The following is a 57,671-nucleotide window of genomic DNA, read 5'->3' on the forward strand; positions in this document are numbered from 1 at the left end:
CTGTGGACCGACAAAGGCAAAGACAAAGACGGCCAAGTCGGCAAAGTCGTCGCCCCTCAGTAACAAACTTAAGTTTCACTGAAGCTTTTCACTCAAAAGCCCTCGCTAAAAACGAGGGCTTTTTTATTCTACAAAACTATTTTAAAAACTATCTGACTTGAATTTTAAAATTTTTCCCTTCCCACCTATCACTTCTTAACCAATAAAAAGTAAATTCTATCTCACCACCCACTTCTAGTTTTTCCGTAGGTAAATCCACAAAATGAATATTAAAACCCGAATCTCGTGTCGAAGTTTCGTCCACCGTATTCCATGCATCAACAGTCCAACAAACTTTCGCTTGCGCCTTTAACTCAATTTTCAAAATTTTGCCTGCCGGCAAAAAAGCACAGGCATGATCAAATCGCCATTGAAAAAAAGGGCTAATCACCTTATCAATCTGGTAACGCTTAACAGGCTGAGGCGGCATATCGAAAACTTTCCTCTCCCGAATCGAGCGCAATAGTTTGATATACTCAGCATGCGCCCAAACCAAAGGCATAGCAGATCCGGAAGGATGGCCATTGAATAATTCTCTTTCAGGAATATCCGGCCCATCCCAAATCTGTTCTGGGAAAAAACCTCCGGGACTGGTTTGAGCTGACATGACCTTCAATAAGTGCTCAACTTCTTTAAAATTCTTTGCAGCAATTTCATAATGAGCGCGCTCCCCTGTTAATAAAGGCCAGCCTCGACCCTTACCGCTACCATCATAAGGACTACCATCATCATGCTCACCATAACCATCGTAACGATAACGATGCCATACCGGACCTGTAGCAGTTTCGGTTTTTAAGAAATGATCAACCACTTTGATCGTATTCACAATCCGCGGATCATTCGCAGCCCGCAAACCAAAATGCACCAGACCCAAAAAATCTGGACTGACCACATCAACTGTCCGAAATTCTTTTTCTCCGTCAGTTAAGTTTTTAATCGGAATGACATCATCATGAATAGAATTTAATTCCACTACTTTAGGTGAACTGATCCATACATAATACCCATCCACTTCCATTTCTTGAGCTATTGAAGTATTGGCAGCATAAGTCCATTGCTCAATATTCGTATTCCAAATATCAGCAATTTGTCGAAGATACTCAGCAGCATGATCCTCACCAACTTCTTCAGCAAAATCAGCAGCCGCCAACAACGCTGCCACTTCTGTAGCCAGAGTAAAAGGTGAAAAGCCCGTGTTCCTTTCCCATCGATCCTGCATCGTAGCCGGACCGCTAAAAATAATAAATTGAGCCGCCTGTCGAATCATCGGCCATATCTCGAGATCACCTAATCCGCGATAACGACGCAAAAGATCGGCCAATAAAATTACAAAAGCCGTTTCATCCATTTGAATCCCATGCCAAAAAGACTTCCCATTTAACCACATATTTTGTGGCCAATGACCATCCGCTTCTTGAGTGCACATCAAATAAAATAAAGTGTCGCGAGCATCTTCAACATTACCCGCTGCCAAAAAAGCCGTTGCCGCTTCCACTTGATCACGAGCCCAAACCAAATGATAACCTCCAATATTTTTATCCTGACGAGCATCACCCCACGGTATGGATAAACTCGCAATAATGCCGCCCTCAAATTTCTTCCCTTTATGCGTCTCCAAAACCGCCGTACTGACTCGATACAAATTAAAGGCATCCTTTTTGTGAGAACCCAAATTGCGACACCGACACTGATTTTGAAATTGCTTCCATTGAGAAATATAGGCTTGCATCATTTCATCGAAATCAAAAAGAAGAGAAGCCCGCGCTTCTTGACCCGCTTCATAATGATCTGACCCTAATCCCAAAACAATCACGCATTCTCCTTCGGATCTTTTCCAGTCAACTTCAGCCACCAACGCAATATTTCCATCTTTAACTTCAGGATAATACTGAGTTAGCTTTTTATGTTTTTGTAAATCCTGCCAACCATCACTAGCACCCACGTAACCACAACTTCTCCCCAGCCAGGGCACCGAACAAGCCAAAGCAAGTGCTGTATCATTATATTGAGCAAATAACATAGGTACACCTTTATAATCCCCCAACCATCCATTATTTCCACTGCCTTGATTATCTAGATGAGGCGCTAAAAGAGCATACAAATGGTAATCAGCGACGTTTCCCTGCAAGGGTTCAAATTTGATTTTTTGCACTAGAACATCTCGCTGCGGATCAGTAATGATAATTTTAGTGATGCGGTAGCGATTTTGACAACAGGTATTAACCAAGCGATAACCCGCGACACCCTCACCCAGAGGTTCAATGCAATGTGCAGTGTGACGTTTTTCTTCAGAAAAAAACTCTTTTCCATCCGTTACAATAAAACCAAAATCACGCGTATTAGCCTGATCTAGTGAGGGAAAATAAATTTCATTTAAAATACCATGAGAAATCGTAAACCAAACCCGACTGGGATTCGCGATAGCAGTGCCTACCCCCGCTTTAGCGCTCGAAGTCCAGGTGGGAGCCAAACCCGGATAGCCCGGGGGTGTGGAAGTAAGATCCATGTTCATATTATTTTCGCGTTAAATAATCAGTAAGAGAAAGAACGACTAAAAGAGTTAGCCAAAAAAACCCAATCCCCACAAATATCCAAATCAACTTTCCGTAATAACGGACATGCATGAAATAAAGAAGAATCAATAAAGCTTTTAATGATGCGATCAAAAGAGCAATGATCGGATTCAAAATCCCAAAATGAATATAAGACACACCCACCGTTAACCCCAACAAACCTAAGAGCGCAAAAAAAGTGCGACCATAAATTTTTTGAGAAACAATGTTTTCTTTCATAAAATCATCTCACTAAATACAAAAGGGGAAACAAAAAAACCCAAACAATATCCACAAAATGCCAATAAAGTCCCGCAATCTCGACAGGCATATGTTTTTCCAGTGGCAAATAATTTCTCCAAAAAAGAAAAAACATAATCCACAACACCCCAATGCCAATTAAGACATGCAAGGCATGTAAACCTGTCATAGAAAAATATAACCAGAAAAAAAGTTCTGCAATCTTTGGAGAAGCGCCATGATACTTAAAACTCACCCCTGGAACATGATATTCACGAAATTTTTCATAATATTCATACCCTTTAATGCCTAAAAAAATGCATCCCAAAAAACTGGTCAAAAGTAAAAAAAACATCAACGTTTTGCGTCGCTTTACCTTCACAGCATGCAATGCCAACGCCATCGTAAAACTGCTGCATAATAATATGCCCGTATTCAGCGCGCCAAAAAAAACTCCTAAAGAATGGCTCGCATCAATAAAAATCTTGCTATAAAGCAATCGATAAATGGCATAAGTGGCAAACAACCCACCAAAAAACATAATTTCTGTCGCCAAAAAAACCCACATCCCCAACACAGAAGTTTCTCGTTGCTGCTCTAAATCTTCAAACTGATGTGCCAACAAAATTTTATCTGACATGCATTACCTTTCTAAGCGTTTTTTCACTCGTCAATAGAGGATAAGCATGCGTTTGTTCTGTTACGATCGGCGTTTGCTCAAAATTATATTGCGAAGGTGGCGAAGCCGTTTGCCATTCCAACCCTCGAGCATCCCAAGGATTCATGGACGCCTTTTTCCCAAACCATAGTGACCATAAAAAATAAAAAATGGGCAAAACATATCCCACTCCCAAAATAGAAGCGCCTGCTGTGGAAAGAACATTATAAATTTGAAATTCCGCCGCATAAGCGTGATAACGACGCGGCATACCCAAGTAACCTGCGATAAATTGCGGAAAAAAAGTAAGATTAAATCCAATAAAAGTAATTAAAGCACTTAACTGACCCATTTTTTCGGGATAAAGTCGACCCGTTATCTTAGGCCACCAATAATGTAATCCCCCCATAAAAGCCAACACCATCCCGCCTACCATAATATAATGGAAATGCGCGATCACAAAATAAGTATCGGTCACATGCACATCCACCCCAAGCGTCGCTAAAAAAATCCCCGTCATGCCGCCTAACGTAAAAAGACCGATAAAACCTAACGCATAAATCATCGGCGTTTTCAACGAAATAGAGCCTCGATAAAGTGTAGCAGTCCAATTAAACACCTTTACCGCAGAAGGAATGGCTACCAAAAAACTTAAAAGCGAAAAAATCATTCCAGCATAAACGGATTGGCCGCTCACAAACATATGATGTCCCCAAACCAGAAAGCCCAACACCGCAATCGCTAAACTCGAAAATGCCACAAAAGTATAACCAAAAATCTGTTTGCGCGAAAAACAAGCGATTAACTCACTCACCACCCCCATGCCCGGTAAAATCATAATGTAAACTGCGGGATGGGAATAAAACCAAAAGAGATGCTGAAACAAAATGGGATCGCCACCTAAAGCCGGGTTAAAAATTCCCACTTGCCATAAACGCTCCAAAGCAATGAGAAAAAGCGTAATAGCCAAAACGGGAGTAGCCAAAACAAGAATCAGACTCGTGGCATACATCGACCAAATAAACAAAGGTAAACGCATCCAAGTTAATCCTGGCGCGCGCATTTTATGAATCGTTACAATAAAATTAAGCCCCGTTAAAATAGAAGAAAATCCCGCAACAAAGACTCCAACCACCATCATCACCACATAAGAATTAGAGTAAGCGCTACTGTAAGGCGTATAAAAAGTCCATCCTGTATCAACCCCACCAATTATAATGGAATATAAAGTCACCCCACCCCCAAAAATAAACAAATACCAACTCAATAAATTGATTCGCGGAAAAGCCACATCACGCGCTCCGAGCATCAATGGAATCACAAAATTTCCTAACGTAGCTGGAATAGAGGGAATAAGAAAAAACCAAACCATCAGCACTCCATGAATGGTAAATAACTTGTTGTAAGTATCCGCCAAAACCAAATCCCCCTCGGGAGTTAATAATTCCAACCTCATCAAAGCCGCAGCCATTGCCGCAATGAAAAAAAAGAAAATGATGGAAAATAAATATAACAGGCCAATCCGTTTATGATCTCGAGTAAAAAGCCAAGATTTCACAGAATAATTAACATTCAAATAATTTTTGGTAGCTTCAATCGAGAAATTAAACTCCTGCGCAGCATTCATGGTTTTCCCTTCCCACTTTTTGCTTTTTTCGGAGACAAATTTTTAATATAGGCAACCAATTGAAATATTTCTTCTTCCGATAAACGCCCTTCAAAACTCGGCATAATATTAGGGTATCCCGCTGCAATTTGCAGTTGTGGTAAAAGAATAGAATCTCGAATATATTTTTCGTCTGCCATTACCATGCGTCCCTCTTCTAAGGGAACAGGGCGACCAAATATCCCTTCTAACAAAGGCGCATGAAACTGTGACTGCATACTGTGACACCCGCTACAACCCAATTCTTGAAATAACTTTTGGCCAGATTGAACTAATGGTTCCGTGGGTTCACCTTCCCTTAACCAATCTTCATAATCTTTAGGCTCCATCACATGAACACGCCCAATCATATGAGAATGCATCGTCCCACAATATTCTGCACAAAAAAGATGATAACTACCAACCTTCGTCGCTTGAAACCATTCCGTGGTATAACGCCCAGGTAACACATCTTGTTTAATACGAAAAACTGGCAGAAAAAAACTGTGAATCACATCTTGCGAAGTCATGACTAATTTCACGACACTTCCCACAGGCACATGTAATTCATTAATCTCTCGATTACCTTCTGGGTGTTGAATTTTCCACATCCACTGCTTCCCGACAACATTTACTTCGATAGCCTCTTTAGGCGGCTCTTGCAAATTAACATATAAATGACTGCCCCAAGCAAAAACTGCCATGACTAATATTAAAGGAATAATAATCCAAACTAACTCGACCTTAAGCGTAGAAAATTTAAGAGGACTTCGATCAACTTTTTTACTTTCACGATATTTAAATAAGAAAAAAATCATTGGCCCAAAAACAATCAGATGCACCACAATCGTCAATGCCACCAAAAAAAGAAATAACCTATCAACCTGAGTGGCCATTGCGGAGCCTGATGCTGGAAAAAACGGAAAACTCATAACCTCTCACGGTGAGATTTCCTAATCAAAACAGCCAAACTCAAAATAGTTAAAATACCCAACAAACGTATCGAACCTAAAATAACATTTCCGTAGCGACCTGTTTCCGGATTGTAATCAAAACATAACAAAAGCAATTTTTTAACCGCAGTTCCGGTCTTCTGTTTTGCCGATCGCTCAATAGCCATTGCCAATCCTGGCGAAGGATAATTAATCCCCAAAAAATATTGCGAAACTTTTCCTTGAGAAGTCACAACAACAATTCCGCTCGGATGAGCATATTGCTTACTCCTCACATCGTATCGATAAGAAAATCCAATCTCTCGAGAAATGATATTAATCGAAGCCAAATCGCCCCTTAAAAAATGCCACCCTTTTTCAGAATTGATTTGTCCATAACGTTTCAAATATTTTTCCTTCATCGTCAATAAACGATCCTGAGTTTCCTTAGGGTCAATACTCAAATAAACCACATCAAAGGAGGCACCTGCTTTTAATGATAACCCTTGAAGACATTGCACCAAACCATCCAAAACCAACGAACACAACATGGGGCACGAGCTGTAACCCAATACAAAAATAACAGGCCTTCCCTGAAAATAATTTTTGAGCAAAACCTTTTCTCCATTTTCATCTTGAAAAGTCAAATTCAGAGATAGCGACTCGCCTAAATTTTGTTTAAAATCCAATGCTTGAAACTCATCCGGCGTAAGGGCTTGAACCACCCCTGCAGTTAAAATTAAAAACAAAGCAGCTATTTTCATATTTATTGCTCCATTTTTTGTTTTTTATTATGAATCATCTCATGAAACGTGCTCACCTTTTCTCCCGAAGGCCAAATGGGCAGTCCCTGATCCACTATCCATTTCATCGATTGTTCGATAGGAATTTGAACAATCCCTTTTTCACGATCCACCCAACCGTAGCCATTCAACTCAATTCTCTCTTTTTCCAAAAATTTCTGCATATCTTGCTTGGGAAAAACTTGCAGACGCGGAATAACGAGGCGTTGCACTTTATTTGCTTTAGAAAAAAATTCCTCTTTTTTTTCTCTTTTTTGCAGCGCCTTCAAAAGAAAAGTGGTCGCTCCATAAACCAATGCGATACCCATTACCAGCAACAGCACAAAAATAATAACAAATCGAATATTGAAATCTTTGATTTCATATCCGCGTTTTTTCGACTCATTGGAAAGATGCGAATTCATAATGTTGAAAAATTCCAGGAAAACCTAGGATCATTTTGAGGAAGCCAGACGTTTTTTCGTAAACGCAAAAAAATAAAATTAAGCCAAACCACACCCAATCCCAGCCAAACAACTATATCAAACCAATGCCACGCAATCTGCTGAGGATAAAACGAGGGGAGAACATACCAATAAACTGCCACCGCATGCACAGGAATAAAACCTAAAGCGATAACTAACAAAGAAACGGGATAACATTTTGCCTTGCGAAATAATAAAATAAAAAAAGGAATCGCGAAATGAAAGACCGCTAAAAAACCTGCTATCCACTGCCAACCATGTTGACTACGATGACGATACCAAGCAATTTCATGAGGCAAATTGCCCGAATAAATAATAAGAAGTTGTGAAAAAGTGAGATAAGTCCACAAAAGCACCAAAGCCAACAATAAATTGCCCAAATCATGATAATGTTTAGCAGACAAAACTTGTAAAAACGGGAAAGAACGACGAAATAAAAGGATAAAAACAATACTCCAAGTCAAAGCACTTAACATTTGCCCCACAATCACAAGAGCTGGGAAAATACTGGAATACCAATGCATCTCCAAAGACATCACCCAATCCACAAAAGCAAAGGTAACGGTGATTGCATAAAGGACAATTCCAGGGCCACTCAACACACGCAAACGTCGTGTAGGCGTGGGGTCCTTCCTTTCATCTTGGTCCAATGACCACTTATTTAACAACCAACCCATTACCACCCAAACGCTGAAAAACAGCAACGCCCTCAAATCAAATCCAATCGGATTCAAGTATAAACTTTGTTGACGCAAAATAGGATCTTGCCTCACCACCGACTGATTTCTCCAAACATACAAATGATCCGCTCCCAAAAGTATGGGTAAAAACAAAATCGCAAAAATGGGAAGCAAAGTAAGACCTGCTTCCAAAAATCGACGAATCACAAACCCCCATTTCCCTCCCACCAAATGGTGTAACATCAAAACTCCAAAACATCCCAACGACACACCGCTCCAAAACAAAAAACCGAAAAGATAAGCAATCAAAAACCGTCTAAGATTAAAAACCGCTCCCACAATAAAAAGCGCAATAAAAATAACTAAAAGAAACCATAAAATTTTTTGAAAACGCTCAAAAGAAAAAGAGGTTGCTTTCATTTTTGAGCCTCCAATTCAGTTCGTTTTGCTAGCGGCACTTGCTGCAGTGTGGCCGAATGACTTAATTGCAAAGCGCGAATGTAAGCTGCAACAGCCCAACGCTCCTGCGGAGTAACGCGCGAGGCATAAGAATACATCACTCCATAACCTTTCGTCATCACATCAAAAAAATAACCAATGGGAGCTTCTTTTAAACGCGCGTCATGCAAAGAAGATGGCGCCGGAAAACCGCGTTGCACAATCATGCCATTACCCTTGCCATTGAGTCCATGACACACAGAACAATAAATATTAAAGTTTTTTTGCCCAAGATGTAAAAGCTCCTCATTCAAAGGCATCGGCAATGTTTTCACATAAACGTCATTCGTTTTCCCCGTGTTAAAAGCATCATCATCTCGCCAGGGATCACGAGCTACAGTGTGAGGCACTAAAGATCGAGAAACCATTTTATCGTCAAAAAAATCGCTTTTTTCTAAAGGACGATACTTCGCATCATTATACATTTCCTGGCGACATCCCAAGTTCAACAATAAAATTCCCGCTCCGATCGCCGAAGCAATCAATGGTTTTTTTTCAAATGAAAAAAAGTTTTTCATAGCAAATTATTGGGGCACTTCGGTCACACAAATAGGATTCAGCCTCATTAAAAAATCTCGGGTTTGCTCCGTATCGAATTGAGAATCGGCGCTTTGAATGCAAAGGAAAAATCGATCAGTAGAAACTCTCGCAAACTCTGGAACATAAAAAAGAGGGTGAAACGGTTGAGGCAAACGATTAAGCGACAACATCGCAATCACTGCGCAAAAAGCAGCACTCAACACCATCAACTCAAAACTAATGGGAATAAACATCGGCCAACTATTGAGAGGTCGATTTCCAATATTAAAGGTATAGTCGACAGCCATAGAATAATATTGTAAAAAATAACCTCCAACTGCTCCCAACAATCCTCCTAACAACACCCAAATCGCTACTCCCGTTTTTTTATAACCCAGCGCCTCGGCCAATCCTTCAATGGGAAAAGGTGAATAAGCATCCATACGACGGTAACCTTGCGCAAAAGCTCGCTGCGTCGCCTCCAATAAATCGTGAGGATCACCAAATTCGGCAAGCATTCCAAATAAATCATGCGATTGATTCATGATTTTTCCTCCTTAGCGGCTAGCAATTCCCGCATTTCAAACATGGAAATGATGGGGAAAAAACGAATAAACAAAAAAATTAAAGCGATAAATAAACCGATCGAGCCAAACAAAAGCGCCCAATCATTAACACTTGGAAAATACATTCCCCAAGAAGAAGGCAAAAAATCGCGGTGAAGACTCACAATCACAATTACAAACCGCTCCAACCACATTCCAAAATTCACCGACAATGCCACCAAAAATAAGGAAAGCAAATGCGTGCGAACTCGTCGCACCCAAAGAAATTGTGGAATTGCAATGTTAAATAAAATCAACATCCAATAAAAAATTCCGTAAGGTCCCAAAGAACGGTTCACAATCAAATATTGCTCAAAAATTTCTCCGCTATACCAAGCAAAGAAAGTCTCCATAAGATAGCCGTAAGCCACAATTAGACCTGTAGCCAACATCACATTACCCATATTGTTTAGGTGACGCAGCGTGATGAAATTTTCGAGATGATAAATTTTACGAACCGGAATGATAATCGTAAGCACCATCGAAAAGCCGGAATAAATCGCGCCCGCCACAAAATAAGGCGGAAAAATCGTGGTGTGCCAACCTGGTAAAATAGAAACCGAAAAATCAAAACTTACCACGCTATGCACCGAAACCACCAAAGGCGTCGAAAGACCCGCTAAAAGCAAATAAGCCGTTTGATATCGCTTCCAATGAATAGCAGAACCTCGCCATCCCCAAGCTAAAACGCCATAGAGTTTTTGTTTCCAGGATTTCAATGCCCGATCGCGAAGCGTGGCAAAATCCGGAATTAATCCGGTATACCAAAATAAAAGAGAAACAGTAAAATAAGTGCCCACCGCAAAAACGTCCCAAACTAAAGGACTACGAAATTGAGGCCACAACCCCATCGTGTCGGGATAAGGCAACAACCAATAAAACAGCCAAGGACGCCCCAAATGCAACAAAGGAAACATGCCCGCACAAGCCACTGCAAACAATGTCATCGCTTCTGCCAACCGATTGATCGAATTTCTCCATTTTTGAAACATCAAAAGTAAAATAGCTGAAATCAACGTGCCCGCATGACCAATTCCAATCCACCACACAAAATTAACAATCGCAAAACCCCAGGCGACCGGAATGTTAACTCCCCACACTCCCACTCCCCAATAAAAAAGATAAGCCACACCCAGAAACAAAATCATTACCAAAGCAAAAGCCACTCCGAATCCTAAAAGCCAACCCTTACCATGCTGTTCTGGAAAAGTGAGTGATTCAATTTTTTGCGTGATTGATTCATAACTCTCCTGTCCACCAACTAAAAGAGTCGGGTAGCCTAGCGCAGAAACTTCACTATCAGTCTGAGAATTAATTCCCTGATTCATAACGTGGCTCCGTTTGAAGTAAAAGTGGATTAGGATTTTTTAATTGCGCGAGATAGGTCGTTCTAGGTCGGGTATTAAGCTCTTCTAACATCCCATAGTTCAACGAATGCTTTTTGAGTTTAGAAACAAGCGCCTCGGAATCATTGCCATTACCAAAAACAATAGCCTCCGCAGGACAAACCTGTGCACAAGCGGGAACAATTTCTCCATCTCGAATAGGGCGATATTCTTTTTTGGCTGCGATTCGCGCTTGATTAATCCGCTGCACACAATAAGTGCATTTTTCCATCACCCCTCGCCATCGCACCGTAACATCAGGATTTTGCATGAGCCTCAAACTTGGCTCGCGAATATCAGCGTAATGAAAAAAATTAAAACGACGCACTTTATAAGGACAATTATTCGAACAATAACGTGTACCGACACAACGATTATAAATTTGTTCATTGAGACCTTCTGCATTATGCAGCGTAGCTTCCACAGGGCACACCACTTCGCAAGGCGCATGCTCACAATGCATGCAAGGCACCGGTTGATGTTCTGCTTTGGGATTTTTTAACTCACCGCGATAATAAGAATCCACTCGAATCCAATGCATCTCTCGACCGGCGATAACTTGCCCTTTGCCAACCACGGGAATATTATTCTCCGCCTGGCATGCAATCACACACGCATTGCAACCAATGCAAGTGGTTAAATTAATTACCATGCCCCAAGCATACTCTTCCGATCGAGAAGTTTTAAAGTGATAGAGCGTCGTATCGGGCGAAGGAGTCTCAGAGAGTTCTTGAGCAAAATTCGGATTGCCCATGAAATAAGCCAGCGTGCCCGCGCGCAAAAGATTTCGCCCTTCCATCCGATGATGCGATTGAGTCACAGCCAGAGGATATTGCTTTTGAGTTTTATTTAGGATTAAACCTGTTTCCGTCCAAAGCGCATGCGAAGTTCGTAAAGTATAAGCATTCCACCCCACTTGATTTCCCACGCGTCCCGCTCGCGATCTTCCTGATCCAAGATAAAAAGTCGCCGCATAATCAGCCTGTCCCGGCATAATAAAAATAGCGGCCCTCAAGTTGCGATCGTTCAACTTCAACTCAACTACATCTTCATTTTGCAAATTAAGTTTCTTCGCCAAATGCGAGCTAATAAGCAACGGATTATCCCAAGTCACTTTAGTAAAGGGTTTAGGAATTTCTTGCAGCCAGGCATTATTGGCAAATCGACCATCCCAAAGCATGGGATCGGGACGAAAATTAATTTCTATATTTTTCTCAGAAAGTGGAAGGGAAGAAGATATCGGAGCTGTCGGCTCAAATTGGATCGGAAAATTTTTAGAGACTAAACGCGTTCCTTCAATTATTCCATCATGCAAAGCGCGTCGCCACCCTTTTTCAAAATTTGGCCAGATATTTTTTTTCTTCCAAAAACTTCGAACTAATTCGTAAGAATCCGTGATTTCCGATTGACTCACATAAGCCACCAAACTGTGCGCAGATTTTCCTTGATAAAGCGGCAAAATCAAAGGTTGGATAAGTGAAACCGTGCCATCATAAGCGCGCGCATCACCCCAGCTTTCTAAAAAATGCGTGGCTGGAATATGCCACTGACATCGCGCGGAAGTTTCATTGTAATAGGCGCTTAAATGAATCGTGTTTTCGACTGTTAGCAAGGCACTTGCAAAATCATAATCCGCAGGCGCGTTAAAGGCAGGATTTCCTTCTAAAATAATTAATGTGTCGACTTTCCTTGAATGAATCTCGGCAACGACTTCACCCAGCGATTCGATGTCTTCACTTTTATGAATCGGCGACGCATAAAAAATCGTGCGATTTAAATTTCCTAAATATTCATTAATCCAATGCACATAGGCGTGCGTTTGTGGCGATTGAAAACAACTTGCGACAACAATTGATTCTCCTCGATGATCTAAAAGTTCTTTTGCCAAAGTTTTTAACCACACTTCAATCGTGGGATCCGCCAAAAATTCGTTTCCAAAAAGCGGCCTTCCTCGCAATGCCAAAATCAAGGCATAAGTAAAATGCTCCATCCGGGTTGAAGGCAAAGGCAAACGATGATCCGCCATAGCACCGGTTAATGTGAAAGAACTCTCCACGGCATAGAGCCGACTCATTTCCACTTTTTTTTGAGATGCAACATTTCGCTGACGAGAAAATAAACGTGTATTCCGCAATCTAGCAGGATGATAAAAAAGAAAATCAGCGTCCAAAGAAACAATCACTTTAGCTCGATCCCATTCATAATGAGTTTCTGCAGGTTGCCCTAATGCAAGCTTCGCTCCTTCATAAACTGCATCACGATTTACCGGATCGTATTGACACCATCGAGCTCGAGGATATTGGGTCAATAAATTTTCTAATTGATCGACCAAAGTAGGCGAAGAAATTGTCTCGGTTAAAATTCTTAGCCCCGCGCCTTGAGTGGTTTTTTGTTTTTCTAAAATAGGAACTAATTCAGAAAGAAACCTGTCCCAATTACTGATTCGCCCCGTTCGCATCACATTTTGAGAGCGATCTGGGTCATAAAATTCTAAAATAGCCGCTTGCTCGAAAACACTCGTGCTACCCAAGCTAAAAGGATGTTGCGGATTGCCCTCAATTTTTGTGGGACGCCCTTCATGGCTTTCTGCCAAAATGCCTGTGGCAAAACCATTCAACACCATTGCGGTTGCAAAATAAAGAGGTTGTCCCGGAATTAAATTTTCCGGTTGTTTCACGTAAGGCAAAATTTGTTCTATGGGTTGTCGCGTGCACCCGTTCAATCCCGCCAATGCGATTGAAGCACTCATGATCGTCAAAAAATGACGACGTTCCATAAGACTCATCGGTTCCGAAAAATGAACCCGCTCTTTTTTTAACGATGACATAGGATGCAATCCGTTAATTGATTCACGTTGATATGGTAAGACTTCACCAAATTTTTAGCTTCAGCGGTCGATAAGGATTGGGAATTCCAATCAAAATTAAAAATTTCTTCTCGTGGACGAATTTGTTTTTGAGGCGATCGATGACAATCCAAACACCATTTCATATAAAGATTATTTTGTTGAGAAATCAGCGGCATCCGATCCACACGGCCGTGACAATTGACGCAACTAACGCCTTTCTGCACATGAATGCTGTGATTAAAATAAACAAAGTCGGGAAGATCATGGACACGGTTCCATGCAATAGGTTTTCCTGTTTGAAAACTCGCGCGCACCGGTTCTAAAATCGGAGCATCACTCCAAACTTGTGAGTGACACGTCATACAAGTCTCTGTGGATGGCATTCCAGCGAAAGCCACTTTTTCTACGGTTGTATGACAATAACGACAGTCAATTCCTAGCCCGCTAACATGATGCTCATGACTAAAAGGGACCGGTTGTTCGAGCACGACATTAACGCGCGTCCAATAAGGCGAACGATAATTAACATACCAAATCCATATTAAAAAAGAAAGAAACGCAACTCCTCCAATCAGGCTCACTTTCGCGATCACGTTCGTGTAAGGCAAAAAAATTTGCGCCATAATTCCTTTTGTTAATTTTGAAAAACCGTTTGGAACAACGAAAAACGAAAGACTACCTTTTACTTACTTAAATTTGAACAATGTCAAGCGAACCTCATAAAATGAGTTCATTTGCACAAAATGCGGTTTGAATTAAAATACAATCAGACTTTGCGGCGTTCTCACAAAAAATTATACAAAGGAATTCTTATGACCATGACAGCAGCAGATGTCTTAATCGAAACGCTTATTGAATGGGATGTGGATGTTATCTTTGGACTGCCAGGTGATGGAATTAATGGCATTATGGAATCGCTACGAAAGCAACAAGATCGCATTCGCTTTATTCAAGTGCGACATGAAGAAGCAGCCGCCTTTATGGCGTGCGGTTACGCAAAATACACGGGAAAACTTGGCGTTTGTTTAGCAACATCAGGCCCAGGGGGCATTCATCTGCTCAATGGTTTATATGATGCCAAACTTGATGGACAACCTGTACTCGCTATTACTGGACATCATTACCATGATTTGATCGATACCCATGCGCAACAAGATGTGGATCTCGATCGAGTCTATATGGATGTTTCGGTTTATAACACACGCATCATGGGACCAGAACATGTTGAAAATGTTGCTCATCTTGCTTGTCGCACCGCATTAGGCCGCCGCGGTGTGGCTCATCTTAATTTTCCTGTGGATATTCAATCATCGCCATTAAAAAAATCAGAACGTTCAAAACGAAATATCCCTAAACATAACACAAACGTATTCGCTAGCCGCATGGGATTGCCTACTGAAGAGGATTTACAATCGGCAGCGGAAATCTTGAATGATTCCAAAAAAATTGCCATTTTAGCAGGTCGCGGCGCTTTAAAAGCAACGCAAGAACTTATCACCTTAGCGGAAAAATTAGGCGCACCCATTATCAAAGCGCTCCTCGGCAAAGCCTGTGTTCCCGATGACAGCCCTTACACAACCGGCGGCATTGGATTATTGGGAACCAAACCGTCGCAAGAAGCAATAGAAGAATGCGATTGTCTTTTAATGGTGGGCACTTCCTTTCCTTATTTGGAATTCTTACCCAAACCCGGAAGCGCTAGAGGAATCCAAATCGATATTAATCCGACCCGAATCGGTTTGCGCTATCCTGTCGAAGTAGGATTAGTGGGCGATGCGCGAATGACACTAAAGCAGCTCTTGCCAAAACTCGGCAATAGTCGAAGTAAAAAATTTTTAGAAAAAGCTCAGGACGGCATGCAAAAATGGTGGGAAATGATGGAAGAACAAGGCACACGCATGGATCGACCAATGAAACCACAAGTAGTCGCCTGGGAATTAAGTAAGCGGCTTAATAACAATGCCATTATTTCTTCGGACAGTGGGACAATTGCAACTTGGTTCGCACGTCAAATCAAAGTCAAACAAGGTCAAATGCACTCACTCTCTGGCACTTTGGCGACGATGGCCAACGGTTTGCCTTACACCATCGCAGCGCAAATTGCTTATCCCGATCGACAGTGTATTGCGTTCGTGGGCGATGGCGGTTTTTCCATGCTCATGGCAGAATTAACTACGGCAGTAAAATATCAGCTCCCCATTAGAGTAGTCATTATCAAAAACAACACTTTAGGCCAAATCAAATGGGAACAAATGGTGTTTTTAGGCAATCCGGAATATGGGTGCGAACTTCATCCCATTGATTTTGCAATGTATGCCCGAGCCTGTGGTGCAACTGGTTTTACTATCGAAGATCCGAAACAATGTGGAACGATTCTTGATCAAGCTTTAGCCACGCCTGGACCTGCAGTGATCGAAGCCGTAGTCGATCCTTTTGAACCTCCTATGCCCGCGAAGGCCGAACCGAAACAAGCTATTAAATTTGCGGAAGCATTAGCCCGCGGGGAACCTCACCGCATGAAAATAGCGACAACCATTTTGGAAGATAAAGTGCGTGAACTGGTTTAACAGCCATGACACTTTTACCCAATCTTGTTGTTGCAACTTCCATCGAAAAAGTTGAAGTGGCCGCTTACCAAATTCCCACGGATTTTCCGGAATCAGATGGAACTTTAAAATGGAACGCCACAACCCTAATTTTAGTTACTATCACAGCAGGCGGGGAAAGGGGTTTGGGCTATACCTATGGCAATGTTGCTACGGCTAAAGTCATTCAAGACCATCTCATTTCATTGGTGATAGATCAAGATGTGAATGAAATTCCTGCGATTTGGTGTTCCTTAATTAGGCAAGTCAGAAATGATGGAACGAAAGGCATCAGCGCTATGGCAATATCCGCCATCGACATTGCGCTGTGGGATTTAAAAGCTAAATTGTTGAATCTGCCACTTGTTCATCTTTTAGGACAAATTCGAAAAAATATTTCTATTTATGGCAGCGGTGGATTCACTTCCTATTCGCTGAAACAACTCGAACAACAGCTTTCTTGCTGGATTGCGCAAGGCATCTCTTGCGTTAAAATGAAAGTGGGACGCTATCCGGAAAAGGATAAAGAACGCGTGGCCACGGCGCGTCATGTGATCGGACCCAAACCGCGATTATTCGTCGATGCCAATAACGCTTATCAGCAAAAAGAGGCATTACATTTTTTGCGCATTTTTTCGAACTATGATATTTCTTGGATGGAACAACCCTTATCGCATGACAACTTTTCTGGAATGCGTTGGTTGCGCGATCAAGTACCTGAAATTGAAATTGCAGAAGGAGAATACGGCTATGAATTATCATATTTTCGGCAACTTCTCGAATCTCAAGCGGTTGATGTCGTGATGGCCGATGTGACTCGTTGCTTAGGCATTACAGGTTTTTTAAAAATTAACGCGCTTTGCGAAGCTTATCATTCTCCCCTTTCCTGCCATTGCGCTCCCTCTTTGCACGTGCACTTAGGATGTGCTTTACCCCAGATTCAACACATTGAATATTTTCACGATCACTCTCGCATTGAACATATGTTATTTGATGGAGTGCTCGATCCCGTAGGTGGCACGTTAACCCCCGATCTTTCTCAACCCGGATTGGGTTTAACATTTAAACATACTGACGCGATTCAATATGCAATTTCATCATGAAAACATACCCCACTATCGATGCCGACGCATTAGCGAAACAACTCAAAAAAAATATTGAGGGAGAAGTTAGATTCGATGCCGGAAGTCGGGCGCTTTATGCCACAGACAGCTCCAACTATCGGCAAACCCCAGTAGGCGTCGTCATTCCCAAAAATAAGGAAGACATCGTTAAAACCGTAGCGATTTGTTATGAGCATCACGTCCCAATTACTTCTCGGGGTGCGGGAACTAGTTTAGCAGGACAATGTTGCAACGTGAGTGTCATCATTGATTTTTCGAAATATTTCAATCGCATTCTTGAAATCAATCCTGAAAAAAAATATGCCCGAGTAGAACCCGGCATTGTTTTGGACATCTTAAATCAAGCTCTTCAAAAGCATGGTTTGATCTTTGGACCCGATCCTGCCACCCATCACTATTGCACTCTGGGCGGAATGATAGGCAATAACTCTTGCGGAATTCACTCGGTCATGGCCGCATTTGCGGGAACTGGAGCGCGCACTTCTGACAATATTTTAGAATTAGAAATTTTAACTTACGACGGTTTAAAATGTCGCGTAGGAAAAACAAGCGATGCTGAATTAGAAAGTTGGATTAAAGGTTCGGGACGCGAAAATAAAATTTATCAAGATCTTATTAAATTAAGAAATAAATACGAAAAACTAATTCGAGAAAAATTTCCAAAAATTCCTCGTCGCGTTTCAGGTTATAATCTTGACGAACTTTTGCCCGAAAAAGGATTTCATCTGGCACGAGCGCTTGTTGGCACAGAAGGCACATGTGTCACGGTTCTCGAGGCTAAAGTTCAATTGATCGACAATCCCCCCATCCGTTCGCTAGCGGTTCTTGGTTTTTCAGATGTTTTTACCGCAGCGGATCAAGTAAAAGAAGTGCTGGAGTTTCACCCCGTGGGGTTGGAAGGGGTTGATGAAAAACTCATTGAAGGCATGAAAAAAAAGGGGCTTCACCCGCAAGATATTTCTTTATTGCCCGAGGGAAAAGGATGGTTACTGGTAGAATTTGGAGGTGCAAGCAAAGAAGAGGCCGACCAAAAAGCGCAACAATTGATCAATCACTATCAAAAGAAAAAAAAGTCGGTTACTACAAAATGGTATGACGCCCCTTTTTATGAGGAACACGTTTGGGAAATTCGGGAATCGGGATTAGGCGCTTCGGCTCGTGTTCCCGATGAAGCAGACACGTGGGAAGGTTGGGAGGATTCAGCAGTTCCTCCCGAGAAGATGGGCGATTATTTGCGAGATTTTCAAAAACTCTTAGACCGATACAATTATCAAGGTGTTTTATACGGCCATTTCGGACAAGGCGTTTTGCATACGCGCATTAATTTCGGATTAAAATCTCATCAAGGAATTAAAAATTATCTTTCTTTTACTAACGAAGCCGCTGATTTGGTGGTGTATTACGGAGGCTCATTATCTGGGGAACATGGCGACGGACAATCGCGCGGCGAACTTTTAGGAAAAATGTATGGCAGGGAATTGGTCGAAGCTTTTCGCGAATTTAAAACCATTTGGGACCCTGAAGGAAAAATGAATCCTCATAAAGTTGTGGAACCTTTTTCTCGTGATGAAGATCTGCGTTACGGCCAAACTTATGATCCACCACAATGGTCAACTCATTTTCAATATCCTGAGGACAAAGGAAGTTTTTCTTATGCCATGGAACGATGCGTGGGCGTTGGCAAATGTCGAAAAACGGATCAAGGCATCATGTGTCCCAGTTATATGGTGACGCGAGAAGAAAAGCATTCCACGCGAGGTCGGGCGCGATTGCTTTTTGAAATGCTTCAGGGAAAAGTGATTGGGAAAAAGAAATGGCGCGATCCCGCAGTGAAAGAAGCTTTGGATTTATGTTTGGCATGCAAAGGATGCAAGTCTGAATGCCCTGTGCAAGTGGATATGGCCACTTATAAAGCCGAGTTTTTTTCGCATTATTATCAAGGGCGACTACGTCCCTTATCGGCTTATGCCATGGGTCTGATTTATTGGTGGGCACGATTAGCGTCAAAATTACCGACCCTTGTTAATTTCTTTACCCACACTCAACCTTTTGAATTTTTTTTCAAAAAATTAGGAGGATTGGCTCCTCAAAGAACACTTCCCAAATTTGCTAAAGAACCGTTTCGACAATGGTTTTATCGACGAAAATCGGTTAATCTTAATAAACCTAAATTGATTCTTTGGCCCGACACTTTTAACAATTATTTTTTTCCCGAAACCGCTAAAGCCGCAGTAGAAGTTTTGGAATATATGGGTTACCAAGTCACTTTGCCCAAACGCACCTTGTGTTGTGGCCGACCGTTATACGATTTTGGAATGCTAAATTTAGCCAAGATGCTTCTTCGGCAAATTTTAGAAAATTTAGCTCAAGAGATTGAGGAGGGAATACCCATTATCGGTTTAGAGCCAAGTTGTGTAGCGGTATTTAGGGATGAACTTCGCAATTTATTTCCTCAGGATGAAAATGCAAAACGCCTTTCAAAAAATGTTTTTCTTCTAAGCGAATTTTTAGAGCAAAAAGCCGCCTCCTTTTCTTTCCCATTATTGAGGCGCAAGGCAATTGTACAAGGCCACTGTCATCATCACGCCTTAACCAAGTTAACTGATGAAGAAAAAATATTAAAACGTCTGGGGCTTGACTTTACTCTTCTAGATTCGGGGTGTTGTGGCATGGCGGGCTCTTTTGGATTCGAAAAAAAACATTTCGAAATATCCCAAGCATGCGGAGAACGGGTGCTGCTGCCCACTGTGCGTCAAGCAGATCCCGATTTTCTCATTATTGCCAACGGATTTAGTTGTCGCGAGCAAATTCAGCAACTGGCTCATCGCCAAGCCTATCATTTGGCCGAAGTTATTCAAATGGCAATCCAGCAAACGCAACCGGGGCGATCTTTATGAAAAAACATTCACGAAGTTTAGGAGCACGCTTGGTTCAAGCTAAACGCTCTTTTTTTGCTAAAAATATTGCACTTCCGGTTGATGATTTTATTCAAAACGAAACCATAAGCGGCGCTATTTTATTATTAGCGGCACTCGTCGCGCTTTTCTGGGCCAATTTGCCCGTAAGCTCGTCTTACTTTGAAATGCAAAAAATTCCTATTGTCTTTCAAGTTGGCTCTTTTGTTATTTCGGAAAATTTTAAATATTGGATTAATGACGGATTCATGGCGCTTTTCTTTTTTGTAGTGGCTTTGGAAATCAAAAGAGAATTCGTTTTAGGTGAGCTCTCAAAACTGTCTCAAGCCATTTTGCCTATTGTAGGCGCGCTCGGAGGCATGATTTTACCCGCAGTTATTTATCTCGCTTTAAATTGGCAAACTGATGGCATGCGAGGCTGGGGAATTCCCATGCCAACCGATATTGCTTTTGCCATGGCTATAATAAGCTTATTAAGCAAACGCATCCCTCAAGCATTGAGAATTCTGCTTCTGGCCTATGCAATTGTCGATAGCGTTGGAGCGATTTTGGTGATTGCCTTTTTTTACACGAAAACCATTTCCTGGTTAGCGATAGGGGTCGCCTTATTTTTTTTATTAATCATTTTAGGTTTATTAAAAATGGGAGTGCGAAGTGGACTAACTTATGTTCTTTTAGGATTATTTTTTTGGGGCGCTATTTTAAAATCAGGAGTGCATGCCATTATTTCTGGCGTGATTTTAGGTTTTTTTACTCCAGCAAAACCTTTTTTTAGAATTTCAAAATCAAAGCAAGGCATCAAGAAACAGTTGCCGCAACTCGACCAAGCTTTGCGCCATCATGATGAGGGAAAAAAAGATCTCATTTTAGGGCGAATAGAAGAATTAACAAAAGAAACGGAATCTCCTTTAGAACGATTAGAACGTTTATTTCATCCTCCTGTAAGTTATGTTATTCTTCCTCTTTTTGCCCTTCTCAATGCAGGAATAAAATTGTCAACTGATCTTATAATTCAAGCTTTTTCCAGCACGATTACCTGGGGAATACTCTTGGCTTTTATCGTTGGTAAAACTGTCGGAATTAGCAGCGCTATGGGAATCACAGTTCACTTTAAGATAGCCAAGCTTCCTAAACACGTTAACTGGAATCACGCCTTGGGCATTAGCCTTTTGGGAGGCATCGGATTTACTGTCTCTCTTTTTATCACTCATCTAGCTTTTTCTGAGGAAACTCTTTTACAACAAGCTAAAATAGGAATTTTAGTAGCTTCTTTAATCTCTGCGATAATAGGATTTTCTTTGATTCGTTGGAGAAAAAATAAATAAAATAAAGAAAGGAATAATATGAAAATAATAACTATCATAACTGCATTAAGTCTCACCTTGGTTTTGGGTTTAAATGGATGTAAGAAACGAGAGGTTTATGAGGAAAACACGCGTTTACAATCCCCTGCTCATTTAGAAAATGAGAATAATCCTTCTCCAAATCGTATTACCCAAGCTACTGCCACACTGTCTCCCACCGAAGGCAATCAAGTTAGCGGCAGCGTTAGTTTTACGCAAATGGACAATGGTGTCCAAGTCGTTGCCGATATTCAAAATTTAACTCCAGGCGAACACGGTTTTCATATTCATGAAAAAGGCGATTGTTCCGCCCATGACGCCAGCTCGGCAGGGGGTCATTTCAATCCTACAGACAAAAAACACGGAAGCCCCGACGATCCCGAGCATCATGTGGGTGATTTAGGAAATGTTGTTGCTGATAGCAGAGGCCATGCACGATTGAATCGGGTGTTTTCTTTTCTCACATTAAATGGAGTCGATTCTATCGCGGGCAAATCAATCATCGTTCACGCCGATCGCGATGATTTTGTTTCTCAACCTTCGGGCAATTCGGGTGCACGTCAGGCTTGTGGTGTGATTCAAGCTGAAGAATAACAATAAAGACTCATGAATCCGTCACATCAAAAGGAAGTCGTTGTTATAACAGGCGCTTCCGCGGGTGTTGGACGCGCCACGGTCCGAGAATTCGCCAAGCGAGGAGCTTGTTTGGGGCTCCTCGCTCGCGGCAAGGATGGATTGGAGGCTGCGCGTGAAGAGGCAGAAAAACTGGGAGGCAAAGCAATTGTTTGTCTAACCGACGTCGCTTCATTTGAACAAGTCAATCAAGCAGCCGAAAAAATAGAAAGGGAATTAGGTCCCATTACTCTTTGGATTAATAACGCTATGACTTCCGTTTTTTCTCCTGTTAAAGAAATGGAAGCGGAAGAATATCGACGCGTCACGGAAGTAACTTATTTAGGAGTTGTGCATGGAACTTTGGCAGCACTTCACCGCATGTTATCGCGTAATCACGGGGTCATTATTCAAGTGGGCTCAGCCTTAGCTTATCGTGGCATTCCTTTGCAATCGGCTTATTGCGCCTCCAAACATGCAATACAGGGATTTGTGGATTCGCTACGATCAGAATTGATCCACGACAAAAGTCGAGTGCGAGTGACAATGGTGCATATGCCAGCGCTCAATACACCACAATTTGGTTGGGTAAAAAGTCGTTTACCTCGAAAAGCGCAACCGGTTCCACCCATTTTCCAACCTGAAGTGGCGGCACGTGCGATTGTTTGGGCGGCGCATCATAAGCGAAGAGAAATTTTGGTTGGGTTGCCCACGATTAAAGCAGTTTTTGGCAATAAAATTTTCCCTGGCTGGCTCGACCACTATCTAGCCAAAAATGGTTACGATTCCCAACAATTCGATGGCTCAGAGGATCCTAGTCGCCCGCATAATTTATATCGACCGGTTCCAGGCGATCATGGAGCACATGGCGTTTTCGATGATCGTGCTCAATCTTTTAGTCCGACAAGTTGGATTAATCTTCATCGTAAAAAAATCTTTTTGAGCGTTTTAGGATTAGGAACAGTTTTAGGCTTGTCTTACTTAAAAAAACTAAAGCAAACGAAATAATTTTATGAAACAGGATTCTAATAAATCCAAAATGGATATGGCGGAGCGTGGTGTCACTCGACATGAAATGAAGAATAATCATGACAACCATTCCATGAGTGAAGAGCATCGTATAATGATGTTGACGCGACATCATCACCAAACGCAATGGGTTTACTGGGTGATTATTCTTCTCGGTTTTTGGATGGTGTTAAGTCCATTAACTTTTGATTATGGTAGGGGTTTAATCGCTCCCACTGGGAATCGAATTCCATGGCTTGATATCACGACGAGGGTAACTCTTTTAAAATGGAGCGATCTCATCTCTGGTTTGCTTATTATTATTCTCGGACTTCGCTCCTTAAAACCGAATCGCCCTGTCGAGTTATGGACAATTTGTTTCATTGGAATTTGGTTAAGCGCAGCTCCACTTCTTTTTTGGGCGCCTTCTAGCATGATTTATCTAAATGAAACTTTTGTCGGCATGATGCTGATTGCGCTTACCATTTTAATCCCAGGAATGCCCAATATGATTCACTACATGGAAATGGGCTCTGAAGTGCCACCGGGTTGGTCTTATAACCCTTCCTCTTGGGCGCAACGTTCTCTCTTAATCGCTTTAGGTTTTGCAGGCCTTGTCGTTTCTCGTTATCTCGCCGCGTTTCAATTAGGCTATATCGATAAGGTATGGGATCCTTTTTTCGGAGATAGTAGTCGTCTGGTATTGCATTCTAACATGTCAAAATCTCTTTTTATTTCTGATGCTGGATTTGGTGCGTTTGCTTATACGTTCGAATTTTTGATGGGCTGGATGGGTTCACCGTCACGCTGGCGCACCATGCCGTGGATGGTGACTCTGTTTGGCATCTTGGTTATTCCTTTGGGCCTAGTTCACATCTTTCTGGTGATTTCGCAACCGGTTGTAGTTGGGCATTGGTGCACCTTTTGCATTGTAGCCGCGCTAATTATGCTACCCATGATTCCATTAGAAGTGGATGAGGTAATCGCCATGGTGCAGTTCATGAGAAAATCCAAAAAAGAAGGTCAATCGTTATGGAAAGTTTTTTGGAAAGGCGGCACCCTGCAAGGCAGTAAAGAAAAAGATGAACGCTCACCACAATTAGAAAAGTTTTATGAAAACCCTAGAGAAGTTTACCAAGCTTCTCTGTGGGGAATGTCGTTTCCTCTCTCTTTATGGATAACAACCTCTTTAGGTTTATGGTTGATGTTTACTCCTTTTTTAATAGGTAATTCTCAAATAGCTGCAGATGTTGACCATCTTGCGGGCGCTTTGATCGTTACTTTTTCTGTAATCGCTATGGGAGAAACAATGAGAACAGGAAGATTTTTGAATGCGTTGCTTGGAATTGTGGTAATAGGATCCCCTTTTCTTTTTGATCACTACACGACTCTGGGTGCTATCAATGATATTATCATAGGTATCCTTATTATCATTTTCACAATTCCTCGAGGACCCATTAAGGAGAATTTTGATACATGGAATAAAATGATAAAATAATACAACAGTAACATTATGAACGATCCCAGCATTCCTCCCGATTGGGACTACAATCCCTCGGCTTGGCTGCAGCGCGTTCCTCTTATTATTCTCGCGCTAATCGGAACTGGTATAGCGCTTTATTTAACTTTTTATCAATTGCATCATTGGATTCCAACTGTTTGGGAACCTTTTTTTGGTAGAGGCAGCGAAATTATTCTCACTTCGCGAACTTCTTATCTTCTTCCCATTCCTGATGCCTTGCTGGGTATGGCTGCTTATTTGCTAGATGCCATCAGTGGTGTAATAGGCGGGATTCGTCGATGGCGCACGCTACCTTGGATGGTTTTGATTTTTGGTGTGGCAGTAGGCCCACTCGGTCTCGTCAGTGTCATGCTCGTGATCTTTCAACCCGTGCTTTATGACAGTTGGTGCACGCTTTGTCTTTTATCGGCTGTTATTTCTATTGTGATGATCGGTCCTGCCATGGACGAAGTGCTAGCCAGCTTACAATATTTGAAACAAAGCAAAAAAAGAGGTTATTCCTTTTGGCGCACCTTTTGGGGAGTCCAGAAATAATTATGTGGGCACAAATCATTAATATTCTGCTGGGTTTATGGTTAATGATAGCCCCAGCCTTATTAAATTATGAGGACCCGGCTCAAACCAATGATCATATTATTGGCCCTTTAATCACAACTGTTTCTCTCGTGGCCTGCTGGCAAATCATGCGAAGTTTGCGATGGATTAATTTAGTATTTGGCGTGTGGTTACTCTTATCGCCTTGGTTGCTCCATTATCCTCAAGTTTCAGCTATGATTCATAGCATGATGATTGGTGGGCTCGTGATTATTTTTTCGTTTCCTAAGGGAAAAATGAAACATCAAATCGGTGGGGGCTGGGCATCGCTAATAAAATAAAATATCATGAAAAAAAATATCGGCAAAAAATATTGGGCCATTGCGGAAGGTTACATTCCCGGAACAAGTCATGGTCCAGCACCACAAATGACGAGTCATGAAGCCATCTGCATTTTAAATGCTTCTGAAAAAAAAGCTTTAATCAAAATTATCATTTACTACTCAGATCGTGAGCCTGTCGGCCCCTACCAATTTGAAATTCCCGCGCGACGCACAAAACACATTCGATTCAATCATTTTTCTGATCCAGAACCTATCCCCTTTGACACCGATTTTTCCAGCGTCATCGAATCCAACGTCCCCATCGTTGTTCAACATACACGATTGGATTCTCGCCAAGCCGAAAACGCTTTGCTTAGTACGATCGCTTATCCTTGTGGTGATTAATATTATAAAACTGGGTAGGAGTGGATTCGAACCACTGAAGGCAAAGCCAGCAGATTTACAGTCTGCCCCGTTTGGCCACTCCGGAACCTACCCTTCAAAAATTCAAAGCGCACACTATGCAAATGATTTGAAGAAGGAACAAGAAAAAATCTTTTCTTCGTCTTAAGTCTCAGAAAGAATAGCTTAGATTAATTTTATTTATCCCTTTTTCAACCATGAAAGCTGTTATTTTAGCCGCAGGCCGAGGCACTCGCATGAAACATCTTACTGAAGAGCTGCCCAAACCCATGATTCCAGTGAGGGGTAAACCGATTCTAGAAAGGATTCTACAAGGCCTATCTTCTCAAGCGGGCGTGCGCGAATTTTTCATTCTTGTGGGATATCGCGCTGACGTCATTCAAAATTATTTTGGCAATGGCCAATCGCAAGGATGGAACATCACCTATGGCAAACAAATCGTGCAAGATGGCACGGGCAGAGCAGTTAATTACGCAAAGGAATGGATCGGGAAAGATCGCTTTTTTCTTTCTTATGGTGATATTCTTATCACTCCGCAAGAATATGCCAATTGCGCTCAAGCCTTTACGGAGGATGGCTTGATCACAGTAAAAAAAATGTCTGACACCAGTCAAGGTGGAGCCGTTGTATTTGATGAAAATTTTTATCTGAAAAAAATTGTAGAAAAATCAGCCTTGCCAACCCCCTCTTCCTGGTACAATACCGGCTTTTACGGATTCACATCGGAAATTTTTCATTACATCGACCAACTCAAAAAATCGCCTCGCGGCGAATATGAACTCACCGATGCTTTAAATAATATGGCTCAAAATGGCTTAAAGATTAAAGGTTTTGAGCTAACTTCCTTTTGGGCAGATGTTCGCGATCCTGAAATTTTAGAACAACTCAATCAATCTGCAGATTGGTACGAGTAAAATAAGCCAGCTTTTCGTTACCAAAAGCCAGAGACTTGCGCTACAGTCAACCCAATGCTACATAAACTTTGAATGCTAAAATACGCCCTTCTATTACTTTTATTGGGAATGAATTTTTCTCCGGCTCAAGTGCCTATTACAAATTCCGTAATTAAGCGAGTAGCCATCATTCCCATACAAGAAGATATTGAACCGGCTTTAGTTTATATTGTTCGACGCGCGATCAAAGAAGCGAAAGAAAAAAAAGCTGATGCAATCATTCTCCACATGGACACCAACGGAGGTCGTGTCGATTCCACCACGGAAATTATTAATATCCTTAGCCGATTCGAACCTCAGAACCAAACTTACACTCTCATCGACACAAAAGCTTTTTCAGCAGGAGCTTTTATCTCTGCTGCCACTCGCCACATTTACATGACGCCAGGTTCCGTCATTGGAGCAGCCACCCCGATTTTGTCCACAGGCCAGGAAATGCCTAAATCCATTGAAGAAAAAATGACTTCAGCAGTGCGAGCTTTGGTCCGCGCCACGGCAGAACGTCACGGGCATAACACAAAAGTTTTTGAAGCCATGATAGATCGCGATCAAGGCCTTACTGTCGATGGCAAAGAAATTGTGCCTAAGGGTAAAATTTTAACCTTAACCGCCCAAGAAGCCGAAAAAAAATATGGCAAACCACCGCGCCCTCTCTTATCTGCAGGCACTGTGGACTCTTTGGAACAATTATTAAAAACTATCGGAGCAGAACATGCCGAGCGCATTGAAATCCAAGCAACCGGTTTCGAAATATTAGCACGCTGGGTTGTAAAAATTTCTCCCATTTTATTACTCATCGGCATCGTAGGAGTTTATGTGGAATTGAAAACCCCCGGTTTGGGATTGCCTGGTTTATTCGCAGCTATTTGTCTTCTTCTCTTTTTCTTTGGCCATTATATCGCTGGATTATCCGGTCACGAAGCGTTTATCCTTTTTATTTTAGGCGTCATTTTACTATTAACAGAAATTCTCATTTTTCCAGGAACTATTTTACCCGGGGTTTTGGGCGTAGCGTTTATCATGATTTCCTTGATTTTGGCGATGGTGGATAAATATCCAGCCGATCCCATGATCCCTACCATCACACAACTTCAAACTCCGTTACTCAATTTTTCTATCGCACTTATTGGCGGAATCATTGTCATCGGTCTCTTGGCACGATTCTTACCGGCGTCTCCACTCTTCAAACGCTTGACTCTAGAAACCGCTTCCGGCACACAAACTCCTTTCACATTTATCTCGCCCTCGAGACAAATCGGCGAAACGGGTATCGCGCTAACCCCACTGAAACCTTCAGGAAAAGGTCAATTTGGTGAAACCATTGAAGAGATAACAAGCGCTGGCGAATTCATTGAAGCTCGCCAAACTATTCGCATCGTAGAAATTACCGATAACAAAATTATTGTAGAAAAAGTTTAGCATACTTAGAACTATCACTCACCGATTATGGAATGGATTATTAGTCTCATTGTAGCCGGCTTTCTGCTGATTGCTTTAGAAATGTTCTTACCAGGATTAATCATCGGATGTTGCGGCGCCATTTGTCTTATCACAGCAGTCGTCATGACCTATATGAGCTACGGCGTTCAAACCGGCACGTGGACATTAGCCGGAGTGATTATTGGAGGATTAATCTTTACCATTTTTTGGATGAAAAATTTTTCCCGCTTTGCTATGGGCCGCAAATTAATTTTAGACCGCTCCATTCAAGGCACCAGCCCTGCAGAATTTGCTTCCGATTTAAAGGGCGCTGAAGGTGTGGCGCTCACCTCACTGCGCCCTTCAGGCACTGCGCTCATTCAAGGAAAGCGTTACGACGTGGTCACAGAAGGTCGCTGGATTGAATCAGGAGCAAAATTAAAAGTTGTGGAAATGGAAAGGAACCGCATAATTGTAAGAAATATCGAAAAGGAAACCGCTCATGATTAATCACTTTTTTCCCCTCCTCCAAATTTCTAGCATTGCGCTTTTTATTGGCTTTGCCGTCTTAGCTGTCATCGCCATTGTTTTTGTTGTTATTTTACTCAACTTCTTTGGCGTTTGGATTCGCGCTATCCTTGCCAAAGCACCTGTCACCATCGCAAATTTAATTGGCATGCGCCTTCGACGCGTGCCTTTAGCTATGATCGTTGACGCTCGCATTACAGCAGTAAAAGCCGGTATCGATATCGAAAGTGACGAACTCGAAGCCCATTATCTCGCTGGTGGCAACGTTTTATTCGTAGTCGCTGCGCTCATCGCTGCAAAAAAAGCCGGCATCACCTTAGAATTTGACCGCGCCTGCGCCATTGATCTCGCTGTCAAAGGCACCAACAAAAGCGTGATTGAAGCCGTCCAAACCAGCGTGAATCCTAAAGTCATCGATTGCCCTGCTGCAAGCAGTGGCAAACAAACCATCGATGGTGTGGCCAAAGACGGAATCGCAGTCAAAGCCAAAGCGCGTGTTACCGTACGCACAAATCTCGACCGTTTTGTTGGCGGAGCAACCGAAGAAACAATCATCGCGCGAGTTGGTGAAGGCATTGTTACCTCAATTGGTTCTTCAGAAAGCTATAAAATTGTTTTAGAAAATCCCGATCGTATTTCTAAAACTGTTTTGGAAAAAGGATTGGATTCTGGCACCGCTTTCGAAATCCTATCTATTGATATTGCTGATGTCGACATCGGTGAAAACGTGGGTGCTAAACTTCAAACTGAACAAGCCGAAGCTGATAAGCAAGTGGCTCAAGCCAAGGCCGAGGTGCGACGCGCTGCCGCTGTTGCCTTGGAACAAGAAATGGTGGCTCGCATTCAGGAAATGAAAGCCAAAGTGGTAGAAGCAGAAGCGTTAGTGCCCCAAGCCATGGCGGAAGCTTTTCGCAATGGCAACCTCGGAATTCTAGATTATCAACGCATCAAAAATATTCAGGCCGACACTCAAATGCGCAGTTCCATTGCTCAACCTGACAATAAAGGAAATAGCAATCCCAAACACCAATAGACATGGACCGTTTTCCTTTTGATCAGCTCCTCACATTTCTTGTTTTTTTAATTATCGCCCTTAGCCAAATTTGGACAAAACTGCGGGAACAAAAAAAACAAAAAGAAAAAAGCTTGCATCGCAAAATAACATCGTCTCCTTCACGTCCAAGAACTTTAGAAAAAAAATTACCTCAACCTGTTAACGATCTTTTAGAAGCTTTGGGTATTCCGCCTCATGAATTAACCCCTCCCCCAATCCAAAAATCGCCCTCTCTTCCACCACCAAGAGTTGAAACTAAAAAAATTCCAACTCCGTCACCTCGAGTTGCTAAAGTTAAATCTTTCTTACCATCTACTCCTCAACCCGTTTTGATTACAAAAATTAAAGAAGGAAAAATAACACCACGCCCTATTTTGGAAAATTTGCCTTCCAATGCTCTTCATCAAAAACTTAAACAAGTTTTAAGTGATAGAAAACAGATCCAACAAGCCATCCTACTAAACGAAATTTTAAGTCCACCCAAAGCTCTGTCATCAGATTTTCCTTAAGAATTTTCTGCGGAACCTTCTAACTCATCCAAAATTTGAAGAAGTCGAGTGCCTCGCTCTACAGAGTGGTCTACTTTAAAATGCAATGCGGGCGTAAATTTCATCGTCACTCGACGCGAAACTAAATGCTGAATTTCGCCACGCTTTTGATTAATCGCATCAAACGCCGCTTCTTGCTCCTTAACTGTGCCACCCAAAAAACTTAGGAAAACATCGGCACTTTTTAAATCGGACTTCACCTCTACACCCGTTATCGTGAGTAAAATTTTCTGCATCGGCACAACTTTAGGAATAATCATCGCCAATTCACGCCGCATCACCTCATTAACTCGCTCCATTCGATGTGAACCCATACTTAATTATACTCCAACTATTTTGCTGTGAGAGTTCGCTTCTCGCAAACTATTAAAGTTGTTGCGGCGTTTTTTCTAATTGATAACACTCAATCACGTCACCAACTTCGTAATCGCTAAAATCGCCTAAACGAATACCGCACTCCAAACCGCTTCGCACTTCATTGACTTCATCCTGAAAACGTTTCAACGTAACAATCCCGCCATCATAAATGGGTTGTCGATTGCGCAACACACGCGCGCGCCCACTTTTGGTCACACGTCCGCTTTGCACCATACAACCGGCTACTGGGAATTTTGATAAACGAATTACCTGCTTGCATATCGCAGTCCCCAATGTCGTTTCTCTCAAAACAGGATCCAGCAGACCCGCCATTGCTTCTTTAACCTGATCGATTAACTCATAGATAATACTGTAAAGTTTAATCTGAACTTCCTCTCGCTTGGCCGCGCCTGCCGCAACGTTTTCCGTTTTGGTGTTAAATCCAATAACTACAGCATTCGAAGCTGATGCCAACATCACATCGGATTCAGTAATCGGTCCAACTCCTTTGTAAATGATTTCGATGCCTACTTTTTCACTCTTAATTTGCATTAGAGCGTCATGAATCGCCTCTACAGAACCTTGTACATCACCCTTTAAAACAATCGATAAAGCTTTGCGATCGTTCTCTTGCAATGTTTCAAAAATATTTTCCAATGTCACCCGTTTTTTCACTTCCAAACGACCCAACCGTTTTTGCGATTGTCGTTCTTCTGACAAAGTTCGTGCCTCCCGTTCACTTTCCATTTCGATAAATGCTTCACCCGCCAAAGGCACTCCTGAAAAACCTAAAACTTTAACAGGCGTTGAAGGTCCAGCCGATTTCACCGCTTTACCTTTGTCATCAAATAATGATTTCACTTTACCCCAATAATCACCGCAAATAAAGGGATCTCCCACTTCCAAACTACCACTTTGCACCAAAACCGTAGCAATAGCGCCGCGTCCTTGTTCCAACTGCGCTTCAATGACTGTTCCCTTAGCCAGTCCTTTAGGGTTGGCTTTCAATTCCAAAACTTCGGCTAGAACAGACATGTTTTCAAGCAATCGATCAATGCCGGTTTTCTTAGTGGCAGACACTTCACAAACAATTGTTTCTCCACCCCATTCTTCGGGTTGCAGTCCTTGTTCTTGTAATTGTCCCTTAACTCGATTGGAATCAGCGCCAGGCAAATCCATTTTATTTAAAGCCACCATAATTTTTACACCTGCCGCTTTGGCATGTGCGATAGCTTCCAAAGTTTGCGGCATCAAACCATCGTCCGCAGCAACCACTAAAACTACAATATCCGTTACATTCGCGCCCCGCGCGCGCATAGCCGAAAACGCCGCATGCCCCGGAGTATCGAGAAAAGTGATTTTATGACCATTGCTTTCCGCTGTATAAGCGCCAATATGTTGCGTGATACCTCCAGCCTCGCCTCTGGCCACTTGAGTTTGACGAATCGCGTCCATCAAAGAAGTTTTTCCATGATCAACATGTCCCATGAATGCAATTACTGGAGCACGAGGCGCTAAGATTTCTTTTGCTTCTTCTATGGGAGTTGGCGCTGGTTTCTCTTTAGGCTTCTGAACCGCTGCTTCATGATCGCGTTTTTCGATTTCAAACGTGTAGCCACGTTTTTCACAAAGCCTCCGAGCAACATCCACTTCCAACGTTTGATTCAATGCAGCAAAAATATTCATCTCCATCAAATCATGCACAAGCTGATAAGGTTTGCAGTTAAGTCGACCCGCTAAATCTTTAACAATAATCGGCGGCTTCATCACCACGCGCTTATCTTCAACTTCATCCGCCTTGTTTTCAGAAATTTCAACAGGTTTAACAATCAAACTTTCCTTTTTTTCAGACTCCAAAGAAACAGTGTCCTTCTTTTCTAAAACAACCGAACTTTTAGTTGGTTCTTCAACCGTAATAGGTTTTGTCGAAACCGGTTTATCATCTAAAGTTTTTTCTCTAAGAACTCCTTCAACTTCACCTTTAGTTTTTTTACGTGAAACTGTTTTCGAAGCAGTTGCTTTTTTAGTAACGGTTTTTGTTTCTTTTTTAGACGCACCCGTAGTGGCAGAATTGCTTTTGGCTTTTCCACTTTTCGTTTTAGAGGGTTTAGGTGCCATCGGCATAATTTATGAAGCTTTCTCTTTCAGTTTCTCCAGGGCTTGTTTAATTTTTTCCACTGCGTCTTCATCGGGAATCGCCCCTGCAATATCCTCAATGTCAACTTCCTGTAAACTCTCCAAATTCGGGAACCCGGCTACTACTGCAGCTTTGGCAATTTCCATGTCCACTTGCAATTCCTTAGCTAATTCGCTCGCTGCTTTTTGAACTTTTTCCGCAAACTGTTCTTTTTGCGTTTCATCTCGTTTGACATCAATTTCCCAACCGGTCAAACGTTGAGTCAATCGCGCATTTTGGCCTCGTTTGCCAATCGCTAAAGCTAAATTTTCATCATCCACAGTTGCAATAACTTTTTTATTCGCTTCGTCAAATTCCAAACTTTTGAGTTTCGCAGGCTTCATCGCTTCAACAACCAACTCTCGAATATTATCAGACCATCGAAAAATATCGACACGTTCATTATTCAATTCACGAACAATATTTTTTACCCGTGAGCCGCGAATCCCCACGCAAGCGCCCACTGGATCCACTTTTTCCTGTTTGGACCACACAGCAATTTTAGTTCGATAACCCGCTTCGCGAGCCATGGCTTTGATTTCTACTGTGCCATTAGCCAATTCATTGCACTCCAATTCAAACAATCGTCTTACAAAATTTTCGTGACTCCGCGTTAAAATAATCTGCGGACCCCGCGGTGTTAATTCTACACTCGAAACCAATGCTCGGACTCGGTCGCCAATTTGATACTCTTCCGTTGCCACCCGTTCGCTTTGCGGCATAATCGCTTCAAATTTACCCAAATCTACATATACGTCCGATTTCACAAAACGTCTCACCACACCGGTAACAATATCGCCCGCACGATTTTTAAATTCATCGTAAATCATGCGTTTTTCTTCACCGCGCAATGCTTGCATGATACCTTGCTTCACAGCTTGTGCGGCAATACGCCCCATATCTTTTGGCGTAACTTCAATCTCATAAGTCTGCCCCAACAAACAACCCGGCATACGCTTACGAGCATCCACTAAACTAATTTGCTCGAATGGCTCTTTCACGTGCGAAACCACAGTTAAACGCGCAAACGCTTTAATATCACCTGTTTTTCGATCAATTTTAACCTTTAAATCGCGAGCAGGCCCCTGACTTTTTAGCGTCGCCGCTAAAATTGCCGATTCCACAACAGAAAAAAGCGTTTCTTTCGAAATGCCTTTATCCCGTTCTAACTGCTCCAATACTGCTAAAAATTCTGCATTCATATTTTTTTCTCCAAAAACACAAAAAGCGGGCAGCCTTAATTGGACCCCCACTTTTCACGTCCGAAGCAACTCTTAGTATAGAAGAGCATCAAAGCATCTGTCAAGAGCCGTAAAAACCCCTTAGCAAAACGTTTTAAGACGACTTTCGTACTGCCTTAATGAGAAGATTGAATTTTTTCTTTGTGAATCACGACTTGAGAAATGCTGGAGGTTGCAAGCGATAAATTTGTCGCCAAAAAAGTAGCCACTAAAGGGCGATGATCTGAAGCATGACTCCACTTTAAAGATTCTGAATCATCTCCTTTTTCGCGATAAACATAAGACTTTTTCTCGTCTTCAACAAATTCGTGCATGAGTCCATCGCTTACTATCATGTAATCAATCAAGTTATAAGCTTTTTCCGGATAATGAAAATGTGTCCATTCGTCGCCTAAATAATCTTTCAAAGGCAAACGATGCGTTAAAACCGGACTGCCTCTGTTACCCAACAAAGTTCGAATGGCAGGGCTAGTAATAATATCATTCAAATCTCCCATCACGATCAAATTGACTTCCTTATTTTCATCATAACGCTCCATCATATGGCTGCGTAAAAGAAGAGCTTCATTACGTCGAATAATATCTTCACCAAACTCGCGCGTCTTGGGATCATTTAAATTAGGTGCAGGGCGTTTTGATTTTAAATGCGCTACAAAAACTTCAATTTGATAATGTGGATTAATTTCAATAATGGCATCGATAAATCCCCGTTCCGATCGTCGTGTAATAATTTTATCTTTCCATTTTCCATCAACCTGCTGCTTAACATGCATCGTAAAAGCATCTTTATTAAGATCGATAGTTTTTGTAATAGGATAACGACTCAACAAAAGATTTTGCGCGCGCTTATCCTCTCCAATTACTGTAGCCATGTAAGGATAATCCACTCCTGCTTTTTTTAAAGCATTTCGAATGGACTTAATATTAGCATCATCAGGAGTCCTCAAAACCTCCATCAAACCCAAAATGTCTGGATTAATTTTTTTGATAATGGTCACAACCGCTTCGCATTCTTCAGCGGGTTTCATCATATTATTAACTTTAGATTCCCCGATCCAACGATCCGTTTTCCCCCAATTTTCAACATTATAACAAGCAATCGTTACCGAAGTGCCGTTCGGGGCTTTTTTGTGTGCTGAAGCAGTAGAATCTTTCTTTTCAGATTCATCATTCGCGCCATATAAAAAAAAGCCCATCGAAAAAAACAGGGACAAAATTAAACTGAGAAAACGTTTCATCATGTGATAACTTAAAATGATAATAAATTAGAAACAATTAATTTTATTCTATTCAAAAAAAATTTTATTGCAGAAATTTTTTTAAATTCTGAATCAATACCAGCTCCAATAATCACTTAACGAAGCCCCAGCACATCTTGCATATCATAAAGACCCGGTTGCTGATCCATTATCCAATGCGCCGCACGCAACGCGCCTTGCGCAAACGTCTCACGCGAAGAAGCCCGATGACTCAGCTCAACTCTTTCACCCACTGCCGCAAAAATCACGGTGTGATCTCCCACCACATCCCCTCCACGAATGGCATGCATACCAATCTCGCTTTTAGCTCTTTCTCCTATTAATCCATAACGCCCATGTCTTACATCTCGTTCATACTGCAACTTTCGAACACCACACAAGATTTCCGCCAGGTGCTTTGCTGTTCCACTGGGAGCATCCTTTTTGAGATGATGATGCATTTCCAACACCTCTAGATCAAAATTAGGCCCCAAAATTTCAGCCGCTTTTCGAGTTAACCAAAACAGCGTATTCACCCCTACCGAAAAATTCGGTGCAAACACAATCGGAATAGCTTTAGCGCGATTTCCCACCGCTTCGATCTCTTTCGGCGTGTGACCAGTAGTGCCGATTACCAAAGGCACACTACATTGCCTTGCCTGTTCTGCTACTTGCGTCGTAATGGTATGCACACTAAAATCAATTATCACATCGCAAGCCTCCAACCCCTTTTCCAAATCATCCCCCTGATCCAACGCCCCCTCGACCTGAAATCCTGCCGGTTCAGCTAATTGCAACAAAGCTTTTCCCATTCGCCCTTTAGCGCCCACAATTCCCAATTTAGGCAAACTCATAACCAATCTCCTTCATGCAATGTTGTTTCTAGTCGAGCGCGGGTTTCCGATTGCATGGGAACCATCGGCAAACGATACTCTTCCACAATCCAACCTTTCATCGCCAAAGCTGCTTTAATTGGCATAGGATTGGTTTCAATAAATAAATCACGGAAAATAGGCATTAATTTTTTCTCCAATGCCTCGGCCTGCGCCGATTCGCCCTCCTGTTGTGCGCGAACCATATCGCTCACCTCTCGCGGTAAAAGATTCGATGCAACACTAATCACACCCACCGCACCTTCACGCATGAAAGGCAACGTTAACGCATCATCACCCGATAAAATAGTGAAGGATTCCGGGCAGCTCTTTTTCAGTGGAGCAATTCTTTCTACCTTACCGCCTGCTTCTTTAATGCACACCACATTTTTAAAATCGCTTGCCAATCTTGCCACAGTTTCCACAGCAATTTCCACCACACACCGCCCAGGAATACTATACAGAACTATGGGCAATTTCGTAGCGCTCGCAATAGCGGCAAAATGTTGATAAAGCCCTTCTTGAGTTGGCTTATTGTAATAAGGCGCTACTTGCAAGGAAGCGTCTGCACCTGCTTTTTCGGCCGCTTGCGTTAACTCCATCGCTTCTTGTGTAGCGTTTGAACCTGTACCCGCGATCACCTGACAACGACCCGCAACCTTCTCTACACAAAATCGAATCACTTCTATATGTTCTTCATGTGATAAAGTCGGCGACTCACCCGTCGTTCCCACGGGCACCACCCCATCCACTTTGCCTTCAATCTGTTTTTCCAGCAAGGCCTCCAAAGCCGTCCAATCCACTTGCCCTTGGCGAAAAGGCGTAACCAGCGCAGTATGAGTTCCTGTAAACATAAAGATGTCTTCATAAATAATCCTTAGCTAGGCGGCAAGATTTTTTATGATGAAAAATCCAAACTCCACTCTTCTGTCATCCTCGGGCTTGACCAAAGGATCCAATTTTCTCTGGATGACTCGACTGAATATAACCCCAAACCTCGCCAAGACCCGGTGACAGCCCGGAAAAGCTAATAGTAATCAATGGAAAACCAAGTGAGGGATTCGTCTTTGCCAATAACCGCTTGTGTGAAGGCAAGCGCAACAAATAAATACTAGGGTCAAGAACCTCCACACAAAGGAACCGCGCCGAGCTCACCGACCCAATCCATAAAGATACAATATCACTCCATTGAATTATACCAAATGTTGATGAACGAAGGTCGTGAATACCTATCTCGTCCACAATGACCGATGGACCACTGCGAAACAACTGTGCAAGTATTGCAATAAAACATAACCCAAAAAACACTGAACCAGTCCAGCCCACAATTTGTGCCTTCAGATTCGGCAGGGTAGTGCAAAACCAAGAAACACCTAGCATAAGAATTCCCAGACAGGCTAAACCAAGTATCTTTGAGATGGAGGTGTGACAACGCATACCTAACATTTATTAAACAACACAAAGCGAATATTCCCTTGAGTTTCGTTCATCCTCTCAAAACACCTCAAACCTCCACCTCACCTTGAAACACAAAAGTAGCCGGTCCTTTTAAAGTAACCTCTTCAAAAGTATTACCTTTTTGCTTAAAATTCACTTCTAAAATATCGCCACCTTGCACTTTTACTTGCATCGGCAAAGTCACTTTTCGAACCAAATGCGAAACAATTGCACTCGCCACCATTCCCGTGCCACAAGCCAATGTTTCCCCTTCGACCCCGCGCTCATAAGTGCGCACACGTATCATGTTCTCACCTAATTTTTGCACAAAATTTACGTTGGTCCCTTTCGGCTGATAATCCATATGAAAACGAATTTCTCGCCCCAACTCCTCAACTTTAGCCGCCTCAATCTCTCCAACAAAAAGAATCGCGTGCGGCACGCCCGTGTTGCAATGATGAACCCCGTAACTACCCGACTCCAGAGTAATAGTTTTATTTAATTCAATCTCTTGCGGTTGAGTCATATTAATCGTAACAAGATCTCCCTCAAACGAAGCTCGAATCAAGCCGGCCGGCGTCTCAAACGAAATCGCAGAATCCTGATTGGCTAACTGCGAAGCATAACGCGCAAAACAGCGCGCACCATTACCACACATCTCCGCCTCGCCGCCATCTGCATTATAATAACGCATGCGAAAATCCGCTTCTCCATTTAAGGGCGCTTCCACCAATAATAGCCCATCTGCACCCACACCAAAATGGCGATGACACAAAGTTGCGATCTGACTTTTCGAAAAATGCAACACTCCTCGACGATTATCCATCAAGATAAAATCGTTTCCCGCACCTGACATTTTAGTAAAAGCGACTTTCATTTTTAAACCTACCATTTGATCTCATATCCTGTTAGATGAAATTAACAGAAATACAACGGCTTTTATTTGGGTTGAGATTTCGCGACTTTTTAACCTAACTCCACATTCCAATAAGCCAGATCTAAAAAGTGTTTCCAAGATTCTTCCACCTGTTTCGAAAAACTCATATGCAAAACAGGGCGCCAACGCGGCCGTTGCGGCTTACGAATCAAACGCATTGAAGCCTCTTGAGGCGTGCGATTCCCCTTCTTCGTATTGCAAGCAATGCACGAACAAACAATATTTTCCCAAGTCATCTTGCCACCGCGGTCTCGAGGAATGACATGATCCAAATTCAATTCATCGCGATCAAAAATTTCGCCACAATATTGGCATCGATTTTTATCGCGCTCATAAATATTTTGCCGAGTAAATTTCACTTCCTTTCTTGGAAAGCGATCATAAAATAATAAAACAATCACTTTAGGAATACGAATTTTCAAAGAAATCGCTCGCACGACATCAGTACCTGTATAATCCTGAGAAAAATCGTGCCACTCCCGATAACCAAATGTTCGAAAATCATTACCCACACCATCCACCACTTGAGCATGACCTCCATATAACAAGATAAAAGCCCGACGCACCGTGCAAATATTCACGGCTTGCCACAATCGGTTCAGCACCAAAACCTGTTGACTTAATAAGCCAGTCATAAATCACAATCTCTTTAGATCGCTTTAAGGTGTAGCAAAATTTATGCAAAATACAAGTCGATGTCTTAAGTAAAAATTGTTTCTCAAGCAAAAAATGGTAAATTATGAACACTATGAAAAAACTTACTCTCTCTCAGACTGACAAAAAACTTTGTGGCGTTTGTGGAGGTCTTGCTGCCTATTTTGAATTAGATTCAACTATAGTCAGAGTCATTTGGATCATCGTTTCTCTATTTACAGGCATCGTGCTTGGTGTTATAGCCTACCTTCTTTGTGCACTCTTGATTCCTAAAAATGTATGAAAAACGGTTTAGCTTTTTTGATTTTTTTCGGTCTTTTTTTCACGCTTCATGGCGAAGAACAACAATCGCATGGTCTTGACTTCGAGCGCAAAGTCATCGATCAAATGCTGGGTCGAACTTATACTGAAGAATGGGATATCCCTGCCGCCGCCAATCGAATTCATCCCAACGTTCCAGGCTCCATCAAATTCATCAAATGGAACAATGCCATTTATTTGGGCGATGCTTTGCGCCAAATCACCATCACCAAACCCTTTGAACTTGTCGTTGGCTTTTATGATATTGCTCCAAGCCAAAAAGCGCTTCAGGTTTTAGCCGTTCACTCCATCATTATTCAACCCGAAAAATGGCGAGAACTTTGGGGCAGTGTTAAACCGCAAGACATTCAAAAACTTCAAGCCATTGCAAAAATAGAAAGTATTGAAGAAGCTCGCGAAGCTGCGAAAAAAGAAGCCGCGCGACTTCGCAGTTTAAGTGGTGGCATGGATATTAACCCCAAGATTAATTCCGAACAACGCCGCATTCAATGCTCCATTCCCTTTGCCATGTTTTACCGCGTTTTTCTCAAAGACTCACAACCGGAACCACAAAAAGAACCTATGCTTTGGGGACGACCCTTTCCGCATTTCATTCCCATTGGCGAACGATCTCGAGAAGCGCTAGAGAACACCAATTCCGCTTCGACCCATGCTAATCAAGAATGAAGAATTGTGACCTTGCCGTCATTGGTGCCGGCAGCGCGGGTTATGCGGCTGCTCGTACCGCTTCAAAATTAGGCGCAAAAGTCGTGCTCATCGATGGCGCCAAACAGTTAGGCGGCCTTTGCATTCTGCGCGGCTGCATGCCTTCCAAAGCGCTTTTGGAATCCAGCCACCGCTTGCATGAAATACAACGTGCACCAGAATTCGGTCTTCAAGTCCAATCAGCCAAACCCAATTTAACACAAATCCTAAAGCGAAAAAAAAAGTTAATTCAAGAATTTGCCAATTATCGCGCTCAAGAAATTACCCATAATACTTTCACTTTTATTCCTGGCCATGCCAGTTTTTTGGATTCTCAACATCTCCGCATTCAAAACGAAAAAAAAACGCAAACATTAAAATTTAAAAAAGCATTAATCGCTACAGGATCAGTCATTAACACAACGTCTTTTTCTGGCCTCCAAAAAACAGGTTATTTTACCAGTGATGAAGCCCTTGAAATGACGCGTTACCCCAAAACACTAGCAGTTTTAGGAGGCGGAGCGATTGCATTGGAACTTGCACAACATTTTGCCCGACTCGGCACTCAAGTCATAATCATTCAACGCAGCAAACAACTTCTTTCCGACACTGATGATGATCTGGCTCAAGTCTTAGAAAATGTTTTGCTTCGAGAAAACATTACCATTTTCACAAACACCCAACTCTTGCGATTCGAAAAAATCAAAAATAAAAAACAGATCACCTTTCGCCATCACAACCAATTACGAAAAGTTCAAGTCGACGATATTTTCTACGCCTTAGGTCGTCGCCCCAATCTAGACACTCTCAATCTTGAAAAAATTGGCATCCACCTGAACCACGGAAAAATCAAGGTAAACTTGCAGATGCAAACTAAACTACCACATATCTATGCCGCAGGCGATGCCACAGGCATTCATGAAATTGTGCACATTGCTATCGAACAAGGTGAAATTGCCGCTAACAATGCCCTCACAAAAAATAAGCGATCTTGGAATCCTAATTTAAAAATTTTTGGTCTTTTTACCGAGCCCCAACTCGCCACCGTCGGCCATAGCGAAAAAGAACTACAACAAAAAAAAATTAACTATCAAACGGCTCGCTATCCTTTCAATGACCACGGTAAAGCTTTAATCCAAGGCACAACCGACGGCTTCGTCAAACTCATGTGTCACGCCAAAACCGGAAAACTGTTAGGCGCCGCCATCGTTGGTCCGCATGCCACCGATTTGATTCATGAACTGGCAGTTGTTCTTTATTATCATGGCACCGTTCAGGAACTCGCAACCATCCCTCACTACCATCCCACTCTCGCGGAAATAATTACCTATCCCGCAGAAGAATTAGTCGTTAGTATAAAAAAAACGAAAAAGAAAAAAAGATAAAGATTGTGAAACTCTTAACTTATACTCAATCCGCTTACAAAAATTGGAAAAAGCAAATCGACCGCGTGGCCATTCCCAGCAACGCCATTTCACGAACCGTTTTGACTATTTTGCAAGAAGTAGAAAAAAAAGGAGATGCCGCAGTTTTTCATTATACCAAAAAATTTGATAAAATCTCATTAAAAGAAACTCTTTTACGCACGAAACCTCAAACACCTTCCCCCACCATTTTAAATGCTCTCAAACGCGCTAAAAAAAATATCGAACATTTCTCGCATCGTGGCATGCCTAAAACCTGGCAAACCACCAATGCCGAAGGCGCTAAAGTGGGAGAAATTTATCATCCCCTACAACGTGTCGGCATCTACATTCCCGGCGGCACCGCACCACTGGTTTCCACTTCGCTCATGACTATCACCCTCGCTGCCGCTGCCGGTTGTCCTGAGATTGTTGTTGCTACTCCTCCGCCCGTAAATTCCGTTCTTCATTTTGCTATTCGTTTTGCAGGCGCTACAGAAATTCATCAAATAGGCGGCGCACAAGCCATCGGAGCCTTAGCTTTCGGCACAAAAAAAATAAAAAAAGTTCAAAAAATTTTCGGCCCTGGTAATGCCTTTGTCAATGAAGCCAAACGCCAGGTTGTTGGCCACGTCGCCATCGATCAACTTCCTGGCCCCAGTGAAATCATGATCATTGCTGATGAAAGTGCACATCCCGAATTTATTGCTGCCGACCTTCTCGCACAAGCGGAACATGGCGCAGACAGTTCAGCCATTCTTCTGACCCCCTCGATAAAAATAAGAGATGCCACACATCAAGCCATTCAACGACAACTTCAAACTCTTTCTCGAAAAAATATTTTAGCCCAATCCCTTGCCCGCTGCGCTTGCTTGGTGCAAACGCGCAATCTTTCTGAAGCCATGGAAATCGCTAACCTTTACGCTCCAGAACATCTTTCCTTGCAACTCAAATCACCCAAAACATGGATTCTACATCTAAAAAATGCAGGCGCAATATTCCTCGGCTCCTACTCTCCCGTTGTAGCCGGCGATTTTGTAGCGGGTCCCAGCCACACCCTTCCCACGGGCGGAGCGGGCAAATCCTTTAGCGGCCTCACGATTGATCAATTTTTCCGTCGCACCAGCCTTATCGAATATTCGAAAAATTCTCTCGAAAAAATTGCTCTCACTATCGAAACCTTAACTCAGCTTGAAAAATTAGACGCGCATCAACTTTCCGCGCAAATTCGATTTCGCTCGCCAAAATCTAAGCGCTAAAGAATCATAATAGCTCAAACAAAAATTAAACATGAAAACTCGCAGCGCTCAACTAAAACGAAAAACCGAAGAAACCGATATTCAACTCCAACTAAAACTCGATGGAGCCGGAAAATCTCGCATTCAAACTGGCATTCCCTTTTTCGATCACATGCTCACATTATTTGCAAAACATGCTTTGCTTGATTTGCAACTCACTTGCAAAGGCGATCTAGAAGTCGATTTTCATCACACCGTGGAAGATGTCGGCATCGCCCTTGGCCAAACTCTCACTAAAGCGTTAGGCAATAAAAAAGGAATCTCTCGCTATGGTCATGCTTACGCGCCGATGGACGAAACTTTAGTGCGCGTTGCGCTCGACATCAGCGGTCGACCTTATCTCGCTTACCACGTTCGCACCCGCCTTTTTAAAGCAGGCGATTTTCCCATTCAACTCGTCGAAGAATTTTGTCGCGCTCTAGCTGTGCATGCCGGCATCACTCTTCATATTGAACTGCTTTATGGCAAAGACCCACACCATATTGTTGAAGCCATTTTCAAAGCCTTAGCCAAAGCTACCGACATGGCTTGTCGCAAAGACCCTCGCGTAAAAACCATTCCCAGTACCAAAGGAATTTTATAAACGCACACAAAAGAAATGATTCTTCTATTTTCTTTTTAGAAAATTTGGGGCAAATTATTTTTCTACACGGCGCTATCGTCTAGTTGGTTAGGACACGGCCCTCTCAAGGCCGGTGCACGGGTTCGAGTCCCGTTAGCGCTAATCACATCAAGCAATTAAATAATTATTGATGACCATATTTTAAAGTTGAAGTTACAAAATAGCGACGCTTAGTTTTAATGATGAACATCACACAATGCTGGTTAGGTCATCCTTACCCTTTAGGCGCAACTTGGAATGGACAAGGCGTTAATTTTGCTTTGTTCTCAGAAACGGCAACGGGCGTGGAGCTTTGCCTTTTTGATCATCCGGAGGCAAAAGAAGAAAGTGCCCGAATTCCTTTAACTGAACACACCGATCAAGTGTGGCACGCTTTTTTGCCAGAAGTGCGACCTGGGCAACTTTACGGTTATCGCGTTCATGGGCCTTACGAACCAAAAAATGGATTACGCTTTAACCCAAATAAATTACTTCTCGATCCTTACGCCAAAGCCATCACAGGCGAACTAAAATGGGAGGATCGCAGTTTTGCTTATCAAATCAACTCTTCCAATGACAAAACTATTCACAACGAAAACAATGCTGATCTCATCCCAAAATGCGTTGTCATTGACCCCACTTTTGATTGGGGCAACGATATTGCGCCACGCACGCCTTTGCATCACTCCGTGATTTATGAGCTGCACGTAAAAGGTTTTACCCAACTCATGGAGGCTTTGCCTGAAAATCTTCGCGGCACTTATGCTGGTTTAGGTAGTGAGCCCGCAATTGATTATCTCAAAAAACTAGGCATTACCGCTGTTGAGCTTCTACCCATTCACCAATTTGTTCACGAAAAACATCTCACCGATCGAGGATTAAAAAATTATTGGGGATATAGTAGCATCGGCTTTTTTGCGCCTCACGATGAATATGCCAGTCAACGAGATCGTGGCGCGCAAGTGAATGAATTTAAAAACATGGTAAAAAATCTGCACGCGGCAGGCATCGAAGTGATTCTCGATGTGGTTTATAATCACACTGCAGAAGGCAATCACTTAGGACCAACACTTTCTTTTCGAGGAATCGATAATCCTGCTTACTACCGACTGCAATCAGATAATCGGCGCTATTACACCGATTACACCGGCACCGGAAACACTTTCAATGCCATGCATCCTTACGTTTTGCAGCTTATCATGGATAGCCTTCGTTATTGGGTGACAGAAATGCATGTCGATGGATTTCGATTTGATTTAGCCGCGAGTTTAGGCCGAGGTGAGCATGCTGTCAGCCATCTTTCCTCTTTCTTCACCATCATCCATCAAGATCCTGTTCTATCTCAAGTCAAATTGATCGCTGAACCTTGGGATTTAGGCGAAGGTGGTTATCATGTCGGTAACTTTCCCATTCTCTGGGCAGAATGGAATGGCCACTATCGTGACATCGTGCGACGCTATTGGAAAGGGAGCGAAGGCCATCTCGGCAACTTCGCTTATCGCTTCACAGGCAGCTCTGATCTTTACCAACACAGCGGCAAAAAACCTTATGCCAGCATTAATTTCATCACCTGTCACGATGGTTTTACTTTACACGATTTAGTTTCTTATAACGAAAAACATAACTTAGCTAACGGTGAAGAAAATCGCGACGGAAGCTACAACAACGATTCCTGGAATTGTGGCGCAGAAGGAACAACTGACGATCTTTTAATATTAACTTTACGTCGTCGTCAGATGCGCAACTTTCTCGCCACACTTTTCTTATCACAAGGCGTTCCCATGCTTTACGCGGGCGATGAATTTGGCCGCACTCAAAATGGAAATAACAACGCCTATTGCCAAGATAATGATATGAATTGGCTCCATTGGCATCATGACACCGATCAGCAAAACTTGCTCGCTCTCACCCAACGTTTGATTCATCTCCGACGCAAACATCCTGTTTTACGACGACCCAAATTTTTTCAAGACGAACCTATCCACGGAAAAGACACCAAAGATATTCTTTGGCTAACATCTCAAGCTATTGAAATGAGCGAAAAAGATTGGACTCATCATCGAGCTAAAAGTCTTGGTGTTTTTTTAAGCGGCTTACCTCATCACGTCTATAACTCTCGAGGAGAACCCATTGTCGACGATGCTTTTCTCATGTTTTTCAATGCAAGCGATGGCTCGCTAGAATTTAAACTACCTTGCGCCCCCAACTTTCCATGGCACATGATTATTAACACCGCTGAAGAAAAAGGTTTTATCGATCCTCCTCCCACCTTTTTTGGCGAACAAACTATTACACTCATCAGACGATCTTTCGTCTTATTTCAATTTTACGGCAACTTAGAAATAAAAACCCTCGAATATCTTGACCAAAAAATCCATGAATGCGTCCAACAGGGAGATTACGATATTTAAGTCTTAATTAATTTTGTTTTTTGATATCGCCAACAAGCTACGGCAACAAAAAGAGCCTCTAAAATAATAAAAGCCACTGCATAACCCGTACCGCCCACGCCAAAGCCATAACTGTGAAGTCCTTTTCCCAAAACAAAATTCACACCATACCAAGTCATTACCACACCACTAAAGCACACAACACTCCCCACAGCTAATCCAAACACTCCCCACCAACCAGCAATCCGGCCATGAATCACAAAAATATAAATCAACAAAGCAATGAGCGCCCAAGTCTCTTTCGGATCCCATCCCCAAAATCTCCCCCAACTATAATTCGCCCAAACCCCACCCAAAATCGTGCCTGCCGCCAATAACAAAACACCCAACTGCATCACACGATAAAGCCAATGATGCAACACAGAATCTTTCGCGGTTTCTTGAGGATGACGAATGTAACGAAATAAAACAATATGACCAAATCCCATTGCTAATGCAAAAGCTGCATAACTTAAAGTAATCGTCAACACATGCACCGTTAACCAAAAATTATCGCGCAACACAGGCACCAAAGGATCCAAACGATCCGGCATCGCCACCGGCATGCGACTTACCGCTAGTAAACACAAAAAACTTACTGGCAAAGCTGCTAAAAGATAAAGCGCATTGCGATAACGCAAATAAAAAAGAAAACCAAATAAACCCGTACCCAAAGCCACCCAAACAACCGATTCATACATATTCGTAACCGGAGGACGACCCGCAATCATACAGCGCATCGTGACACCCACTCCTTGCCATAAAATACCAGCAAAAGCAGCAGCAACTCCTATCCACTTCAGCCATTTTTTTAATCCATAATAGCCCATCAATAAAAATAAAAAAGCAACACCATAACTTACCATTGCCCAATCAAACGCATGCAAACGATAATAAGCATACTCAAATTGCAACATTTTTTCCTTGGGATAACGCTCCGGATTCAATGCTCGTAATTGACCTCGTAAAGTCTCAGCAGCCTGATTAAATTGTGTGAAATCTCCATGCTTATAACTAGCAATCATGGTAAGGAAAGGCCCCTCAACTGGCTTAACTTTTTCTGAATCGTTTTCCTTAAAAAATTCAAATAATGGCATCCACGCGATTTCCTTTGGTGTTAAAGAAGGCACAATTCGAAATGAAACACCTCTTACCCACTGACTAAATAAATCTAATCGTATCGCTACGTTTTCCAATTCTTGATCTTTACGAGACAAGGTTTCATTACGCTGCTTTTTTTCATGGACTGCCAAGACTTGTTGCGATAAAGACGGCACCTGCGTTAACTCATCAAAAGAAAAATATTTCCGTTCCGCGGCTAACCCCAAATCCTGCACTAAAGGTCGATATCCTACCAAAAGAAAAGGCTCCTTTTCCCAATCACGATCTTGCAAAAAAACGGAAAGCGCCATCTCATTCGCCGCCCACTTCTTTTTATCCGGCGCTTGATAAGTTGCCCGCCCATGCAATCGAATCACCATCTCACGCGCAAAAGTATACATCGGCTTGCGGCGACCTTGATCTTGTATTGCTAGTAAATCCCACTCTTTCAAGTTCCCAGCTTCTTTTGCTAGCAAAGATTCACCACTCCAAAAAATTATTACACACAAAATAATGAATTGAGAAAAAAATCGTTTCATAACAGTTTCCTAAAGTTTAGCACGAGGCGGTCGTAAATAAAACATGGTAAAAATCCCGCAGCAAATTAAAAGAGACCCCAACCATTTAAACAACCAACCCGGATCGCGCAAAATTTGCACAGTGCTTTGGTTAAGATTTTCTGGATTCCACGAAGCTTGAGAAATTTTGTAAGTTAGCCCCGTCCAAATTCGCCACCATCGATTCGGATAATTTGCCGGATGATTCATCCAACAAAAAGCTTCTATCGGTTCGGATAACCCAGACAATCGCAAATGACTTTTAAAACTGGCTGGTTCGTCCGTGCCCTCATTTCGTTCTACTTCAAAATCTAGTAATTCAGCAAACATAGGAAGCTTTTCCCATCGCCAAGTATAAGTGATTTCTAAAGGCACAGGTTCCAAAGGCAATGTCGTTTTCCATCCAAAAGCGATCCATTTTTCCATGATTTGATCGGCTTTCGTCACGCGAAGTTTAATACCTAACACAGGAATCTCATTCGGAAGCATATTTTTTGATGAAGACAAAGGCACAAAATCCGCTTCCAACTGGGCTTGCGGCAAAAGTTGCTGAACAGTCACCGTCCAATCCGCCCAGCCCGTTTTTAAAGCGGCTCCCACTTTAATTTCGCCCTGCGATTCACCTTCTTTGCGGGACATTAAATGATAATGCAGATGGCCATCGTCGGCATAAGAAAATGTCAATTGATTAGGCTGGTTTGGCATCTTTGTAAAAGCTTGGGCATCATTACTCTGTTGAAAAGAAATCGTGGCTAATCCTAAATTAAAAACGGATTGCTCACCACCATTCGCGATTAACCATTGCTCCAAACCCTGCCCCATCATGGCTGACTGTAATTTAATCTTTACCACAGGACGTCCTAATGAACCGATTTGATCCCTCGGTTTCCATTGGGTTGATAATGATTCGGAATAATCCACCACCTCAATTTTCCAACCGTTTTCTGTTGTCCACACCTTGCGCGGCTTTTCAGAGGTCGGTTTACGATTCAAAAACTCCAGGGGGAAAAGATATTGATAGGGCGAGCCTTGCTCCCACAAATGCAGTTGTCGCTCATCAACCAATAACTGATTGCGAGGCGGTTGCCCTTTAAACAACGTCATCGTTCCTTCAATCCCCCAAATGCGGCCAATAATCGATCCCACTAACAAAATAATAATGCCAAGATGCGTGATTAAAAAACCGGTATGATGCTTCTTCCAAGGCCAACGCGATAACGCCACTGCGCCTAAATTCACCGCCAACAACGCCAACCAAAAATTAAACCAAGGCGCTTGATAAATATAAGCGCGTGCCACCTTAGCATCGAAATTGGATTCATAAATCGTGCCAACAATACTCGCGATAATCAAAACCGCCAACAACGTCATGGCCAACTGAAGCGAGGCGCAATAACGAAATACTATGTTCTTTTTCCAGCTCAAGAGTTTAGAAAATAATCGAAAAAACCTTTTCTAGCAACTTTATCGACAATTATTTCGCATTTTTTACTTTTTATTTAAAGAAAAAATAATTTTTTCACCTTAAAAATAGATTTTTTCCCCATTTGAAGTTAAATTATTAATAGAAGATTAATCCGCAACAAAGCTTATGAAATTAATTATTACTACCAATCTCGGCCATTTAAAAGTTTATCAAGTTGAAAAAGAAATTGGCCAATCCACTCCCACCGTTCGGCTTGTGCAGGAACTCAACTTCCCAGATGCTCACCGGCATTATGACGATATGGTAACCGATCAGGCTGGTCGCTTCCCCATTGCTAATGGGGCCAACTCCAGCGCGATGGCCATTGGTGAAGAAAACGATTTTGAGATGGAAGTTAAACGACGACTCATTGATCAAATCGTGATTAATATGGAAAAATTCTTACACAACGGCCAAGGTCCTAAAGATTGGAACTTCGCAGCGCCTTCCGCCATTAACCACGCTATCTTGGAAAAATTACCTGTAGCGATGAAACAAAAACTAAGAAAAAATTTAGACAAAGATTTAACTAAGATTCCTCCTCTAAAAGTGCTTTCTTGCTTCGAAAATGCGGCTTAACCTGTAGCAAATCGAAGCAAATGATTCATTCGCGTAAATGTTTCTTCAGGAAACCCAATCGCTTTTTTGATTTGATAATCGCGCTCCAATACATTCGGCTGATTTTGCCATTGGCGAAACGTCTGCCAATCGATCAAACCTCGCATCCATGCCCAATGACCATAAATTAGCACGGGAAAATCGCTGCCATGAACCATGCGCTCGATCAAAGGCGATTCCAAAGCCCGTTTAAAGTAACGACTGCGAAAAGGAATATTAAACGCGCTATTGTCCGCATATAAATTGGAATATTGCGTCATGAGAAAAACTAATTTCTCTAGATAATTGGGATCAAACAAACCGCTTTTTGTGGCAGAGTGCGCAGCAATCACATTCACGCCGCACTCTAAAGGAAGACGCAAAACTTCGGGATCAGCATATTTTTTATTTAAAATAGGCAGCGTATGTTCGCCACCCGTGTGAGCCAATAAAGGTAAACGCACTTGCGCCATGCGTTCCCAAAATTTTTTATAACGCGGATTGTTACAATTAATATTATGACAGTTCGGCAAAATTTTCATCATCGCTGCTCCGCCCTCTAAGCATCGATCCAACTCATCCATCGCATCCGCACGAGTCGGATGAATCGAAACCGCAGGCAAAAATTCAGAATATTTTTTCGCGAGTTGCAAAACGTAAGAATTGGGAATGTGATAATTATTTTTTAGATCAATTCTTTTTCCTTGCTCGTCATAAACGTGTTCATGCGCCAAAATCACAATCGCATCGAGGCTGGAAGTTCTGACCAATTCCAACAAACGCTCAATATATTGTTGATCTAAATTTTTAATTTTTCTTAGCGGCGGCAATCCCAAGTGATGCAACATCCAATTAACCATCGGCAAACGCCATCCGGGCGAAAATTGACAACCATTACTTCCTAACTCATCACCAAGAATATGAACATGCCCATCGATTCGTTTCATAATCGGAATCGATTAATGATAGTTAATTTTTAATGAAAAAATTATTGCGGCACTTGCAATATTTGGCCGATCTTGATTCTGTCCGAAGAAAGATGATTGATCTTTTTTAATTTTGCCACAGTGGTGTTGTTCTGGTTAGCAATTCTCCATAAAGAATCACCGGCCTTCACTTTGTAATCCATGGTAGTCGTAGCAGAATCTGTGTCAGCAGCTGCAACATCATTTCCCATATCATTCACAGTTGTGGTATCAGTGGTATCGATCGGAGGATAATCGTTGCTAGTGTCATAAGAATCGGTAGACACAACATCATAAGGATAATCGGTTACTGGATCCGGCAAGTCATTTTGCGCAGTATCTTTATTCGAAGAAGCACAACCATTAAGAATCAAAACACCTGCCAAGGAGAGAAAAAAATATTTAGTCATGCAAGAAATCTAAAAAAGCTTTTTTTAATTAGCAAGAAAATCAGATGGGTTTTACAAAAAATTTACACTGCAAGTTTTTGTCTCGAAGTGAATTTTTTCAAAAATAATTTTTCCTTCAATCTCATGCATTGGAAGCCATTTAAATTAGTCCCTGTTATAAAAATAACATAGAGACAAAATGACCCTATCTTCGGCATTTAAATTAAAGTTATTTTTATTTCTAAACTATTTTGAAATCAATGATTAATAAAAATAAATCCGCCTTTCAAAAACTGGCATTATTCCTGCTCTATTCTATAATGTAGTTAGAAACATTTGCCTGACTTCAATGGCGACCGAAGAAAGGCAAAATAATAAGAGGTCGCCAAAAAAGGAGTTATATGAAAAGCTTAATGAACTGGGATCCTTTCCGAGAGTTGGAAGGTTTTCAAAATAGACTTTCTTCTTTTTTTGGAAGGACTCCTTTACAACTTTCACTCGGTGAAAGTGACGACGACACACGTGCCGTTTCTCAGTGGATGCCTGTGGTGGATATCTCCGAAGATGAGAAAGAGTATATCATCACTGCAGAACTGCCAGAGGTAAAAAAAGAAAACGTAAAAGTCACTGTTGAAAATGGTACACTGTGCATCACAGGAGAACGTTCTTTTGAAAAGAAAGAAAAAAATAAACGCTACCATCGCATCGAACGTTCCTATGGAAATTTCATGCGATCATTTGCACTACCAGAGGATGCGGATGGAGGCAAAATTGCCGCTGACTTTAAGGAAGGTGTATTAAAAGTGCATTTACCAAAAAGTGAGAAAGCTAAACCGCAAGAAATTGAAGTAAAAGTGCAATAAATTAGCGTTTCATCTTTTACTTGGAATCAGGCGTGTGAAAAAACGCGCCTGATTTTTTTGCGTTTTTTATCTTTTTCCGCTAAAAGAAAATGAGTCCATGCCTGTTCAATTTAAAGATTACTACCAAATTTTGGGCGTTTCCAAAACCGCCAATGATGACGAAATCAAAAAAGCATTTCGCAAACTCGCGCGTCAACACCATCCCGACGTCGCCAAAAACAAAACCGAAGCTGAAGCCAAATTTAAAGAAATCAACGAAGCTTACGAGGTTTTAAGCGATGCGGAAAAACGAAAAAAGTATGACACTTTAGGAGCAAACTGGAATCAAGCTAGCGGTTTCACACCACCTCCCGGCTGGCAAGGAGGCAACTATCGAACTGCTAGCGAAGGCGATTTTGAATTTAACTTTGGCGGCACAGGGTTTAGCGATTTTTTTGAAACTTTCTTTGGTGGACGCGCGGGTGATATGTTTGGCGCTTTTGGCGGGGAACGCTCGCGACAAGCAACCCATTCACAACGCGGAGGCGACATCGAAGGCGTGCTCATGGTCACATTAAATGAAGTGTTTCAAGGCTCGGTAAGACCCATTACCCTTCGCACCACCAATCCGCGCACGGGCCAGACCCAAACCCAAACCTTACAAGTGCGCATCCCGGCAGGAATCCAAGAAGGGCAACTCATCAAAGTAGCAGGACGTGGCAATCCCGGCATCGGTCGCGGCGCGTCTGGTGATCTTTATCTCCGCGTCAAACTCGAAAAACATCCCGACTTCACGGTTCGCGGACAAGATCTTTATTTTGATTTGGACTTAGCTCCTTGGGAAGCCGCTTTAGGTGCCAGCGTTTCCATTCCTACTATGGAAACACCCGTGACCGTAAAAATTAAACCTGGCACCAGTTCAGGACAAAAACTTCGTTTGCGCGAAAAAGGATTACCCAATCGTCAAGGTCAACGTGGCGATCTTTTTGCTCTGGTTACGATTCAAATACCTGCATCATTAACTCCTGAAGAAAAAACGCTTTGGGAAAAACTTGCCAACACTTCTATTTTTCGCCCGCGCTCATCAAAATATTAGCTAAAAAGCTCGCGATCTAGCGAACGATATTGCAACGCTTCAAATAAATGATCCTGATGAATCGACTCGGCATCAGCCAAATCTGCAATCGTGCGCGCGACTTTTAAAATGCGATCATAAGCCCGCGCCGAAAGATTCATATCCATCATTGCATTCTTCAACAATTCCTCACTATGCGAATCCAACAAGCAAAATTGGCGTAATTCTCTAGCACCCATTTGAGCGTTACAGGTTAATTTTTTCTTTATCTTAGAAAATCGCTCATGTTGTTTTTGACGGGCTTGTTGCACCCGCTGACGCACCGCCGCAGAAGATTCGGCAGGTTCAGAGCGTTGCGATAAATCAGAAATTTTTACTGCGCTCACTTCCACATGCAAATCAATGCGATCTAAAAGCGGCCCTGATATCTTTGACAAATAACGTCGAATTTCATTGGGCGTGGATTTGGAATCTTGAATCGATTTTCCATCCGGGGTGGGATTCATCGCCGCCACCAACATAATTTGTGCGGGAAAAGTCATCGAACCCGCAGCGCGTGAAATAGTAATCTTCCCTTCCTCCAGAGGTTGACGCATCACCTCGAGCACAAACCGTTTAAATTCCGGCAACTCATCCAAAAAAAGCACGCCATGATGCGCTAAGCTGATTTCGCCCGGCGAAGGATCTGCGCCACCACCAACCAGTCCCACATCCGAAATCGTATGATGCGGAGCGCGAAATGGCCGCTTTCTTACAAAAGAATTTTGATCATTCAACAATCCCGCAATGCTATGAATTTTAGTCGTCTCCAAAGCTTCATCCAAAGTTAACGGCGGTAAAATCGTAGGCAACCGTTTCGCCAACATCGATTTTCCCGAACCCGGTGGTCCTACCATCAAACAATTATGGCCTCCCGCAGCCGCAATTTCCAAAGCGCGTTTAACGTGCTGCTGCCCCTTCACCTCGCTAAAATCCACATCATGGTGATGATTGTGAAAAAAATTTGATAAATCAACCTGTTGCGGTAAAAGCTCAGTTTTTCCCAAAAGCCATTCCACCGTTTGACGCAAATTTTTTACCGGAATAGCTTCAATTCCTTCCACCACCGCTGCTTCAACTGCATTTTCTTCAGGAACAATCACCCCTTTCAATCCACGTCGACGCGCCTCCAAAGCAATGGACAAAACACCTCGCACCGAACGAATCGCGCCATTCAACGCCAACTCGCCAACAATATAATAATCCTGCAAACGTTGCGTTTCGAGCTGCCCGCTCGCTGTTAAAATGCCAAGCGCCATGGGCAAATCAAAACTCGGCCCCTCTTTTTTCAAATCAGCAGGCGCGAGATTGATCGTCGTGCGACCTAAAGGAAATTTGAACCCACTATTTTCCAAAGCCGTTTTCACGCGATCACGACTTTCTTTCACACCTGTGTCGGGCAAACCTACTATGACAACAGCCAATAAACCCCGACCCTCGTTGACCTCAATTTCAACAGGGACCGCATCTACGCCACAGGTAGCTGCGCTTAAAACCTTGGCGACCATAGAAGTTAAGTCTAATAAAGAGTAAAAAAGTGGCGAGTTTTATCTTTCAATGAAACCTTACTTACTTTGGATCTTGATTGCAATCAGCGCTCTGCTGCATGGCATCCTTTTCTTTTTTTTAAGCGGTTATTCTTTTTGGCAATTTTCTCATAAAAAAGCTGGCGACACTTTTGAAAAAATAGCAATGGTGCAATTAACTAATCTTGAAAAACCTCAATCAACAACCCTTTTAGCTCCCATCTCAACTCCTTCGCAAAAAAACGATCCTTCGACAAAAAAAATATCGCAAGAAAATTTACAAAGCCTGGCAAAAACGCTTCAACCTTCAGAAAATATTTCAAGACAGATTGCAGATCAAAAATCAGAAAAAGCTCAAGATCAACTATTCGGCATTACTAGCGAAGGATTTCGTTTCGTTTATCTCCTCGATGTTTCGGGCAGTATGCTAGAAAAAGCTGGCGCCTCAACTCGCTTGGATTACGCGAAACAAGAAATCAAACGCGCCATCACTCAACTACCCGAAGAAGCAGAATTTAATATTCTTTTATTTGCCGATCGCGTTTCCGCTTTTTCGCCACAATGCTTGCCCGCTACCGCCTTCATGAAAAAAAAGGCTTTCGATTTTTTAGACCGAGACACTTCTCTAGGAGGGGTAACCGATATTGTCGGAGGATTGGGGATGGCATTACAACAATGGCCAGATGTCATTTTTCTATTAACCGACGGCGCCTCAAACACCTCGGAAGATATTTTTCGATCTCAATGGCAATATCTTTATCACCAGAGCCACAGTCGCACACAAATCAGCGTCATCGGCTTTTTGTTGGATGCTCAACAAGAAAATTTACTGCGAGAAATAGCAAGCCTCACCCAGGGCAAATTCTGGCACTGGAAAGGGGGATAGCTAATTTTCCTCAAATTAATTAGAAGCATCTCCCTGAATCACTATTTCCCCTTGAGAAGGAATGCCCAGTTGCACTCCGTTCTTAGGATTAAAAAGCATTATTTTAATGCTTTCATCATTTTCCACAATCCCATCTTCTATAATACTAAATTGCACCGCCGCGATGGATTGACCCGATTCAAAATGGATAGTTCCTGTTTTAGCCAAACCATTTAAAATTTCATAATCCGCACCAACCTGAGCAGTCCCTTCGATTTTGTAATCAATACTAACTGCACCATCCGTTCCATTTTCTCTAACAATATAAAATTCCGTTACGTCACCCTCGGTAATTTCTGAAAATTCGTTTTGCAACTTTAAAGTACCGGGTTGTGATCCATTTTTAATAATGGTTGTCGCTGTTGAGCCTAAAGACTGTGCCGATTGAGGAATGAGTTTTAGACTATAAAATTCATCACCCTCAGCTATTTGATCTGCAACAACCTCCAAAGCAATCTGCCACACTCCTTCAGATTTCGCTTGAAAAGAAAGGTCCGTTGAATAAGCCACATAATCTAAATCATTTTCTTCTCCTTTAGCGGTGCCATCTTTTGTTACAAAATGAACATTTTCTTTTTTGCGAAATCCTTTTCTTGCAATTTCCACCATATAAGTTTTAGCACCTTCTGTTACTTCATAACTATTAATGGCATAGCCAGGGTACTTATAGAAAAAATATTGAGTGGGTTCATTATCCTCGATTAATAAATCAGCAGTTTTTTTGTTATTTAATGTTGCACCCTTAACATTAAAAAGTGAAATATTAGCTTTTTCCAATAATTCCGTTATCGCATCATCAATCAAAGTGATAGTAAAAGATTTCGTACCACTTTCGCCATCTTTCCATGTTAAGGAACCTCCTGGCAAGAACAGATAATCCTGACCCGCTTTTGCAAAAGTTGGCCCCTCAAAAAGTGACGACACGCTATATTGAACACTGGCCGGCCCAAAACTTCCTCCCTTTCTTACTGCAGTTACCGTCACTTTACCGATGGATTCATAAGCCACAAACTCTGGCAAAACCAATTCAATAACACCTGGACTATTATCGACAATGGAAACAGCACACTCTTGCTTACTGCCAAGTGCCATTCCTTGAGGATTTGAAAGTTTAATTGTAAAAGTTTCTTCTCCCTCAATCATCCCATCTTTATTAACGAAAAACACAATCGCCTTTTCTAATTGCCCTGCAGAAAAATTCAGAACCCCCTGACTCAGAGTAAAATCCTGACCTGCTTTGGCGCTGCCATTAATAACTTGATAAGACACACTGGCTGCATTGGCTGCTCCATAACGCCTGACTAACACTGAATGAATCATCACCGTCTCATCAGCTACGTAATTACTGGAAATAAATTCAACTGGTCCTTGAGCTACATTTTTAAGAGCACGAAAAGCATTTAATCGCCCTCCTGTAACACACTTGCCTTGCAAGGAATTTTTCTTATCAACACTCTCCAAAATCTCTTGTTTAATCTTGGCATAAGACCACTCTGGTTTTTTACTTTTAATTAAAGCCGCAACCCCAGCCACCAACGGAGCTGCCATAGAAGTTCCACTTAAATGATCATAGCCACCAGAAGAAACCGTACTGTAAATGTAATCACCTGGCGCAGCCAAATCAACGTTAGTCTTGCCATAGTTAAACTCTTCATCAAATTCATCATACCGATCCGTTCCTGTTACAGCGATAATGTTATCAAATGAAGCCGATGCAGGATAAACGGGCGTTTCATCATTATCAGAAGAATCATTGCCTGCAGAACATACCACCAAAATTCCT

53 protein-coding genes and 2 tRNA genes (1 of these 55 running past the window's edge) are annotated in these 57,671 nt (G+C 42.2%); 26 read left to right on the plus strand and 29 right to left on the minus strand.

Going from position 1 to position 57,671, the window contains the following annotated elements; genetic code table 11:
• Nucleotides 1-148 precede the first annotated feature (148 nt).
• Genes K1X66_09215 through K1X66_09275 form a run of 13 tightly spaced genes read right to left on the minus strand, consistent with a single transcriptional unit; the run spans nucleotide 149 to nucleotide 14,491 of the window.
• The gene (locus K1X66_09215; protein ID MBX7158549.1) at nucleotides 149-2,545 is read right to left on the minus strand and encodes a glucan 1,4-alpha-glucosidase; all 2,397 of its coding nucleotides are present in this window, start codon (nucleotides 2,543-2,545) and stop codon (nucleotides 149-151) included.
• A 7-nt stretch (nucleotides 2,546-2,552) separates the two neighbouring features.
• Nucleotides 2,553-2,831: a cytochrome C oxidase subunit IV family protein gene (locus K1X66_09220; protein ID MBX7158550.1), complete on the minus strand. Its 279-nt coding sequence runs from the start codon at nucleotides 2,829-2,831 to the stop codon at nucleotides 2,553-2,555.
• Nucleotides 2,832-2,835: 4 nt separating this feature from the next.
• A complete protein-coding gene (locus tag K1X66_09225; GenBank protein ID MBX7158551.1) occupies nucleotides 2,836-3,471 on the minus strand; it encodes a cytochrome c oxidase subunit 3 in 636 nt (211 codons plus the stop codon).
• Nucleotides 3,461-5,116 carry a cytochrome c oxidase subunit I gene (gene ctaD / locus K1X66_09230; GenBank protein ID MBX7158552.1) on the minus strand — a complete coding sequence of 552 codons (1,656 nt, stop codon included), beginning with the start codon at nucleotides 5,114-5,116 and terminating at the stop codon, nucleotides 3,461-3,463. The genes K1X66_09225 and ctaD overlap by 11 nt, the downstream gene beginning before the upstream one ends.
• Nucleotides 5,113-6,066 carry a cytochrome c oxidase subunit II gene (gene coxB / locus K1X66_09235; protein ID MBX7158553.1) on the minus strand — a complete coding sequence of 318 codons (954 nt, stop codon included), beginning with the start codon at nucleotides 6,064-6,066 and terminating at the stop codon, nucleotides 5,113-5,115. Before coxB ends, ctaD begins: the two co-directional genes overlap by 4 nt.
• Nucleotides 6,063-6,830: an SCO family protein gene (locus K1X66_09240; GenBank protein MBX7158554.1), complete on the minus strand. Its 768-nt coding sequence runs from the start codon at nucleotides 6,828-6,830 to the stop codon at nucleotides 6,063-6,065. Before K1X66_09240 ends, coxB begins: the two co-directional genes overlap by 4 nt.
• Before the next feature lie 2 nt (nucleotides 6,831-6,832).
• Nucleotides 6,833-7,273 carry a hypothetical protein gene (locus K1X66_09245; GenBank protein MBX7158555.1) on the minus strand — a complete coding sequence of 147 codons (441 nt, stop codon included), beginning with the start codon at nucleotides 7,271-7,273 and terminating at the stop codon, nucleotides 6,833-6,835.
• The gene (locus tag K1X66_09250) at nucleotides 7,270-8,433 is read right to left on the minus strand and encodes a hypothetical protein (protein MBX7158556.1); all 1,164 of its coding nucleotides are present in this window, start codon (nucleotides 8,431-8,433) and stop codon (nucleotides 7,270-7,272) included. Before K1X66_09250 ends, K1X66_09245 begins: the two co-directional genes overlap by 4 nt.
• The gene (locus K1X66_09255) at nucleotides 8,430-9,029 is read right to left on the minus strand and encodes a cytochrome c (GenBank protein ID MBX7158557.1); all 600 of its coding nucleotides are present in this window, start codon (nucleotides 9,027-9,029) and stop codon (nucleotides 8,430-8,432) included. Before K1X66_09255 ends, K1X66_09250 begins: the two co-directional genes overlap by 4 nt.
• A 6-nt stretch (nucleotides 9,030-9,035) precedes the next feature.
• Nucleotides 9,036-9,575, minus strand: a complete 540-nt coding sequence (locus K1X66_09260; GenBank protein ID MBX7158558.1) for a DUF3341 domain-containing protein — start codon at nucleotides 9,573-9,575, stop codon at nucleotides 9,036-9,038.
• Nucleotides 9,572-10,963, minus strand: coding sequence for a polysulfide reductase NrfD (gene nrfD / locus K1X66_09265; GenBank protein ID MBX7158559.1), 1,392 nt, complete (start codon nucleotides 10,961-10,963; stop codon nucleotides 9,572-9,574). The genes K1X66_09260 and nrfD overlap by 4 nt, the downstream gene beginning before the upstream one ends.
• Nucleotides 10,947-13,847: a 4Fe-4S dicluster domain-containing protein gene (locus K1X66_09270; protein MBX7158560.1), complete on the minus strand. Its 2,901-nt coding sequence runs from the start codon at nucleotides 13,845-13,847 to the stop codon at nucleotides 10,947-10,949. Before K1X66_09270 ends, nrfD begins: the two co-directional genes overlap by 17 nt.
• The gene (locus tag K1X66_09275) at nucleotides 13,835-14,491 is read right to left on the minus strand and encodes a cytochrome c family protein (GenBank protein ID MBX7158561.1); all 657 of its coding nucleotides are present in this window, start codon (nucleotides 14,489-14,491) and stop codon (nucleotides 13,835-13,837) included. Before K1X66_09275 ends, K1X66_09270 begins: the two co-directional genes overlap by 13 nt.
• 189 nt (nucleotides 14,492-14,680) lie before the next feature.
• Here K1X66_09275 and K1X66_09280 point away from each other — a divergent pair, with 189 nt between their 5' ends.
• Genes K1X66_09280 through K1X66_09325 form a run of 10 tightly spaced genes read left to right on the plus strand, consistent with a single transcriptional unit; the run spans nucleotide 14,681 to nucleotide 26,239 of the window.
• Nucleotides 14,681-16,435 carry a pyruvate oxidase gene (locus K1X66_09280; protein MBX7158562.1) on the plus strand — a complete coding sequence of 585 codons (1,755 nt, stop codon included), beginning with the start codon at nucleotides 14,681-14,683 and terminating at the stop codon, nucleotides 16,433-16,435.
• Between the two features lie 5 nt (nucleotides 16,436-16,440).
• A complete protein-coding gene (locus K1X66_09285; protein ID MBX7158563.1) occupies nucleotides 16,441-17,556 on the plus strand; it encodes a mandelate racemase in 1,116 nt (371 codons plus the stop codon).
• Complete coding sequence (locus K1X66_09290; GenBank protein MBX7158564.1) at nucleotides 17,553-20,474, plus strand: FAD-binding oxidoreductase; 2,922 nt, start codon at nucleotides 17,553-17,555, stop codon at nucleotides 20,472-20,474. The genes K1X66_09285 and K1X66_09290 overlap by 4 nt, the downstream gene beginning before the upstream one ends.
• The gene (nhaA, locus tag K1X66_09295) at nucleotides 20,471-21,817 is read left to right on the plus strand and encodes a Na+/H+ antiporter NhaA (GenBank protein MBX7158565.1); all 1,347 of its coding nucleotides are present in this window, start codon (nucleotides 20,471-20,473) and stop codon (nucleotides 21,815-21,817) included. Before K1X66_09290 ends, nhaA begins: the two co-directional genes overlap by 4 nt.
• Before the next feature lie 18 nt (nucleotides 21,818-21,835).
• The gene (locus K1X66_09300; GenBank protein ID MBX7158566.1) at nucleotides 21,836-22,429 is read left to right on the plus strand and encodes a superoxide dismutase family protein; all 594 of its coding nucleotides are present in this window, start codon (nucleotides 21,836-21,838) and stop codon (nucleotides 22,427-22,429) included.
• A gap of 12 nt (nucleotides 22,430-22,441) precedes the next feature.
• Nucleotides 22,442-23,455 (plus strand): SDR family oxidoreductase, encoded by a 1,014-nt coding sequence (locus tag K1X66_09305; protein MBX7158567.1) that lies wholly within the window; start codon nucleotides 22,442-22,444, stop codon nucleotides 23,453-23,455.
• 31 nt (nucleotides 23,456-23,486) lie between these two features.
• A complete protein-coding gene (locus K1X66_09310) occupies nucleotides 23,487-24,953 on the plus strand; it encodes a vitamin K epoxide reductase family protein (GenBank protein MBX7158568.1) in 1,467 nt (488 codons plus the stop codon).
• Between the two features lie 15 nt (nucleotides 24,954-24,968).
• A complete protein-coding gene (locus K1X66_09315; GenBank protein ID MBX7158569.1) occupies nucleotides 24,969-25,511 on the plus strand; it encodes a vitamin K epoxide reductase family protein in 543 nt (180 codons plus the stop codon).
• A gap of 2 nt (nucleotides 25,512-25,513) precedes the next feature.
• Nucleotides 25,514-25,852 carry an SPW repeat protein gene (locus tag K1X66_09320; GenBank protein MBX7158570.1) on the plus strand — a complete coding sequence of 113 codons (339 nt, stop codon included), beginning with the start codon at nucleotides 25,514-25,516 and terminating at the stop codon, nucleotides 25,850-25,852.
• 6 nt (nucleotides 25,853-25,858) lie between these two features.
• A complete protein-coding gene (locus K1X66_09325; protein ID MBX7158571.1) occupies nucleotides 25,859-26,239 on the plus strand; it encodes a sensory rhodopsin transducer in 381 nt (126 codons plus the stop codon).
• Nucleotides 26,240-26,250: 11 nt separating this feature from the next.
• Here K1X66_09325 and K1X66_09330 read toward each other — a convergent pair.
• A tRNA-Tyr gene (locus K1X66_09330) sits at nucleotides 26,251-26,332 on the minus strand.
• Between the two features lie 122 nt (nucleotides 26,333-26,454).
• On the opposite strand from K1X66_09330, the gene K1X66_09335 reads away from it, so the two are divergent.
• The 5 genes from K1X66_09335 to K1X66_09355 all read left to right on the plus strand — a co-directional run bounded on the left by K1X66_09335 (nucleotide 26,455) and on the right by K1X66_09355 (nucleotide 30,720).
• Entirely contained in the window at nucleotides 26,455-27,171 is a 717-nt protein-coding gene (locus K1X66_09335; protein ID MBX7158572.1) for an NTP transferase domain-containing protein, read from the plus strand.
• A 108-nt stretch (nucleotides 27,172-27,279) separates the two neighbouring features.
• Complete coding sequence (locus K1X66_09340) at nucleotides 27,280-28,629, plus strand: ATP-dependent Clp protease proteolytic subunit (protein ID MBX7158573.1); 1,350 nt, start codon at nucleotides 27,280-27,282, stop codon at nucleotides 28,627-28,629.
• Between the two features lie 27 nt (nucleotides 28,630-28,656).
• Complete coding sequence (locus tag K1X66_09345) at nucleotides 28,657-29,139, plus strand: hypothetical protein (protein MBX7158574.1); 483 nt, start codon at nucleotides 28,657-28,659, stop codon at nucleotides 29,137-29,139.
• Nucleotides 29,132-30,190 (plus strand): flotillin-like protein FloA, encoded by a 1,059-nt coding sequence (gene floA / locus K1X66_09350; protein MBX7158575.1) that lies wholly within the window; start codon nucleotides 29,132-29,134, stop codon nucleotides 30,188-30,190. The genes K1X66_09345 and floA overlap by 8 nt, the downstream gene beginning before the upstream one ends.
• A gap of 2 nt (nucleotides 30,191-30,192) precedes the next feature.
• Complete coding sequence (locus tag K1X66_09355; protein ID MBX7158576.1) at nucleotides 30,193-30,720, plus strand: hypothetical protein; 528 nt, start codon at nucleotides 30,193-30,195, stop codon at nucleotides 30,718-30,720.
• Here K1X66_09355 and rbfA read toward each other — a convergent pair.
• From rbfA to K1X66_09400, 9 genes are all read right to left on the minus strand, one after another.
• Nucleotides 30,717-31,073 carry a 30S ribosome-binding factor RbfA gene (gene rbfA, locus K1X66_09360; GenBank protein ID MBX7158577.1) on the minus strand — a complete coding sequence of 119 codons (357 nt, stop codon included), beginning with the start codon at nucleotides 31,071-31,073 and terminating at the stop codon, nucleotides 30,717-30,719. The two genes, K1X66_09355 and rbfA, sit on opposite strands and share 4 nt — an antisense overlap.
• A 52-nt stretch (nucleotides 31,074-31,125) precedes the next feature.
• Entirely contained in the window at nucleotides 31,126-33,234 is a 2,109-nt protein-coding gene (infB, locus tag K1X66_09365) for a translation initiation factor IF-2 (GenBank protein ID MBX7158578.1), read from the minus strand.
• Nucleotides 33,235-33,243: 9 nt separating this feature from the next.
• Nucleotides 33,244-34,494, minus strand: a complete 1,251-nt coding sequence (gene nusA / locus K1X66_09370; GenBank protein MBX7158579.1) for a transcription termination factor NusA — start codon at nucleotides 34,492-34,494, stop codon at nucleotides 33,244-33,246.
• Between the two features lie 155 nt (nucleotides 34,495-34,649).
• Nucleotides 34,650-35,774: an endonuclease/exonuclease/phosphatase family protein gene (locus K1X66_09375; GenBank protein ID MBX7158580.1), complete on the minus strand. Its 1,125-nt coding sequence runs from the start codon at nucleotides 35,772-35,774 to the stop codon at nucleotides 34,650-34,652.
• Between the two features lie 113 nt (nucleotides 35,775-35,887).
• Nucleotides 35,888-36,625, minus strand: coding sequence for a 4-hydroxy-tetrahydrodipicolinate reductase (gene dapB / locus K1X66_09380; GenBank protein ID MBX7158581.1), 738 nt, complete (start codon nucleotides 36,623-36,625; stop codon nucleotides 35,888-35,890).
• Complete coding sequence (gene dapA, locus K1X66_09385) at nucleotides 36,622-37,497, minus strand: 4-hydroxy-tetrahydrodipicolinate synthase (protein ID MBX7158582.1); 876 nt, start codon at nucleotides 37,495-37,497, stop codon at nucleotides 36,622-36,624. Before dapA ends, dapB begins: the two co-directional genes overlap by 4 nt.
• Before the next feature lie 76 nt (nucleotides 37,498-37,573).
• Complete coding sequence (locus tag K1X66_09390) at nucleotides 37,574-38,080, minus strand: hypothetical protein (protein ID MBX7158583.1); 507 nt, start codon at nucleotides 38,078-38,080, stop codon at nucleotides 37,574-37,576.
• Nucleotides 38,081-38,147: 67 nt separating this feature from the next.
• On the minus strand, nucleotides 38,148-38,957 hold the full coding sequence (gene dapF, locus K1X66_09395) for a diaminopimelate epimerase (GenBank protein ID MBX7158584.1): 810 nt from the start codon (nucleotides 38,955-38,957) through the stop codon (nucleotides 38,148-38,150).
• 89 nt (nucleotides 38,958-39,046) lie between these two features.
• Entirely contained in the window at nucleotides 39,047-39,652 is a 606-nt protein-coding gene (locus tag K1X66_09400) for an HNH endonuclease (GenBank protein ID MBX7158585.1), read from the minus strand.
• 113 nt (nucleotides 39,653-39,765) lie between these two features.
• On the opposite strand from K1X66_09400, the gene K1X66_09405 reads away from it, so the two are divergent.
• The 7 genes from K1X66_09405 to glgX all read left to right on the plus strand — a co-directional run bounded on the left by K1X66_09405 (nucleotide 39,766) and on the right by glgX (nucleotide 46,389).
• Entirely contained in the window at nucleotides 39,766-39,954 is a 189-nt protein-coding gene (locus K1X66_09405; GenBank protein ID MBX7158586.1) for a PspC domain-containing protein, read from the plus strand.
• A complete protein-coding gene (locus tag K1X66_09410; protein ID MBX7158587.1) occupies nucleotides 39,951-40,658 on the plus strand; it encodes a hypothetical protein in 708 nt (235 codons plus the stop codon). Before K1X66_09405 ends, K1X66_09410 begins: the two co-directional genes overlap by 4 nt.
• Nucleotides 40,655-42,061, plus strand: coding sequence for an NAD(P)/FAD-dependent oxidoreductase (locus tag K1X66_09415; protein ID MBX7158588.1), 1,407 nt, complete (start codon nucleotides 40,655-40,657; stop codon nucleotides 42,059-42,061). Before K1X66_09410 ends, K1X66_09415 begins: the two co-directional genes overlap by 4 nt.
• On the plus strand, nucleotides 42,058-43,338 hold the full coding sequence (gene hisD / locus K1X66_09420) for a histidinol dehydrogenase (protein MBX7158589.1): 1,281 nt from the start codon (nucleotides 42,058-42,060) through the stop codon (nucleotides 43,336-43,338). Before K1X66_09415 ends, hisD begins: the two co-directional genes overlap by 4 nt.
• 31 nt (nucleotides 43,339-43,369) lie before the next feature.
• Nucleotides 43,370-43,960: an imidazoleglycerol-phosphate dehydratase HisB gene (gene hisB / locus K1X66_09425; protein MBX7158590.1), complete on the plus strand. Its 591-nt coding sequence runs from the start codon at nucleotides 43,370-43,372 to the stop codon at nucleotides 43,958-43,960.
• A 68-nt stretch (nucleotides 43,961-44,028) separates the two neighbouring features.
• Nucleotides 44,029-44,101 (plus strand) — tRNA-Glu (locus tag K1X66_09430).
• Nucleotides 44,102-44,181: 80 nt separating this feature from the next.
• Nucleotides 44,182-46,389 carry a glycogen debranching protein GlgX gene (glgX, locus tag K1X66_09435; GenBank protein MBX7158591.1) on the plus strand — a complete coding sequence of 736 codons (2,208 nt, stop codon included), beginning with the start codon at nucleotides 44,182-44,184 and terminating at the stop codon, nucleotides 46,387-46,389.
• Here the strand turns inward: glgX and ccsA are convergent.
• Together ccsA and K1X66_09445 are read right to left on the minus strand one after the other, a co-directional pair.
• On the minus strand, nucleotides 46,386-48,047 hold the full coding sequence (gene ccsA / locus K1X66_09440; protein ID MBX7158592.1) for a cytochrome c biogenesis protein CcsA: 1,662 nt from the start codon (nucleotides 48,045-48,047) through the stop codon (nucleotides 46,386-46,388). The two genes, glgX and ccsA, sit on opposite strands and share 4 nt — an antisense overlap.
• 9 nt (nucleotides 48,048-48,056) lie before the next feature.
• A complete protein-coding gene (locus tag K1X66_09445; protein ID MBX7158593.1) occupies nucleotides 48,057-49,490 on the minus strand; it encodes a cytochrome c biogenesis protein ResB in 1,434 nt (477 codons plus the stop codon).
• A 166-nt stretch (nucleotides 49,491-49,656) separates the two neighbouring features.
• On the opposite strand from K1X66_09445, the gene K1X66_09450 reads away from it, so the two are divergent.
• Nucleotides 49,657-50,109, plus strand: a complete 453-nt coding sequence (locus K1X66_09450; protein ID MBX7158594.1) for a host attachment protein — start codon at nucleotides 49,657-49,659, stop codon at nucleotides 50,107-50,109.
• Here K1X66_09450 and K1X66_09455 read toward each other — a convergent pair.
• On the minus strand, nucleotides 50,106-51,074 hold the full coding sequence (locus K1X66_09455) for an amidohydrolase (GenBank protein MBX7158595.1): 969 nt from the start codon (nucleotides 51,072-51,074) through the stop codon (nucleotides 50,106-50,108). The two genes, K1X66_09450 and K1X66_09455, sit on opposite strands and share 4 nt — an antisense overlap.
• Nucleotides 51,075-51,115: 41 nt before the next feature.
• Nucleotides 51,116-51,502, minus strand: a complete 387-nt coding sequence (locus K1X66_09460) for a LysM peptidoglycan-binding domain-containing protein (protein ID MBX7158596.1) — start codon at nucleotides 51,500-51,502, stop codon at nucleotides 51,116-51,118.
• Between the two features lie 380 nt (nucleotides 51,503-51,882).
• Between K1X66_09460 and K1X66_09465 the strand changes: the two genes are divergently transcribed.
• Together K1X66_09465 and K1X66_09470 are read left to right on the plus strand one after the other, a co-directional pair.
• Nucleotides 51,883-52,344 (plus strand): Hsp20/alpha crystallin family protein, encoded by a 462-nt coding sequence (locus tag K1X66_09465; GenBank protein ID MBX7158597.1) that lies wholly within the window; start codon nucleotides 51,883-51,885, stop codon nucleotides 52,342-52,344.
• Between the two features lie 97 nt (nucleotides 52,345-52,441).
• Nucleotides 52,442-53,419: a DnaJ domain-containing protein gene (locus tag K1X66_09470; protein MBX7158598.1), complete on the plus strand. Its 978-nt coding sequence runs from the start codon at nucleotides 52,442-52,444 to the stop codon at nucleotides 53,417-53,419.
• On the opposite strand, the gene K1X66_09475 is transcribed toward K1X66_09470, so the two are convergent.
• Nucleotides 53,416-54,945: a YifB family Mg chelatase-like AAA ATPase gene (locus K1X66_09475; protein MBX7158599.1), complete on the minus strand. Its 1,530-nt coding sequence runs from the start codon at nucleotides 54,943-54,945 to the stop codon at nucleotides 53,416-53,418. The genes K1X66_09470 and K1X66_09475 overlap by 4 nt on opposite strands.
• Before the next feature lie 49 nt (nucleotides 54,946-54,994).
• On the opposite strand from K1X66_09475, the gene K1X66_09480 reads away from it, so the two are divergent.
• Nucleotides 54,995-55,849 (plus strand): VWA domain-containing protein, encoded by an 855-nt coding sequence (locus K1X66_09480; GenBank protein ID MBX7158600.1) that lies wholly within the window; start codon nucleotides 54,995-54,997, stop codon nucleotides 55,847-55,849.
• Between the two features lie 15 nt (nucleotides 55,850-55,864).
• Here the strand turns inward: K1X66_09480 and K1X66_09485 are convergent, their stop codons facing one another.
• Nucleotides 55,865-57,671 carry the 3' portion of a S8 family serine peptidase gene (locus tag K1X66_09485; GenBank protein ID MBX7158601.1) on the minus strand. The gene runs 938 nt beyond the window's last position, so the window shows 1,807 of its 2,745 coding nt (coding positions 939-2,745); the start codon falls outside the window, past its right edge; its stop codon occupies nucleotides 55,865-55,867.

This window comes from Verrucomicrobiia bacterium (assembly GCA_019694135.1).
Taxonomy (GTDB): Bacteria; Verrucomicrobiota; Verrucomicrobiia; order JADLBR01; family JAIBCM01; genus JAIBCM01.

What these genes read in the sequence shown, in the direction of transcription:
- K1X66_09215 (MBX7158549.1), bottom strand. Translation starts at nt 2,545, where the DNA reads ATGGATCTTACTTCCACACCCCCGGGCTATCCGGGTTTGGCTCCCACC.
- K1X66_09220 (MBX7158550.1), bottom strand. Translation starts at nt 2,831, where the DNA reads ATGAAAGAAAACATTGTTTCTCAAAAAATTTATGGTCGCACTTTTTTT.
- K1X66_09225 (MBX7158551.1), bottom strand. Translation starts at nt 3,471, where the DNA reads ATGTCAGATAAAATTTTGTTGGCACATCAGTTTGAAGATTTAGAGCAG.
- ctaD (MBX7158552.1), bottom strand. Translation starts at nt 5,116, where the DNA reads ATGAATGCTGCGCAGGAGTTTAATTTCTCGATTGAAGCTACCAAAAAT.
- coxB (MBX7158553.1), bottom strand. Translation starts at nt 6,066, where the DNA reads ATGAGTTTTCCGTTTTTTCCAGCATCAGGCTCCGCAATGGCCACTCAG.
- K1X66_09240 (MBX7158554.1), bottom strand. Translation starts at nt 6,830, where the DNA reads ATGAAAATAGCTGCTTTGTTTTTAATTTTAACTGCAGGGGTGGTTCAA.
- K1X66_09245 (MBX7158555.1), bottom strand. Translation starts at nt 7,273, where the DNA reads ATGAATTCGCATCTTTCCAATGAGTCGAAAAAACGCGGATATGAAATC.
- K1X66_09250 (MBX7158556.1), bottom strand. Translation starts at nt 8,433, where the DNA reads ATGAAAGCAACCTCTTTTTCTTTTGAGCGTTTTCAAAAAATTTTATGG.
- K1X66_09255 (MBX7158557.1), bottom strand. Translation starts at nt 9,029, where the DNA reads ATGAAAAACTTTTTTTCATTTGAAAAAAAACCATTGATTGCTTCGGCG.
- K1X66_09260 (MBX7158558.1), bottom strand. Translation starts at nt 9,575, where the DNA reads ATGAATCAATCGCATGATTTATTTGGAATGCTTGCCGAATTTGGTGAT.
- nrfD (MBX7158559.1), bottom strand. Translation starts at nt 10,963, where the DNA reads ATGAATCAGGGAATTAATTCTCAGACTGATAGTGAAGTTTCTGCGCTA.
- K1X66_09270 (MBX7158560.1), bottom strand. Translation starts at nt 13,847, where the DNA reads ATGTCATCGTTAAAAAAAGAGCGGGTTCATTTTTCGGAACCGATGAGT.
- K1X66_09275 (MBX7158561.1), bottom strand. Translation starts at nt 14,491, where the DNA reads ATGGCGCAAATTTTTTTGCCTTACACGAACGTGATCGCGAAAGTGAGC.
- K1X66_09280 (MBX7158562.1), top strand. Translation starts at nt 14,681, where the DNA reads ATGACCATGACAGCAGCAGATGTCTTAATCGAAACGCTTATTGAATGG.
- K1X66_09285 (MBX7158563.1), top strand. Translation starts at nt 16,441, where the DNA reads ATGACACTTTTACCCAATCTTGTTGTTGCAACTTCCATCGAAAAAGTT.
- K1X66_09290 (MBX7158564.1), top strand. Translation starts at nt 17,553, where the DNA reads ATGAAAACATACCCCACTATCGATGCCGACGCATTAGCGAAACAACTC.
- nhaA (MBX7158565.1), top strand. Translation starts at nt 20,471, where the DNA reads ATGAAAAAACATTCACGAAGTTTAGGAGCACGCTTGGTTCAAGCTAAA.
- K1X66_09300 (MBX7158566.1), top strand. Translation starts at nt 21,836, where the DNA reads ATGAAAATAATAACTATCATAACTGCATTAAGTCTCACCTTGGTTTTG.
- K1X66_09305 (MBX7158567.1), top strand. Translation starts at nt 22,442, where the DNA reads ATGAATCCGTCACATCAAAAGGAAGTCGTTGTTATAACAGGCGCTTCC.
- K1X66_09310 (MBX7158568.1), top strand. Translation starts at nt 23,487, where the DNA reads ATGGATATGGCGGAGCGTGGTGTCACTCGACATGAAATGAAGAATAAT.
- K1X66_09315 (MBX7158569.1), top strand. Translation starts at nt 24,969, where the DNA reads ATGAACGATCCCAGCATTCCTCCCGATTGGGACTACAATCCCTCGGCT.
- K1X66_09320 (MBX7158570.1), top strand. Translation starts at nt 25,514, where the DNA reads ATGTGGGCACAAATCATTAATATTCTGCTGGGTTTATGGTTAATGATA.
- K1X66_09325 (MBX7158571.1), top strand. Translation starts at nt 25,859, where the DNA reads ATGAAAAAAAATATCGGCAAAAAATATTGGGCCATTGCGGAAGGTTAC.
- K1X66_09335 (MBX7158572.1), top strand. Translation starts at nt 26,455, where the DNA reads ATGAAAGCTGTTATTTTAGCCGCAGGCCGAGGCACTCGCATGAAACAT.
- K1X66_09340 (MBX7158573.1), top strand. Translation starts at nt 27,280, where the DNA reads ATGAATTTTTCTCCGGCTCAAGTGCCTATTACAAATTCCGTAATTAAG.
- K1X66_09345 (MBX7158574.1), top strand. Translation starts at nt 28,657, where the DNA reads ATGGAATGGATTATTAGTCTCATTGTAGCCGGCTTTCTGCTGATTGCT.
- floA (MBX7158575.1), top strand. Translation starts at nt 29,132, where the DNA reads ATGATTAATCACTTTTTTCCCCTCCTCCAAATTTCTAGCATTGCGCTT.
- K1X66_09355 (MBX7158576.1), top strand. Translation starts at nt 30,193, where the DNA reads ATGGACCGTTTTCCTTTTGATCAGCTCCTCACATTTCTTGTTTTTTTA.
- rbfA (MBX7158577.1), bottom strand. Translation starts at nt 31,073, where the DNA reads ATGGGTTCACATCGAATGGAGCGAGTTAATGAGGTGATGCGGCGTGAA.
- infB (MBX7158578.1), bottom strand. Translation starts at nt 33,234, where the DNA reads ATGGCACCTAAACCCTCTAAAACGAAAAGTGGAAAAGCCAAAAGCAAT.
- nusA (MBX7158579.1), bottom strand. Translation starts at nt 34,494, where the DNA reads ATGAATGCAGAATTTTTAGCAGTATTGGAGCAGTTAGAACGGGATAAA.
- K1X66_09375 (MBX7158580.1), bottom strand. Translation starts at nt 35,774, where the DNA reads ATGATGAAACGTTTTCTCAGTTTAATTTTGTCCCTGTTTTTTTCGATG.
- dapB (MBX7158581.1), bottom strand. Translation starts at nt 36,625, where the DNA reads ATGAGTTTGCCTAAATTGGGAATTGTGGGCGCTAAAGGGCGAATGGGA.
- dapA (MBX7158582.1), bottom strand. Translation starts at nt 37,497, where the DNA reads ATGTTTACAGGAACTCATACTGCGCTGGTTACGCCTTTTCGCCAAGGG.
- K1X66_09390 (MBX7158583.1), bottom strand. Translation starts at nt 38,080, where the DNA reads ATGCGTTGTCACACCTCCATCTCAAAGATACTTGGTTTAGCCTGTCTG.
- dapF (MBX7158584.1), bottom strand. Translation starts at nt 38,957, where the DNA reads ATGAAAGTCGCTTTTACTAAAATGTCAGGTGCGGGAAACGATTTTATC.
- K1X66_09400 (MBX7158585.1), bottom strand. Translation starts at nt 39,652, where the DNA reads ATGACTGGCTTATTAAGTCAACAGGTTTTGGTGCTGAACCGATTGTGG.
- K1X66_09405 (MBX7158586.1), top strand. Translation starts at nt 39,766, where the DNA reads ATGAAAAAACTTACTCTCTCTCAGACTGACAAAAAACTTTGTGGCGTT.
- K1X66_09410 (MBX7158587.1), top strand. Translation starts at nt 39,951, where the DNA reads ATGAAAAACGGTTTAGCTTTTTTGATTTTTTTCGGTCTTTTTTTCACG.
- K1X66_09415 (MBX7158588.1), top strand. Translation starts at nt 40,655, where the DNA reads ATGAAGAATTGTGACCTTGCCGTCATTGGTGCCGGCAGCGCGGGTTAT.
- hisB (MBX7158590.1), top strand. Translation starts at nt 43,370, where the DNA reads ATGAAAACTCGCAGCGCTCAACTAAAACGAAAAACCGAAGAAACCGAT.
- glgX (MBX7158591.1), top strand. Translation starts at nt 44,182, where the DNA reads ATGAACATCACACAATGCTGGTTAGGTCATCCTTACCCTTTAGGCGCA.
- ccsA (MBX7158592.1), bottom strand. Translation starts at nt 48,047, where the DNA reads ATGAAACGATTTTTTTCTCAATTCATTATTTTGTGTGTAATAATTTTT.
- K1X66_09450 (MBX7158594.1), top strand. Translation starts at nt 49,657, where the DNA reads ATGAAATTAATTATTACTACCAATCTCGGCCATTTAAAAGTTTATCAA.
- K1X66_09455 (MBX7158595.1), bottom strand. Translation starts at nt 51,074, where the DNA reads ATGAAACGAATCGATGGGCATGTTCATATTCTTGGTGATGAGTTAGGA.
- K1X66_09460 (MBX7158596.1), bottom strand. Translation starts at nt 51,502, where the DNA reads ATGACTAAATATTTTTTTCTCTCCTTGGCAGGTGTTTTGATTCTTAAT.
- K1X66_09465 (MBX7158597.1), top strand. Translation starts at nt 51,883, where the DNA reads ATGAAAAGCTTAATGAACTGGGATCCTTTCCGAGAGTTGGAAGGTTTT.
- K1X66_09470 (MBX7158598.1), top strand. Translation starts at nt 52,442, where the DNA reads ATGCCTGTTCAATTTAAAGATTACTACCAAATTTTGGGCGTTTCCAAA.
- K1X66_09475 (MBX7158599.1), bottom strand. Translation starts at nt 54,945, where the DNA reads ATGGTCGCCAAGGTTTTAAGCGCAGCTACCTGTGGCGTAGATGCGGTC.
- K1X66_09480 (MBX7158600.1), top strand. Translation starts at nt 54,995, where the DNA reads ATGAAACCTTACTTACTTTGGATCTTGATTGCAATCAGCGCTCTGCTG.